The following is a 57,671-nucleotide window of genomic DNA, read 5'->3' as shown; positions in this document are numbered from 1 at the left end:
GCGTTTCAATGGAAATCTTTGTTGAAGAATTCGTGCGTTTGTATGGTGGAGAGCAATTGGAGCCGTTGCGCATTCAGTACAAAGACTACACCGTTTGGCAGCATTCGCAGGAGCAGCAGGAACGGCTTCAGCATCAGGGGGCGTATTGGCTGGACATGTTCCAGGGCGAGCTTCCGGTGCTGGAAATGCCGACCGACTATCCACGTCCGGCTGTACAGAGCTACGAAGGTCAAACGCTGGAGTTTTCCTTCGACGCTTCAGAAACCGGCGGCCTGAAACAGCTGGCTTCGGAAACGGGCACGACGCTGTTTATGGTGCTGCTTGCGGCGTATAACGTGCTTTTGCATAAATATTCAGGTCAGGAAGACGTAATCGTTGGTACGCCGATTGCCGGAAGGAATCATGGAGATGTGCAGCCGTTGATCGGGATTTTCCTAAACACGCTGGCGATTCGCAGTTATCCGTCTTCGGAGAAAACATTTCTGTCATATCTGAACGAAGTCAAAGAAACAACTCTGCGTGCCTTTGAGCATCAGAACTATCCATTTGAACAATTGGTGGACAAGGTGCAAGTCACCCGTGATTTAAGCCGCAATCCGCTCTTCGACACGATGTTTACGATGCAGAATACGGAGAACGAGCAATTTGAGCTGGAAGGGCTTCGCCTGATTCCTTATCCGAGCGTACTTGATACTGCGAAGTTTGATATCAGCTTGGATGTGGGCGAGGAGAACGGCGGCTTGGATTACAGCTTTGAATATGCGACAGCTCTTTACAAAAGGGAGACGATTGAACGGCTGGCAAAACATTACGAGCAGTTGCTCCTGACAATTGTAAACCGTCCAGATGCGAAGATTGCCGAGCTGAACTTGCTGACAGCAGAGGAAAAAGAAAAAGTTCTCAATGCGTTTAATCCAGCGCAGCTAGAAGCGGCTCCTGCGGCTACGTTCCACCGTCTGTTTGAGAAACAGGCAGAGTGTACGCCGGAAGCGGAGGCCGTTGTGTATGAAAATAACCGCCTAACGTATGTGGAGCTGAACGAGCGAGCGAACCGCTTAGCGGTCACGCTGCGTGCAAATGGCATCGGCCGGGAGTCAATCGTTGGCATTCTCGCCGAGCGTTCGGTGGACTTGCTGGTGGCCGTGCTGGCCGTCTGGAAAGCCGGCGGGGCTTATGTACCCCTCGACCCGGATTATCCGGCGGACCGCGTGCGGTTTATGCTCGAAGACAGCGGAGCGAAGGTACTGCTGACACAAACGCCGCTGCGAGAACGTGCCGAGGCCTGGCTCCGCGAAGAGGAGCTGGCGCTGATGTCGGTGCTGTACCTCGACGACGAAGTGTCGTACAGCGAAGATCGGGCAAATGCTCCGATGTGCTTTGATCAAGGCTCCAACATGGCTTCCAGTCGGGTCTCTGGCAAACTAACGGGGGCTGTGAACGGTGCGGATCGGAACCATCTGGATGTTGTGGATGATGTTGATGTTGTTGGCATGGACAGCTTCCATGAAGCCCGCCCAGAGGATCTGGCGTACGTGATCTACACATCGGGAACGACGGGCAAGCCGAAAGGTGTGATGATCGAGCACCGCAGCCTGGTGAACACGGCAGCGGGTTACCGGCGGGAATACCGGTTGGATCAGTTTCCGGTAAGGCTGTTGCAGCTCGCGAGCTTCTCGTTTGACGTGTTTGTGGGCGATATCGCGCGGACGTTGTACAACGGAGGCACGATGGTGATTGTGCCGAAGGACGACCGGATCGATCCTTCTCGTCTGCACTACTGGATAGTGCGGGAGCGAGTGACGATCTTCGAATCAACACCGGCGCTGATCGTGCCGTTTATGGAATACGTACATGAACAGGGGTTGGAGTTCAGCGGGATGGAGCTGTTGATTACAAGCTCCGACAGCTGCAGTGTGGCGGATTACCGAACCTTACAGGAACGCTTCGGCTCGTCGTTCCGCATCATCAACGCCTACGGTGTGACGGAAGCGGCGATCGACTCCAGTTTCTATGACGAACCGCTGACGAAGCTGCCGCATACAGGCCATGTGCCGATCGGAAAAGCGTGGCTGAATGCGAAATTTCACATCGTGGACGCACATCTGAATCCCGTACCAATCGGCGTGCTGGGCGAACTGGTCATCGGCGGCGTCGGCGTGGCGCGTGGGTACTTGAACCGACCGGAGCTGACGGAAGAGAAGTTCGTAGACAGTCCGTTCGCTGCGGGCGAGCGGTTGTACCGCACGGGAGATTTGGCGCGGTGGATGGAGGATGGCAACGTGGACTTCATCGGCCGGATCGACAATCAGGCAAAAATCCGGGGCTACCGGATCGAGACGGGGGAGATCGAGTCGCAGCTGTTGCGGGTGGAAGGTGTGCGCGAAGCGGTGGTGCTGGTTCGAAGTGACTCGAACGGGCAGAAAGCGCTATGTGCGTATTACACGCCGGATACTGGAGTTGAGCTGGTAGTGAACGATCTGCGCAGTGCGCTGGCGCAGGAGTTGCCAGGTTACATGATCCCGTCGTACTTCGTGGAGCTGGATCGCTTGCCTCTGACACCGAACGGGAAAATAGACCGGAAGGCGCTGCCCTCGCCGGAAGGGGAAGCGGGAAGTGGAACGGAGTATGTTGCACCGCGCAATGAGCTGGAAACGGAGCTAGCGGTGATTTGGCAGGAGGTGCTGGGGCTTGCGAAGCAGATTGGCGTTCACGACAACTTCTTCGATATCGGCGGTCACTCCCTGCGGGCGACGACGCTGGCAGGCAAGGTATTTAAGGAATTAAACGTCAACCTGCCGCTGCGCGACGTATTCCGTCACTCAACGATTGCGGCGATGGCCGAGGCGATCACCGGGATGGAACGGCGGGAGCATGAGGCCATTCCTCAAGCGGAAGAGAGAGAGTACTACCCTCTGTCCTCAGCGCAGAAACGGCTGTTCATTCAGCACACGCTGGATGGAGCAGATCAGCTTTACAACATGCCGGAACTGGTGCAGGTGGAAGGTGAGTTTGATTTAGACCGGTTGGAAGCCGCCTTGCGAAAATTGATAACACGGCATGAATCGCTGCGCACCGGTTTTGAGATGATGAAGGGCGAAGTGGTTCAGCGGATATACCCACAGGTCGATTTTGCTATCGAGCATCATCAAGCTGATACAGAGGATTCAGATCAAATCGAGCAGATCGTCCGCAACTTCGTTCGTCCGTTTGATCTCGGCCAACCGCCGCTGCTGCGCGCCGGGGTCATCGAGCTGGAGCCGCACCTGCGTATTCTCCTTTTCGATATGCACCATATCGTGTCCGACGGTGTATCGATGGCGATTGTGATGGAGGAGTTCTCGAGTTTCTACGCCGGAGAACAGCTGCCACCCCTGCGCATTCATTACAAGGATTATGCCGTTTGGCAGCAGTCGAAGGCCCACCGAGAGCGAATCGGGCGGCAGGAAGCGTACTGGCTGCAAACCTTCGAAGGCGAGCTGCCCACGGCGGACCTGCCGATGGACTACGAACGGTCTGCCGTTCGTAGCTACGAAGGCGCGCATGTGGAGTTCGATGTCGAAGCTTCTCTCTCTGCGCGGCTGCGTGAATTGGCGGCCGAGTGTGAAAGCACACTGTTCATGGTGCTGCTTGCGGCCTATACTGTGTTGCTGTCCAAGTACAGCGGTCAGGAGGACTTGATCGTGGGCACCCCGGTGGCTGGAAGAACTAACGCCGATTTGGAGCGGGTCATCGGCATGTTTGTTAATACGCTGGCGCTCCGCAATCGTCCGTCTGGCGACAAAACGTTCTTGTCCTACCTGGAAGAAGTGAAGGAAACGGCTTTGGGTGCTTTTGAGAACCAGGATTATCCATTCGAGGATCTCGTGGAGCGTTTGAATGTGAAACGGGAGCCGGGCCGCTTCCCATTGTTCGATGCCGTTTTCGACTTGCAAAATATCGAAGAACGAGACGCCGAACTGGAAGGGGTCAGCCTGAAGAATTACGAGCTTGACCATTTGGAGGAAGCGAAGTTTGATCTGACGCTGTTTATGTATGAAAACGAAGGGGCGTTGAGCGGGGGCTTCTTCTACGCCACCAAGCTGTTTAAAGAAACGATGATCCGCACCTTGACTGAGGATTACCTGCGGGTACTGTCTCAAATTGCGGAAAATCCACAACTCGAGCTAAGCCGAATTGAATGTCATAAACCGGCGGCAGGCGCAAAGAGTGCCGTCGATACGATCGAATTCGCGTTCTAATAATACAAGCGCGCTCCACCGTCAACCGAAAGTGGTGCGCATCCAAGAAAAACGGCGAACAACTTGCAAGTCCGTAAATCAAGCCCTTAAACGCGCAGGTCGAAAGCAAGCCTTTTCAGACCTGCGTCGGGGTATGCGGTCACTTCATTTTTAGGGGAGGTACGAATGAAATCTTTATTTGAAAAGGAAGAACGGTACTGGAGCGGCAAGTTTGACGCAGATGATAGCCTGAGCTTCCTTCCATACAGTCAATCCTCCAAATTATTCGAGGGCGGGGAAGCTGCGGCAGAGCCGGACTTGCTTCACCGTACTCTGCCGAGCGAACTCTCGGAGAGAATCATTGGCCTCGCCAGCGGTTCGGATTTGGCTCTGTACATGATTGTTTTGGCAGGAGTAAAAACCCTGCTGTTCAAATATACCGGGCGGGACCAAGTGCTGGTCGGCATGCCTTCGTATAGCGCAGACCAGGGCGAGACGCCGCCGCATGACATCTTGGTGATCAAGACATCGGTAAGCAGCCAGACTACGCTGAAAACGCTGCTTGGGGGCATCAAAGGCTCCATCGGCGAGGCGCTGGAGCATCAGCACCTGCCTTTTCGAAAAATGGTGGAGCAGCTCCATCTGAGCTATAAGGGGCATGGCCTTCCGGTCGTCAACACCATCGCATCCTTCGCCCCGATTCACCCGGAACCGCTGGGTAACCGTGTGGCGGCTGATACCGTTTTTCGCTTCGACCGCCAAAACCACTCCATCAAGCTGGAAATAAGCTTTGACGGACAGCGGTACGAGCGGGCATTTATGGAGCAGGCGGCCGACCATCTTGTTCGGTTGCTGTCCATGCTTTTATTTCAGCCAGATCTGGAGCTTGGACAAGTCGATATGCTGTTCCCAGTCGAGAGGGAGATGCTGCTCAAGGGATTTAATGACACCGAAACCGAGTTCGAGCGGGGGAAAACGATCCATGGCTTGTTCGAAGAACAGGCGGAGCATCACCCGGATAACGTGGCCGTCGTAATGAACGAGCGGCAATTGACCTACCGCGAGCTGAACGAGCGATCCAACCGCCTTGCGCGGAAGCTGCGGGAAAAAGGAGTAGAAGCAGACCAGCTGGTAGCGATTCTGGTCGAACGCTCGCTTGATATGGTCGTCGGCATTCTGGCAATTCTTAAAGCGGGCGGAGCCTTCGTGCCTGTCGATCCCGACTACCCGGAGGAGCGCATCCGCTTCATGATCGAGGATTCAGGCGCACCGTTATTGCTGATTCAAAAACATCTGCACGAGAAGATCGACTTTGAAGGAACACGCCTTGAATTAGACGATTTTGTTTGGGGCGATAGCGGGGCGGAATCCACTGGTGTGCTGGATGCTTCGAATCTGGAGCCGGCCAGCGGTCCGAATGATCTGGCTTATGTCATCTATACATCAGGTACGACGGGCAAACCCAAAGGGGTCATGCTGGAGCATCGTGGTTTGGTCAGCTTGAAGCTGATGTTCGCGGACAGACTGGGCATCACGGAGCATGACCGGATCGTTCAATTCGCCAGCCTGTCATTCGACGCGTCCTGCTGGGAAGTGTTCAAAGCGCTCTATTTTGGCGCGACTTTGTACATCCCGACGGCCGAGACGATTCTCGACAACCGCCTGTTCGAGAGTTATATGAACGAGCATGCGATTACGGCGGCGATTTTGCCTCCGACGTACAGCGCATATTTGAACCCGGACCGCCTTCCCAGCTTAACGAAGCTTGTAACAGGAGGTTCGGCGGTATCGGCCGAATTTGTGCAGCAGTGGAAGGAGAAGGTCCACTATTTCAATGCTTACGGCCCTACCGAAGCTTCGATTGTTACGACGCTTTGGGATGCGGATGAGCAGCAGCCGGAGCGCAGAGTTATTCCGATCGGGCGCCCGCTGTCCAATCACCGGATTTTCATTTTGGATGCCCACCTGCAGCTTGTGCCTCCGGGAGTGGACGGCGAGTTATGCGTGGCAGGCGTGGGGCTTGCGAGAGGTTACCTGAACCATCTGGAGCTAACGGCAGAGAAGTTTGTGGAACATCCGTTTGCGCCGGGAGAACGCCTTTACCGGACGGGAGATCTCGCCCGCTGGCTGCCGGACGGCAACATCGAATACCGGGGGCGGATCGATCATCAGGTGAAAATCCGCGGCTACCGGATCGAAATCGGCGAGATTGAAGAGCAGCTGCTGAAGATCGCCGCCATGCAAGAAGCGGTGGTGCTCGCCCGCGACGACGCGAACGGCCATAAGCAGCTTGTCGCTTATTACGTTGCGGAAACGAGGCTGGCGGCGCATGAACTCAAGGAGCAGCTCGCCAAGCAGCTTCCGGGATATATGATTCCTTCGTACCTCGTGCAGCTTTCGCGGATGCCGCTGACCCCGAACGGGAAAATCGACCGCAAAGCGCTACCCGCACCAGAGGAAGCCGTCACTGGAGGAACGGAATATGTTGCGCCGAGAACACTGCTCGAGATGAAGATCGCCCGTGTCTGGCAGGATACACTTGGCATTCCACAGGTCGGCGTAAAGGATAACTTTTTTGAGCTGGGAGGCAATTCCTTAAGTCTGATTAGGCTCGTTCAAGCCGTTTACGATGAAACGGGCATCGAGATACCGCTGAATCGCCAATTCCATCATGTAACCGTTGAAGCCATGGCTTTTGGAGAGGAGGATCTGGGTCTGGATAAAGGGGGAGACTCCTTCATTAAGCTAAATAAAACAGGGGATCTGAACGTGTTCTGCTTCCCTCCAGGCAGCGGCTTCGGCATCGGTTACCGAGAGCTTGCAAGCAGACTAGACGGCCGAGTCGTGCTTTACGGCATTGATTTTATCGACGATGTCATCGATTACGATGCCATGCTGAACCGTTATGTGGATGAGATTGTTCGTATCCAGCCTGAAGGACCTTACGTGCTGCTCGGTTACTGCTTCGGAGGCAACCTGACGTTCGAGGTAGCCAAATCGATGGAAAGAAGAGGGTATTCCGTAACGGACGTGCTCATGGTGGACTCGTGGATTAAGGACGCACTCACACCTTATGAAACGTCTGAGAAAGAGCTTGAAGAGATGCTTGCGGATTTCGACGAAGAAGAGAAGGAATTAATGAGCAATCCGCTCGTGCGGGAGCGTGTTCATCGGAAGATCAAAGCCACATTGACGTACGAAGCGCAGCTTATTAATTCAGGAACGATAACTGCCCGGATTTACGAACTGATTGCGAAGGACAGTGAAGCGTTCCGCCTGGAGCACCAGTTGCCGTCCTGGCAGAGGGCAACGACGCAAGCTTACGCCGATTACCGGCTGGAGGGCGCACACGAGGAGTTACTGGAACTCACGCGCGTGGACGAAACGGCCGTTGTCATCCGTGACATCTTAGCGCAAATCAAGCAGCAGATCGAAGCGGAGGCCGGGGTCCTGCATGGGAGCTGACCGGCAGACGTCTGTTCAAGGACAAGGCACAGCGGCGCCTTCCAAGCGCCGAACCGCTTATGCTACCTGGAAAGCGTTCCGCTGGCTGATGTCCTATGTAAGCCGTCACAAAGGCTGGATGATCGTCGGTATCCTGTCCGCAATTGCCGCCGCGGTTATTGAGATATGGACGGGACGTTTGGTCGAGCAGCTGACCACACAGGCTGAGAATGGGGCGGGGCCCATCGTTCTGCAGATCGTGTACACGGTCTTTGTGGTCATCTTGATCGGTGTGCCGGCGAAGTTTTTCATGAGCTTTGGTGTGGAGCGAAGCAGTGCCTCTGCGGTGCGGGATATCCGTAACCATGTCATGCGTCATATCGGCAAACTTCCGGTCCCCTATTTGGAAAAGCAGCACTCCGGCGACGTATTGTCGCGGATCAACAACGATCTGCAGCTCATCCAGCAATTTATGATTCGGGACCTCGCCCAGTGGTTTTATCATCCGCTATTATTTATCGGCTGTTTCGCTTATTTGATGTATCTCCAATGGGAGCTGATGCTGTACAGCCTGCTGTTATTTCCCGTAGCACTGCTGGTTTCCCAATGGATCGGCAAGCAGTTGGAACAGTTGACGGAGGAAGCCCAGGCGAACATGGGCCGAATGAACGTCAACCTCCAGGATACGCTTGGGGGGATGCCTATTGTAAAAAGCTACCTGCTATCCGGTATGTTATCTCGCTCCTACCAAGTGCTGCTGCAATTGACGGCTCAAAAAAAGCTGGCCGTGAAAAAGCGGGAAGCCTGGGTCAACCCGCTGCTTTCTACGCTGATGATTAGCCCGATCATTTTCGCCGTCAGTTACGGAAGCTATTTGATCTACAACGGGCAGCTAGGCGCGGGAGAACTGATCGCCTTCCTGTACTTGCTTAATCTGTGTCTGGAGCCGCTGGAGCATATTCCCGAGCTCATCACGCGCACGTTCGAAATGACCGGTGCCCTGAGAAGGGTCTCCGAAATCGTCGAGCAGCCGACCGAAACGGAAAATGGCCGTTTGCTTCCAAAAGCGAGCGCCGCCCCCATCCAGTTTCAGAACGTAACCTTCGGGTATGAAGAAAGTTCCCCGATTCTGCGGAATGTTAACTTCTCGGTGCCGGAAGGCAAGACGATTGCGCTTGTCGGAGCGAGCGGCGGAGGGAAGAGTACGGTGTTTAAGCTGGTATGCGGCTTTTATCCATTTCCGGAGGATCAGGGCGAGATCCGCGTGTTCGGAAGCCTGATAAACGGTGCTGATCCCGAGCAGCTTCGGTCGCATTTTTCCGTGGTAACCCAAGATTCATATTTGTTTAGCGGTACGATCGCCGAAAATATCGGCTATGGGCGGGAAGAAGCGTCGATGGACGAGATTATCGAAGCCGCCAAAGCCGCTCAGGCTCATTCTTTCATTATGCAGCTTGAGGACGGTTACCAGACGTATGTCGGAGAGCGCGGCGGGTTTTTATCCGGTGGGCAACGCCAGCGCATTGCAATGGCTCGGGCGTTTCTGAAGGATGCTCCCGTTCTGCTGTTGGACGAGCCCACATCGGCACTTGATCCAGAGTCGGAAAGCGCGGTTCAGGAAGCGTTGGGCGTATTGATGAAGCAGAGAACGACCATGGTGATTGCCCACCGGCTTTCTACGGTACAAAACGCCGATGAAATTTGGGTTATGGAACAAGGAAGTATTGTCGAAAAGGGCACTCATGAACAATTGCTCGAGAGGAAGGGACTGTACGCCCAGTCGTATTACCAGGAGTTTACCGAGTCTGCCGAACGCAGGGAGGTGTCGTACACATGAAAAAGGGCGGATGGCTCTCGCAAGTGAAAGAACTCGGCTACTTGCTGACGTTTATGAACCGCAAGCGCAAAACCCAGTACGCGATTGGCCTTGCTGTAACGGCGCTCACCCAGACATTGTTTCTGATCGCCTTCAGCTTGGTCGTACATAACTTGGTTGATTTCGCCGTGTCCCGAGATACGTCCCTGATGGTGGAAGCTTTTGTTATTTTGGGCGTGGCCCTGTTTCTGGAAAATATAATTTCTCCCTGGTTCATTTACTTATACCAGCGCAGTGTCGAGCTGACTGTGCTGAATATCCGCAAACGTCTTTATGACAAGCTGTGCCGGGTGCGGCCGAGATTCCTGGAGCAGAACCACCATGGGGACTTGCTGTCGCGAGTGAACAACGACGTAACGACCGTTGAGTTTACATTCTCGCAGGTTTACTTCGTTTTGCTGCTTCAAGTTGTCTTCTGCATCGGCTCCATTGTCTCTATGGCGGTGATTGATTGGCGGTTTGCTGGCGTATCCTTCGTCATTCTGCTGCTGTCCTCTCTGGTCAGCCTGAAATTTGCACGGGATATCCGCGCTTTGTCCGAACAAGGCTTGCGTACGCTCGGTAAAATGACCGAAAAATTTAAAGATTTTATGGGCGGCATTCAAATTGTGAAGCTGTTTCGCATCCGCACGATTTACGGCCAGTACGAGGCGTTGAACGAACAAATGACGCAAACGCTTCGGCAAACGGCGAAAAAGAACGGTATGCAGGCTGCGGTGAACCATTTTATCAGCTACGTCACGTTCTGCGGCATCATCGTCATCGGCAGTCTTCTTTATGCTTACGGATTGATGGGAATGGGAAGTGTCGCCGCTCTGGCAGTTTTGCAAGTGAATCTGACGCACGCCTTGTTGAACCTGGGGATGGTTCTGTCGATGACCCAAAATTCGCTCGCGGGTGCTCACCGGATTCAAGAGGTACTAAGCGAGGAAGAGGAACCGGAGCGTTTGGGATCTTCTCATAGCGAGCTTGTATCGGAGGCTGCGGTGGAGTTTCGCGATGTGGAATTTTCCTATCAGACAGATAAAAAGGTGCTTGTCGACATGTCCATGCAGGTGTTTCCTGGTCAGGTCGCTGCGATCGTGGGAGCCAGCGGCAGCGGCAAAAGTACGCTGATCAAGCTGCTGCTCGGCTTTTATCCTGTGGACAGCGGAGATATCCTGCTTCAGGGTAAACCGTTCGGCCATTACACGCTGGAAGAAATCCGCAGGCAGATTGCATATGTTCCGCAGGAACCATTTTTGTTTACCGGCACGATTGAGGAAAATATCCGTTATGGCAACCCGGATGCAACGGATGAAGAAGTGGTTGAAGCGGCCAAAGCGGCGTACGCTCACCATTTTATTCAGGAACTTCCTGAACAGTATAAAACGCCGGTGGGAGAGAGAGGAGCGTCGTTGTCAGGTGGACAAAGGCAGCGAATTGCGATCGCCCGGGCGATTCTCAAAAACGCCCCGATTCTACTGCTGGACGAAGCGACTTCTGCATTGGATAACGAATCCCAGCATTGGGTACAGCAAGCTCTGAACGTATTGATGAAGGGGCGCACCACCATTCTGATTGCCCACCGTCTCAGCACTGTGGAACATGCGGATTTGATTACGGTCATGAATCAAGGAACGGTCGTGGAACGGGGCCGCCATCAGGACCTGCTGGCGCTCGGAGGTTATTACGCGCGGCTGTACGGCTAGACCCGCTTTTCGGCGGGCGGCTTCCTGCTGATATTCAGGTATAAAGCCTATCTACAAACAATCTCTAATACGGGAGTGTGTCGATGTGAGAGAGAATACGAACAAGCAATATGGATTAACGCAAGCCCAGCGCCGGATATGGTTCATGGAAATTATGAATCCGGGCACATCCATCACGATGCTTTCCGCGACCTACCAGATTACGGGCGAGATCGACACCAAGCTGCTTGAGCAAGCGGCGGCAGAGATTGTCAAAACCTATGACGCTTTCCGAATCCGCATTAGCGGGGATATGCAAAATCCAACGCAGTGGTTCGAAGAGCTGGAGAATGTCCAAACCAGGATAAGCCACCTCGAAATAGGCACGACCGAACAATTCTATGCTTGGGTGAAAGAAGTAACCGAAAAACCGGCCAGTGTGTTCGACGAACACCTCTACCAATTTACGATGATCCATTTTGCGAACGGCCAAGTATGGCTTAATTTGACTATAAATCATATCATCGCCGATGGCTTGTCCGTCACTGCTTTGCTGCATGCGGTGATGGAAAAATACCTGGAACTTCGCAATGGCATCTTCAGGAGTTACCAGGCCCCATCCTATCTGGATTATATTTCAACTGAGCATGAATATGAGCAATCGCAGCGTTATCAAAAAGGCAAGGAATATTGGCTGACCAAGTACAACACTTTGCCTGAAACGAGCGGCATTAAATCGGTTCCGCCATTCTCGATTGGCAGCGAATCGAATAAACGTTCCATCACTTTGGATGGTTCCCGCTATGACCGCATTCTGGCTTTTAGCGAACAATATCAGGTTAGTTTATATACGTTATTTTTGTCCGGCATGTACGTCTTATTGTATAAGCTGACCGACAGCACCGATGTTCCAGTCGGCACGGTGTTTGCCAATCGCACCAGCAAGAAGGAAAAAGAAACGATCGGTATGTTCGTCAGCACCGTGGCTACGCGGATTAGTCTGAATCCAGTTGGGTCCGTGCTTTCCTTGATCCAAACGGTTTCCAAGGAAAATACGGCGGATCTGCGGCATCAGAAATATCCTTATAACCAATTGATCCAGGATTTACGCGAACAACACGGCCGCAACGATCTTTCGGAGTTGTTCCGCACGTCTCTGGAATATCTGCCTTTGAAAATCGTGGAGTACGAAGAAATCAAGGTACGTCTGGAGGCTCACTTTGCTAGACACGAGATGGACGATCTACTGCTGCGCTTCGACCATATGCTGAATGAAGGCCATGTCATTCTCCATGCTTCCTATCGTACCGGCCTGTTCGAGACGACCGAGATTGATCGCATTATGGAGCAGTATGTAACCGTTTTGGACCAGTTTCTTGAGACTCCCGAACTGCGGGTGCGCGAGATTTCTCTGTTGAGCGATGAGGAGAGACACCGTATTCTGGACGTGTTTAACCCGCCGGTGGCAGCACTGAGCGAGGGAATAGCGTTTCATCGGTATGTCGAAAAGTTTGCCCGAGACATTCCGGATCACCCGGCAGTTGTTTACATGGACAAACAGCTGACTTACGGCGAATTGAACAAACGCGCCGAGCGGCTGGCTGCGCTCCTTCGTGAACAGGGCGTGGGAAGGGAGACGATTACGGGGATCTGGGCGGAGCGCTCGGTGGAACTGCTGGTCGGTGTGCTCGCCGTATGGAAAGCCGGCGGAGCTTATGTACCGCTGGACCCCGATTATCCTGCGGAGCGGATTGAGTACATGCTCAGCGATAGCGAAGCATCGGTGCTGCTTACGCAGCGTCATCTGTTGGAGGGGGCCGGAGGTTGGCTGGCCGATGACCGGCTGAAGCTTCAAGCAGTCTATGCGATGGACGATGAACAGATGTATAACGGGGATACCTCAGCCGTGGAATTTGAATCTGCTGACAGTGCCCCACAAGACTTGGCTTATGTGATTTACACCTCCGGTACGACGGGACGCCCAAAAGGCGTCATGATCGAGCATGGTAGTCTCATGAATACGGCGGATGCGTACCGCCGCGAGTACCGGTTGGATCAGTTCCCGGTGCGGTTGCTGCAACTGGCGAGCTTCTCGTTTGACGTGTTCGTTGGAGACATCGCGCGGACGCTGTATAACGGAGGAACGATGGTAATTGTGCCAAAGGATGACCGGATTGATCCGAACCGCTTATACGGCTGGATTCGGGACCAAAACATTACGGTATTTGAATCGACACCTGCGCTTATCCTGCCGTTCATGCAGCATATTTATGAAGAAGGGCTGGACGTCAGCTCCATGCATTTGCTGATTACCAGCTCGGATGCTTGCAGTGTCACCGATTACCGATTGCTGCAGGAAAGATTCGGCGGACAATTCCGCATCATCAACAGCTACGGCGTTACCGAAGCGGCCATTGACAGCAGTTTTTACGATGAGCCGCTGGACAAGCTGCCATTGTTGGGTCATGTGCCGATCGGCAAAGCCTGGCTGAACGCCCGGTTTTACATTGTCGATGCCGGGTTAAAGCCGGTTCCTGTAGGGGTTCCGGGTGAGCTTGTCATCGGCGGCGCCGGGGTGGCGCGCGGGTATTGGAACCGTCCGGACCTAACCACCGAGAAGTTTGCAGACAGCCCGTTTGTGCCTGGAGAACGTCTGTATCGGACAGGAGATTTGGCCCGCTGGCTGGAAGACGGCAACGTTGACTTCATCGGCCGGATCGACTATCAGGTGAAAATTCGCGGGTTCCGGATCGAACTCGGTGAAATTGAAACGACCCTGCTCAGTTTCCCGGGGGTCAAGCAGGCTGTGGTGACTGACCGTACGGATGAGCAGGGGCAAAAGTATTTGTGCGGTTACGTGGCGGGGGATGTTTCCTTGCAGCTGAGCGATCTGCTGTCCCAATTGAAGCAAGAGCTGCCGGCCCATATGGTCCCGGCCCGACTGGTGTCTCTTGATCAGCTTCCGCTCACACCGAATGGCAAGATTGACCGTAAAGCGCTGCCTGAACCGACCGGAGAGATAGAAGCCGGCCGTGAGTATGTGGCTCCTCGCACAACGCTGGAAACAAGACTTGCTCTTATTTGGCAGCAGGTGCTGGGTATTGTGCGAGTTGGAGTCCAAGACGATTTCTTTGACCTGGGTGGTCATTCCTTGCGGGCCTCCGCGCTTGTTTCCAAGATTCGAAAAGAGCTGCAAGTCGAGGTTCCGCTGCGGGACGTTTTCCGCTACACCACGATCGAACAACTTGCCCAAAGAATTAGCGGTTTCAAGCAGCAGGAGACGTATGAGATTACAAAGGCGGCAGAGGCCGAGTATTATCCAGTTTCATCCGAGCAAAAGCGTCTGTACGTCCTGCGCCAGCTTGACGCGGCAGAGCGCAGCTACAATATGTCGGCGGCGCTTCTTCTCGAAGGCAAGTTGGACCGCAAGCGCGTAGAGTACGCGTTCCGGGCACTGATTCAGCGCCATGAGACGCTGCGTACCGGGATTGAGCAGGTTCAAGGCGAGCTTGTGCAGCGCATCTATGACGAGGTGGAGTTTGCTGTAGACTATTTCCAGGCGAGCGAGGGAGAAGTGGACCATGTGGTGGAAGCATACTATCACCCGTTTGATCTGACCAAGCCGCCACTTCTTCGCATCGGCCTGATCGAAGTCGCCGAGGATCGCCACATCCTGTTGTTCGATATGCATCACATCGTCTCGGATGGCATCTCGACAGCATTGCTTTTCGACGAGTTCAGCCGCCTGTATCGGGGTGAGGAGCTGGCTCCGTTGCGTATTCAATACAAAGATTATGCCGTTTGGCAGCATTCCGAAGCCTACGGGCAGTTGATCCAGCCGCAGAAGGAGTACTGGCTGGAACAGCTGTCGGGCGAGCTGCCTGTATTGGAACTGCCGACGGACTTCCCGCGGCCTGCGGTGCAAAGTTTTGACGGCCGGACCGTGAAGTTTGATATTGGGAAAGAACGGACGGAGAAGCTGAAAGAACTGGCCGCACGGACGGGCACGACCCTGTACATGGTGCTGTTGTCTGCTTACTCGATCCTTATGCATAAATATTCGGGTCAGGAAGATCTGATCGTGGGAACGCCGATTGCCGGAAGAACGCAGGAAGAAGTGCAGCCAATCGTAGGTATGTTTATCAACACGCTTGCCATTCGCAGCCATCCGGAGCGTTCCAAGCCGTACCTTAAGTACCTGGAAGAAATGAAGGAAATCACACTCGGGGCTTTTGAACACCAAAATTATTTGTTCGAAGATTTGGTGGAAAGTCTTCATATTCCGCGCGCGACCGGCCGGAATCCGCTCTTTGATACGTTCTTCTCCCTGCAAAATACGGAGAATGAGCAAATTGTCATCGAGGGGCTGGAGCAATCGTTTTATCCGTTGGAAAACCGAACGTCCAAGTTCGAGCTGCTTCTGGACATTTCGGAACTGGATGGCCAGCTCGAATGCCGGTTGGAGTACGCTACGGCTTTGTATAAACAGGAGACCGCGGAGCGGTTCGCCAGACATTATGACAAGCTACTCGAAACTATCGCAACAGCGCCGGAAGGGGATATTGCTTCGCTGGAAATGCTAACCGAGCAGGAAATCCGTGAACTGGTGCGCGGTTTTAATGATTCGGAGGCAGACTACCCGCGTCAGCAGACGATTCATGGCTTGTTCGAAGAGCAGGCGAAGCTTTACCCGGATAACGTGGCCGCCGTCATGAATGAGCGGCAGCTGAGCTACCACGAACTGAACGAGCGATCCAACCGCCTTGCGCGTAAGCTGCGGGAGACAGGAGTCGAAGCGGATCAGTTGGTAGCGATTCTGGCCGAACGTTCGCTTGATATGGTCGTCGGCATTCTGGCGATTCTCAAAGCGGGTGGAGCCTACGTGCCTGTCGATCCCGACTACCCGGAGGAACGCATACGCTTCATGATTGAGGATTCGGGCGCACCGTTATTGCTGATTCAAAGGCATTTGCATGAGAAGACCGACTTCGCAGGAACGCGCCTTGAATTGGACGATTTCGTTTGGGGCGACAAAGGGGCGGACTCCGCTGGTGCGCTGGAGGCTTCGAATCTAGAACCGATTTCCGGGCCGGGTAACCTGGCTTATGTCATCTACACATCGGGAACGACCGGCAAACCCAAAGGCACGTTGATTGAGCATAAAAACGTCGTGCGCCTTTTGTTCAACGACAAGAACCTGTTCGACTTTGGGCCGTCCGACACGTGGACGTTATTCCACTCGTTCTGCTTCGATTTCTCCGTCTGGGAGATGTACGGAGCACTTCTGAATGGAGGAAAGCTGGTTATCGTACCGCCACTTACGGCGAAAAATCCGGCCGAGTTCCTGGCACTGCTGAGCCGCGAACAGGTCACGATTTTGAACCAGACGCCAACATATTTCTACCAACTGCTGCGTGAGGTTTTAGCGGACCATCCGTACAATCTGCGGATTCGCAACGTCATCTTTGGCGGCGAAGCACTCAGCCCGCTGTTGCTCAAGGGTTTCAAGACGAAGTACCCGGAGACAAAGCTGATCAATATGTACGGTATTACCGAAACGACGGTTCACGTGACGTATAAGGAAATTACATGGATCGAGATGGAGGCGGCAAAGAGTAATATCGGCAAGCCGATCCCGACGCTGAGCGTGTATGTTCTGGATGAAAACCGTCGTCCTGTTCCGATCGGCGTAGCAGGCGAAATGTACGTGGCCGGTGAAGGCCTGGCAAGAGGATACCTGAATCGACCGGATTTGACGGCGGAAAAGTTCGTTGATTCCCCGTTTGCGGAGGGGGAAAAACTGTATCGCTCAGGCGACTTGGCGGCATGGCTACCGGACGGCAACATTGAATACCTCGGCCGGATCGACCATCAGGTCAAAATCCGCGGGTACCGGATCGAGCTGGACGAAATCGAGACGCAACTTCTGAACGTGGAGGGCGTGGAAGAAGCGGTGGTGCTCGCCCGTCAGGACAACGAGGGAGAGAAGGCACTTGTTGCCTACTTTGTTGCAGACCGGACGCTGACAGTCAGCGAAATGAGAACCTCGCTGGCACAGGGAATGCCGGGATACATGATCCCGTCGTATTTCGTGCAGCTGGAGCGCATGCCGCTGACGTCTAACGGCAAAGTGGACCGCAAAGCGCTGCCGGAGCCGCAAGGTAGCCTGCAAACGGGCATCGAACACGTAGCCCCTCGTAACCTTATTGAGTCCCAGCTTGTACAGATCTGGGAGGAAGTGCTGGGTTACTCCGGCATTGGAATCCTGGACAATTTCTTCGAGCTCGGAGGGCATTCCTTGCGGGCGACAAACCTTGTCAGCAAGATTCGTAAGGAAATGAACGTTGAACTTCCGCTGCGCGATGTGTTCCGCTATATGACGGTGGAATCGATGGCCGGGGCTATTGCCAGCTTGGAAGAATCAGAGCACAGCTCCATTCCAAAAGCGGAAGAGAAAGCATACTATCCAGTTTCCTCTGCGCAAAAAAGGCTGTATGTCCTGCACCAGCTAGATAGCTCGGAGCTGAATTACAACATTCCGAGCGCCTTGCAATTGAAAGGGACTTTGAACGAGGCCAAAGTGGAAAAGGCGCTGACTACTTTGGTGGCCCGGCACGATATGCTGCGCACCGGTTTTGAAATCGTGAATGGAGAGCCGGTTCAGCGTATTCATCCGCTCGTAGATTTCAAGGTCGAGAAGCTTCAAGCAAGCAAAGATCAGGTCGCGGCCATTCTGGAAGGCTTCATTCAGCCTTTTGACTTGACCCAGCCGCCTTTGCTGCGCGTCCTGCTGATCATACTTGAAAAAGAGAAATTCCTGCTTGCGCTGGATATGCATCATATTGGTTCCGACGGTCTTTCCATGGACGTGCTACTACGCGAATTTGTGGGGCTTTACAATGGGGAAGAATTGCCGGAGCTGCGGATTCAATACAAGGATTACGCCGTTTGGCAGCAATCCGACGAGCAATGTCAGCGTATCAAACGGCAGGAGGAATACTGGCGTGGGGTATTCAGCTCCGAGCTTCCGGTTCTTGAGCTGCCTCTTGACTTTTCCCGCCCAGCCGTCCGGCAGTTTGACGGTCAAACGCTCACGTTTGCGCTGGATGCGGAGAAAAGCGAAGCTCTAAAACGGCTTGCCGGAGATTCGGGGGCGACGCTGTACATGCTTCTGCTGGCTGCTTACTCCGTATTGCTTCATAAATACGCGGGACAGGAAGATATCGTAGTCGGCACTCCGATTGCCGCTCGTTCTCACGCCGACCTGCAACCGATTATCGGCATGTTTGTCAATACGCTGGCCCTTCGCTTGGGTCCAACGGCAGAGCGGACGTTCCTAGATTACTTGCAGGATGTGAAGGAAACGACGCTTGGAGCCTACGAGCACCAGGACTATCCGTTCGAGGAGCTGGTAGAAGCTCTTCAGGTGAGCCGGAATTTAAGCCGGAATCCGCTGTTTGACACCATGTTTTCTTTGCAAAAGCACGAAAGCCTGGATTTAGCCCTGGAAGGTTTGCAATGGTCGCTGTTTGACATCGAGGAAAAGAGAGCAAAGTTTGATCTTAGCCTGGATATCGTGGAAGAGGGTAACGAGCTGGTTTGCAAGATCGAGTACGCTACCTCGTTGTTTAGACAGGAAACGATGGTACGGCTGGCGGGTCATTACGAGCAGCTTTTGGCATCGATCCTGGCTCAGCCGGGTGCGAGGATCTCGGATTTGAATATTTTGAAGGACAGCGAAAAGCATGATTTGCTGGTCGGGTTTGCCGTGTCGTCTTCGGCTCTGGCGAAGCAATCCGCCTCAGAGGGTCCAGGCTTGGAAGCGGATGAGTCGTGGAGAGAGAGAACGATCCACGAGCTGTTCGAGGAGCAAGCAGAGCGAACGCCGGAGCAGGTGGCCGTTATCTATGAGGACAGCCGCCTGACTTACCGGGAGTTGAACGAGCGGGCGAACCGGCTGGCGCGATCCTTGCGTGCCTCTGGCGCGCAGGCCGATCAGCCGATCGCGATCATGGCCGAGCGCTCGCTGGAGATGATTGTCGGCATCTATGCGATCTTGAAGGCCGGGGGTGCCTACGTGCCGATCGACCCGCAATTCCCGCAGGAGCGTATCCGCTACATGCTCGAAGATTCGTGCGCTAGGCTGCTGCTGATTCAGAGCCATTTGCGGGAAAGCGCGTCATTTGCCGGGACAGAGCCACTTGGCGGTCTATCGCTCGTCGATCTGAACGATCCATCCGCGTATGATGAAGACGGCTCGAACCTGGAGCCGGCGAGCGGACCGGAGCACTTGGCCTACGTCATTTACACATCGGGCTCGACAGGCAAGCCCAAAGGCGTCATGGTGGAGCACCGTCCGGTGATCAACCGGCTGCTGTGGATGCAGAATGCATACCCGATCGACTCCAGGGATACGATTCTGCAAAAGACGGCGATCACCTTCGACGTTTCCGTGTGGGAGCTGTTTTGGTGGGCTTGGACGGGGGCCAAAGTTTGCTTGCTGCCGCCGGGCGGAGAGAAGAATCCCGAGACGATTCTGGACACGATCGAACGGCAAGCCGTCACCACGATGCACTTTGTGCCGTCGATGCTGCACGCCTTCCTCGAATATGTCGAGCGTCAGCCGAGCGAAGATCTGGGTAACAAGCTCTCTTCGCTGAAACGGGTGTTTGCAAGCGGGGAAGCGCTGGCGATATCGCATGTGAGCCGGTTCTGGCAGTGGATTTCGTCATCCGTGAATCAAGCGCAGCTGATCAACCTTTATGGGCCTACGGAAGCGACGGTTGATGTCTCGTACTACGATTGCGGACCGGAAGAGGCGTATGTATCGGTGCCGATCGGCAAGCCGATCTCGAACATCCGGCTGCATATTGTCAAGGAAGGGACGACAGCGCTGCAGCCGGTCGGCGTGCCGGGCGAGCTGTGCATCGCGGGCGAAGGTCTGGCTAGAGGCTACTTGAACCGTCCCGAGCTGACCGCGGAGAAATTCGTAGAGTGTCCGTTTGCGCCGGGCGGGCGGATGTATCGGACGGGCGATCTGGCCAGATGGCTGCCGGACGGCAACATCGAGTATATGGGCCGGATCGACCATCAGGTGAAAATCCGCGGGTACCGGATCGAACTCGGCGAGGTGGAGGCGCAGGTCCTGAAAGCGGCGTCCGTCCAAGAGGGGGTTGTCATCGCCAGAGAGGACGAAGCCGGTCAGAAGCAGCTCTGCGCGTACTTCGTGGCGGACAAGCCGCTTGCGGGGAGCGAGCTGCGAAGCGCGCTGGCGGAGGATCTGCCTGCGTACATGATTCCGTCCTACTTCGTGCAGCTGGAGCGGATGCCCCTCACACACAGCGGGAAGCTCGACCGCAAGGCGCTGCCCGCACCGGAAAGCAGTATGCTCGTTGGAACGGAATACGTGGCGCCCCGGACGGCGGCGGAGCAGACGTTGGTTGCGGTGTGGCAAAAGGTGCTGGGAACGGGTCGTCCGATCGGCGTGATGGACAATTTCTTCGAACTCGGCGGGGATTCAATTAAATCGATCCAGGTGTCGTCCAGGCTACATCAGGCCGGGTACAAGCTGGAAATTAAGCATTTGTTCAAATATCCGACCGTAGCGGAATTAAGCCCGTATCTCCAGTCGGTCTTAAGACGCGCCGATCAGGGGGCAGCTACGGGAGAGACGGGGCTGACGCCGATTCAGCGCTGGTTCTTCGAGCAGTCGTTCGCCGAGCTGCACCACTTTAACCAGGCGGTGATGCTGTACCGGGAGGAAGGCTATGACGAAGCGGCGCTTCGTCAGGCCGTGCGGAAGCTGGCCGAGCATCACGATGCGCTGCGCCTCGTCTTCAGCTGGACCGAGAGCGGGTATGCGGCATGGAACCGGGCCATCGAGGAAAGTGACGGCGAGCTCTACAGCCTGGAAGTGATCGATTTCCGCGGAATGACGGACTGCGCGCAGGCGATCGAAGCCAAGGCGAACGAGCTTCAGCGCAGCATTGACCTGCAGGCAGGGCCTTTGCTGAAGCTCGGCTTGTTCCGTTGTGCGGATGGAGATCATCTGCTGATCGCGATCCACCACTTGGTCGTAGACGGCGTATCCTGGCGGATTCTGCTTGAGGATTTTGCTGCCGGCTATGAGCAGGCGCTGCAAGGGAAGCTGATCCGTCTGCCGCTCAAAACGGACTCATTCCAAACGTGGGCGAAACAGCTCGCTGATTATGCGAACGGTCCGGCGATGGAAATCGAGAGAGCGTATTGGCAGCATATCGAGCAATTGACCTATGAGCCGCTTCCGAAAGATTTTGAACAAGGCACATCCAAGCTGAAGGACAGCAGGCTCGTGACCGTCCGCTGGACGGCGGAGGAAACCGAACAGCTGCTGAAGCAGGCACACCGTGCTTACCATACGGAAATGAACGATTTGTTGCTTGCCGCGCTTGGCCTCGCGGTACAAGCTTGGAGCGGTCGGGAACGCGTGCTGGTGAATCTCGAAGGCCACGGTCGGGAAGAACTTTTGCCGGATGTGGACATTACGCGGACGGTAGGCTGGTTTACAAGCCAATTCCCTGTCGTTCTGGAGCCGGGTCACGTCCAGGCGCTCGGTCATCAGGTGAAACAGGTGAAAGAAAGCTTGCGCCGCATTCCGAACAAAGGAATCGGCTACGGCATCCTGCGTTATTTGTCGGCGCCGCATGACGGCGAGCGCTTTGCTTTAGAGCCGGAGATCAGTTTTAACTATCTGGGTCAGTTCGACCAGGATTACGAAAGCAGCGGCTCGCAGCCGTCTCCGTTCAGTCCGGGCTCCGATTCAAGCCCGAATGCTGTGATGAATTATGTCCTCGATATCAACGGTATGGTATCGGAAGGCGTGTTGGAACTTACGATCCGTTATGGGGAAACCCAGTATCAACGGGAGACGGTTGAGCGCCTGGGCACCCTGCTTCAATCGAGTTTGCGTGAAGTCATCAGCCATTGCGTATCGAAAGAGCGGCCGGAACTTACGCCTAGTGACGTACTGCTTCAAGATGTGACGGTGGAGGAACTGGAGCGACTGTCCGAACATACGGCGGCACTCGGCGAACTGGAGAATGTATACACCCTGACTCCGCTGCAAAAAGGGATGTTGTTCCACAGCTTGCTGGATGCCGATTCGGAAGCCTACTTCGAACAGGTGACCTTCGATCTGTATGGAAGCCTGAATGTGGAAGCCTTCACCCGCGGATTGGATACGCTGGTACAGCGAAATGAGGCGCTGCGGACGAACTTTATTACCGGCTGGAGAGACGAGCCGATTCAAGTGGTATTCCGCGAGCGGAAATGTGAAGTATACTTCGAAGATATTCGCTTAGTAAGCGATGAAGACCCGGAGAAGACGATAGCCGATTTTGTCAGCGCGGATAAAGCGAACAAGTTCGATTTGGCTCAAGGCTCTCTGATGCGCGTTACAGTTTTGCGTACGGGCGACGAGTCCTACCAAGTGATCTGGAGTCACCATCACATTTTGTTGGACGGCTGGTGCATGTCCTTAATGATCAAGGAAGTGTTCGACACCTACTTCGCGTTCCAGGAGCAGCGGACGCTGGAGCTTCCTCCGGTTACCTCGTACTCCCGATATATCGAATGGCTGGAAGCTCAAGATGTAGCGAAAGCTTCGGGTTACTGGTCGGAGTATTTGGCGGGTTACGATCAGCAGACCAAGCTGCCGCAGGAGAGAACGCAGCTGAAACAGCATACTTTTGAAATGGCTGAAATCGATGTGGAACTCAGCAAGGAACTGACTGGGCAAATCGAGCGGGTGGCGCGCCAGCATCAGGTGACGCTTAATACATTCATGCAGACCGTATGGGGACTGGTTCTGCAGGTATACAACAACAGCGATGATGTTGTATTTGGCTCCGTCGTATCCGGGCGTCCAGCGGAGATTCCGGGTATCGAAAGCATGATCGGTCTGTTTATTAATACGATCCCCGTCCGTATTCAAGGCAAAGCCGAGGAGACGGTAGCCGATATTTTGAGAAAAACCCAGGATCAAGCGCTGACATCGGGAGCTTACGAAACGTTCCCGCTCTTCGAAATTCAGTCGCTGAGCGAGCAAAAGCGCGACTTGATCAACCATATTATGGTCTTTGAAAATTATCCGATGGAAGAACAGATTGAGCAGGTTGTCGGCGGAGGACAAGAAGCGCTGAAAATTGCTAATATCCAATCGCCGGAACAAACGAACTACGATCTGGACATTACCGTCATTCCGGAAGAGCATATTTTGCTGCGGTTTACGTACAATGCACTGACATTCAGAGAGCAAGACATCAGGCAGATCCACGGTCATTTTGCCCGTGCATTGGAGCAGGTTGCGGCTAATCCGAATGTTCGTGTACATGAGTTAGAGCTTTTGACGGCGGCGGAAAAAGAAGAAATTGTCGGCGTGTTTAATCCAGTGCAGCCGGAAGTGGCTCCTGTGGCAGCGTTCCATCGACTGTTCGAGGAACAGGCGGAACGCACGCCGGAAGCGGAGGCCATCGTATACGAGAACGATCGGCTGACGTATGCGGAGCTGAACGAGCGGGCGAACCGCCTGTCGACCACGCTACGTGCAAGCGGAATAGGCCGGGAGACCATCGTTGGCATTCTCGCCGAGCGTTCGGTCGATTTGCTGGTGGCCGTGATGGCCGTCTGGAAAGCGGGAGGGGCGTATGTACCGCTTGACCCGGATTATCCGGCGGACCGCGTGCGGTTCATGCTGGAAGACAGCGGAGCGAAGGTACTGCTGACACAAACGCTGCTGCGAGAGCGTGCGGAATCCTGGCTCGGCGAAGAGGAACTAGCACTGGAGACGGTACTGTATCTCGATGACGAAACGTCATACAGCGAAGATCGAGCGAATACACCGCTCGGCTCCAGCATGGTTTCAGGTCTGATCTCCTGCGAGCTGACGGGTGCTGTGAACGACCGTAATGAGAGCCATCCAAATGATGTTGATGTTGTGGGCATGGACAGCTTCCATGAAGCCCGTCCGGAGGATCTGGCGTACGTCATCTACACGTCCGGAACGACGGGCAAGCCAAAAGGCGTGATGATCGAGCACCGCAGCTTGGTGAACACGGCGGCGGGTTACCGGCGGGAATACCGGTTGGATCAGTTCCCGGTAAGGCTGCTGCAGCTCGCCAGCTTCTCGTTTGACGTATTCGTGGGCGATATCGTGCGGACGTTGTACAACGGCGGCACGATGGTCATTGTACCGAAGGACGATCGGATTGATCCGTCTCGTCTGCACTACTGGTTAGAGCGGGAGCAAGTTACGATCTTTGAATCAACACCAGCACTGATCGTGCCGTTCATGGAATACGTGCATGAGCAGGGGCTAGAGTTAAGCAGTATGGAGCTGTTGATTACAAGCTCGGACAGCTGCAGTGTGGCAGATTACCGGACCTTACAGGAACGGTTTGGCTCGTTGTTCCGCATCATCAACGCCTACGGCGTGACGGAAGCGGCAATTGACTCCAGTTTCTATGACGAGCAGTTGGCGAAACTGCCGCAGACAGGCCATGTGCCGATTGGCAAAGCGTGGTTGAATGCGAAGTTTTACATCGTGGATGCACATCTGAACCCGGTGCCAGTCGGCGTGCTGGGCGAATTGGTTATCGGCGGAGTCAGTGTGGCGCGCGGGTACTTGAACCGTCCAGAGCTGACGGATGAGAAGTTTGTAGACAGTCCTTTCACCGCTGGTGAGCGACTGTATCGCACAGGAGACTTGGCGCGGTGGATGGAGGACGGCAACGTGGACTTCATCGGGCGGATCGATAACCAGGCAAAAATCCGGGGCTACCGGATCGAGACGGGCGAAGTCGAAGCAAAGTTGCTGAGTGTAGGTGGCGTGAAGGAAGCGGTCGTTGTTGTCAGGGAAGATCAAGAAGGGCAGAAAGCGTTGTGCGCTTATTATACAGTGGAAGAAGGCTTGACGGCGGCAGATTTGAAACGGGCGATCTCCAGCGAGCTACCGGGATACATGATTCCGTCGTACTTCGTCGAACTGGAGCAATTGCCTCTAACGCCAAATGGGAAAATTGACCGGAAGGCGCTGCCAGCGCCGGAAGGGGGAGCAGGCGGAGGCCGCGAATACGTGGCACCGCGCACCGAACTGGAGGCAAAACTGGCCATCATTTGGCAGGAAGTGCTTGTTCGGGAGAAGGCGGTAGGCGTAACGGACAACTTCTTCGACCTCGGAGGACACTCCCTGCGGGCGACAACACTTGTCAGCAAAATGCATAAGGAGCTGGGCGCCCAATTCCCGCTTCGCGACGTATTCCGCTACTCGACAGTTGAGGAAATGGCTGTGGCTATGGAGCATTTGGAGATCGGCTCGTTTATGGCTATTCCGGCTGCGGAACCTAGCGAGTATTATCCGCTCTCTTCTGCCCAGAAACGTCTCTATATCTTGAACCAGCTGGAAGGAGGCGAGCTGAGCTACAACATACCGGGAGCTATGCTGCTCGAAGGGCGGCTCAACCGGCAGCGGTTTGAAGAAGCATTCCGCGGGCTTGTAGCTCGTCATGAAACGCTGCGTACCGGCTTTGAGATGGTTGAGGGCGAAGCGGTTCAGCGGATTTACGAAGAAGTCACCTTCCAGGTGGAATATGTGCAGATCAGCGGGGAGCAGGCGGAAGAAACGGTGCGCCAATTCGTTCGTGCGTTTGATCTAGCGAAGCCGCCACTTCTGCGGGTGGGTATTGCCGAACTCGCGCCGGATCGTCACATCCTGATGTTCGATACACATCATATCGTATCGGACGGCGTTTCAATGGACGTACTGATCGAAGAGTTTGTGCACTTGTACAGCGGGGAGCCGCTCAAGCCACTCCGCATTCAGTACAAAGATTATGCAGTATGGCAGCAATCGGACGAGCAGAAAACGCAGCTTGCCAAGCAGGAAGCCTACTGGATTGACATGTTCAGCGGAGAACTGCCAGTTCTGGAAATGCCAACGGACTATCCGCGCCCGGCTATGCAGAGCTACGAGGGCCGTACGCTGCAATTGTTTATGAATATTGAGAAAAGCGAAGGTCTGAAACGGCTTGCAGCTGAAAACGGCGCAACGCTTTACATGGTTCTGCTTGCGGCGTATAACGTGCTTCTGCATAAATATTCAGGTCAGGAAGACGTGGTGGTTGGTACGCCGATTGCGGGCAGAAATCACAGCGACGTTCAACCGCTGATCGGGATGTTCGTTAATACATTGGCCATCCGCAGTTACCCGGCTGCCGGTAAAACGTTCCTTGACTACTTGAAGGAAATCAAGGAGACAACGCTTGGTGCTTTTGAACATCAGAATTATCCGTTTGAGGAACTGGTGGATAAGGTAAACGTGGCTCGTGATCTACGCCGTCATCCACTGTTTGATACGATGTTTGCTTTGCAGAATACAGAAAATGTGGAAATTCAGCTTCCGGGACTGCATCTGTCGACGTATGCCAGCGAAGAAATTGTTTCCAAATTCGATCTCAGCTTGGACGTCACCGAGATTGAGGACGGCTTGGAATATCTGTTTGAATACGCCACAGCTCTATACAAAACCGAAACGGTGGAGAAATTGGCTGTTCACTACTTGCAGCTGCTTGAATCCATTCTCTGCAACCCGTCGGCGACTATTGCCGAGCTGAACTTGTTAACGGCAGAGGAAAAAGAGCAGATTGTCGGCGCGTTTAACCCTGCGCAACCGGAAGAGGCTCCTGTGGCAGCGTTCCATCGACTGTTCGAGGAACAGGCGGAACACACGCCGGAAGCTGAAGCTGTCGTTTACGAAAACGATCGGCTGACGTATGTGGAGCTGAACGAGCGGGCGAACCGCCTGTCGGCGATGCTACGCGCAAGTGGAATCGGCCGTGAGGAGATTGTTGGCATTCTCGCCGAGCGTTCGGTGGACCTGTTGGTGGCCGTGCTGGCCGTCTGGAAAGCAGGCGGGGCGTATGTACCCCTCGACCCGGATTATCCGGCAGACCGTGTGCGGTTCATGCTCGAAGACAGCGGAGCGAAGGTGCTGCTGACACAAATGCTGCTGCGAGAGCGTGCGGAATCCTGGCTCGGCGAAGAGGAACTAGCACTGGAGACGGTGCTGTACCTTGACGACGAAACGTCATACAGCGAAGACCGAGGGAATGCACCGATGGACTTCGGCCAAGGCTCCAGCAGTGCTCCCAATCCAGTCAACAGCAAGCTAACGGGGGCTGTGAACGGTGGTGGCGAGAGTCATCCAAATGATGTTGATGTTGTTGGCATGGACAGCTTCCATGAAGCCCGTCCTGAGGACTTGGCGTATGTCATCTACACGTCCGGAACGACGGGCAAGCCAAAAGGCGTGATGATCGAGCATCGCAGCCTAGTGAACACGGCAGCGGGCTACCGACGGGAATACCGGTTGGATCAGTTCCCGGTGCGACTGCTGCAACTCGCAAGCTTCTCGTTTGATGTTTTCGTGGGCGATATCGCACGCACGTTGTATAACGGAGGCACCATGGTCATTGTACCGAAGGACGACCGGATTGATCCGTCTCGTCTGCACCACTGGATAGAGCAGGAGCAAGTGACGATCTTTGAATCAACACCAGCACTGATCGTGCCGTTTATGGAATACTTGCATGAGCAGGGGCTAAAGTTAAGCGGTATGGAGCTGTTGATCACAAGCTCGGACAGCTGCAGTGTAGCGGATTACCGTACCTTGCAGGAGCGGTTTGGCTCGTCGTTCCGCATCATTAACGCCTATGGTGTGACGGAAGCGGCAATCGACTCCAGTTTCTATGACGAAGAATTGGCGAAACTGCCGCAGACAGGCCATGTGCCGATTGGCAAAGCGTGGTTGAATGCGAAGTTTTACATCGTGGATGCACATCTGAATCCCGTACCCGTCGGTGTGCTGGGCGAGCTGGTCATCGGCGGCGTTGGCGTAGCACGTGGGTACTTGAACCGTCCAGAGCTGACGGAAGAGAAGTTTGTAGACAGCCCTTTCACCGCGGGTGAGCGGTTATATCGCACGGGAGATTTGGCGAGGTGGATGGAGGACGGAAACGTGGATTTCATCGGCCGGATCGACAATCAAGCGAAAATCCGGGGCTACCGGATCGAAACGGGTGAGATTGAGTCGCAGCTGCTGCGGGTGGTAGGTATACGCGAAGCGGTGGTGCTGGTTCGAAGTGATGCGAACGGTCAAAAGGCGCTGTGCGCCTACTACACAACGGATATCGAACTGACGGCGGCCGACCTGAAACGAGCGATCTCCAGCGAGCTGCCAGGTTATATGATCCCGTCGTACTTTGTGGAGCTGGAGCATTTACCTCTGACACCAAACGGGAAAATCGACCGGAAAGCGCTGCCGGCCCCGGAAGAGGGAGCAAGTGCAGGGCGCGAATACGTGGCGCCGCGCACCGATCTGGAGACGAAACTGGTCTCCATCTGGGAGGACGTGCTTGGGTCAGTTACGATTGGTGTGACGGACAACTTCTTCGACCTCGGCGGTCACTCGCTGCGGGCGACGACGCTGGTCAGCAAGGTGCACAAGGAGCTGCATGTGGACCTGCCACTGCGCGATGTATTCCGGTACTCGACTATTGAAGCGATGGCTGAAGTGATTAGCCGATTGGAGAAGCAGGAATTCCTTTCCATTCCGGTTCTGGATAAAAGGGAGTATTATCCGCTTTCCTCTGTGCAAAAGCGGCTGTACATCCAGCAGCAGATGGAAGGGGCCGAGCTTAGTTACAACATGTCCGGCATGACGGTTCTCGTCGGGCGCTTGGAGCGGAATCAATTCGAGGCGGCGCTCAAAGGATTAATCGCTCGTCACGAAGTTTTGCGAACCGGCTTCGAAATGGTCGACGGCGAACCGGTACAACGGATTTATTCGGACTTGGAGTTTGCCGTCGAGTATACAAAGGCGACGGAAAGTGAAACGAAAAGCATTGCGGATGCCTTTGTACGTGTCTTTGATTTGGAGCGGCCGCCGCTGCTGCGTGTGGGCTTAGTTGAATGGGAAGCGGAACGTCATCTGCTTATGCTGGACATTCATCATATCGTCACGGATGGCATGTCGATGGGTATCTTCATCGAAGAGCTGCTACGCCTGTATAACGGTGAGACGTTGGAACCGCTTCGGATTCAATACAAGGAATTTGCCACTTGGCAGCAGTCCGAACCTGTAAAAGAACGGCTGAAACGCCAGGAAGCCTACTGGCTGGACATGCTGGAAGGTGAACTGCCAACGCTTGAGCTACCTACGGACTTTGTCAGACCTGCCGCTCGCAGCTTTGAGGGAGATGTGCTGCCTTTCAGTATCGACAAGCAGATGACGGACAACTTGCAGCGCATTGCCGATGAGAACGGTGCTACCCTATATATGGTGTTATCGGCGGCCTATTCAATCCTGCTCAGCAAGTACTCGGGACAAGAAGACTTCATTGTAGGCACACCGGTTTCAGGCCGCACACATGCCGACCTGGAGCCGCTCATCGGAATGTTTGTCAACACGTTGGCGATTCGTCATTATCCATCCGGGGAGAAGACGTTCCTTGTTTACTTGAACGAAGTCAAAGAAACGATGCTGGGGGCCTACGACCACCAGGATTATCCGTTTGAAGAGCTTGTGAAAAAGCTGCAGGTGCCGCGAGATCAAAGCCGCAATCCTGTATTTGATGTCATGTTTGCGCTGGAAACGAAGGAAGATAACGTTCAAAACTTCGGGGATATCCAGATCGAATCTTATCCGGAAACGCATGCGGTTTCCCAATTTGACCTTACCTTGGTCATTTCGCTTTTGAATGAGGGAATGAACGGGCAGTTTGAATATGCGACCAAGTTGTTTACGCGCAATCTGATCGACAATTTCGCTCAGGACTTGCTCGTGATTATCAACCAAATTGGCGAACAGCCTTCGGTGCTGTTAAAGGATATTTCCCTGACCGGCCAATCCGAACAGGAGCAAGATGAGCTAGAGGCTATTGATATTATTTTCTAATCCTTTATCCGGCTTGGGTGAAAATGGATCATTTAAGCACGTTATATGCGACATTCGGTATATTGAGGAAGTGGTAATGAAAATTTGTGGTGGTTTCACGACTTTTTTATCACCTGACAAAAGTATTTAAGTTATGTAACAAAGGGTCCTGATGACAGTTGTCATCAGGACCCTTTGTTTATGAACGTATAATTAATGTTCCTATGTCCAAATCAGTATGAGGCTATTATAATGAAAGCCTTTAACTGATATAGGATGAGTACTCTGGTATTATGGGATGTACAGTGATTTTCATCTATTTTTCAGACTTAGTATTTACTATAGCATCATCCATAGTCATTTTAGTCTTGAGAGTAGCTGTTGATTATGCCCAAGTTGTAATCGTTTCAACCGGGAGACGATAGGAAGGATAGCCATCTTTGGCTGCTTTACCTATGGAGATCAACATCACGGGCTGGAACCGTTCTTTATCCAGGCCGAACGCTTCGGCGATCTGACCTTTGTCATAACCAGCCATAGGGTTCGTATCATAGCCATGAGCACGGGCAACGAGCATGAGTTGCATGGATATGAGGCCTGAGTCAATGAGGTTCATGTCACGCAATTCGGATACGTTTATGTTCGCATAATAAGGTTTTACCTGCTGCATCTGCATATCCATGATGTCTTGGGGCATGTATCCAAGTTCCACTGATTTTCTGAAGATCTCTTCCATGTATTCAACGTTGTTAGCATCGTAAAATACGGCAATGACAGCGGAAGACGTTAGTGCCTGTGTCTGGTTAAAAGAGGCCAGTGGTGCAAGTTTCTCTTTGCCTTCAGCACTGTCGATAACAAGAAAACGCCAAGGTTGCATGTTAATGGCCGAAGGGGCACGTGAAGCTTTCGCCAGTATTTCGGTCATCTCCTCGCGACTGATTTTCACTTCAGGGTCGTAGACTTTAACGGAATGGCGCTCCAAGACGATGTTATCAAAATCATTTATTTTGTTGAATTGACCAGTAATTGTGTTCATATTGAAATCTCTCCTCATATCTATATTGGTGAGAGTAGGGTATAAATTATATCTCCATCTGTCTCACTATGAGGATTGTAAACTATGAAGTATACTTTATAGCAAGAAGAAGAAACGGGGGAAATACATATGAAGATTAGTGAAGTAGCGAACCATGTAAACCTTCCGATATCCACGATTCGTTACTACGAGAAAATAGGTATTATCCCGGATGAACATATGCTGAGAGATCATAATAACTATCGAATATATGCGCAGAGCATTATTCAGCATCTGGAAGTGGTCAAACAATGTTTAGCTGTTGGTTTTACGATCCATGAGATCCAATCTATGATCTCTAAACATGGGTTTTCAAGTAATGATCAAGCAAGCATTATCCGAGCGAAAATATCAGAAATTGAAGAAATACAAAATAAATTAGAGAATTCCAAACAAAATCTGTACGAAATTCTTAAATCGGATATCACGTGTGAGGATGGTTTTGGTAAGTATTAAGCCGGAAGTCCCTCTATAGGTTTTCATTCAGTACGTTCTTACATCATATCGATTCAATCGAGTACATATCGTCCTGTATACGCAGACTACCGGGCTGCCCAGTTTCCACCTTCACCTCCGTAGCAAATACACTAGGCATGCGTCCGTCTGGGAACCAGGGCTTCTGTTTATCAATGACAATAAACATGCCTTCTGCATCACCCGTGGGGGAGAATTGTTTTCCGTCTCCGGCAAATGGTTCAAGTTGATAATGCTCATTCAATGTGTTCATTGTCTCAGGAACATCATCGACAGGCAGACCGATTTCACTAATACATAACAGATGCTTCGCTTCGAAAGCTTCATCAACTGCATTATCGAGTGAATGGTGAGCGATAAATTCCATCAAGTTGCCGCTTGGATCATAAAAATAGAAGGCTGTTGCATCCCAGTAGGGGAAATAAAATTCATCTTGTCCATCTTTGGATAGCAATGAAATGTTACGGTCTTGAGCCCATCTTTTTGCATTAGCAAGTTTATTCGTTGGAATCGTAAATGCTACATGATAGTAGGGCTTCTCTTGTTCTGGTGCCTTCTTGAAAGATAGGACCGAGTTCCCCGCACGGAATGAAACGGATGTTGCATTATCCTCCACAAGATTCAATTCCATTAGTGTACCGTAAAACTTTTTTATGGCCTCGACCTGATGTGTCAACAAACCAACTTCTCTTATTATCATTTCAATATCCTCCTTTTAATCTCACCTTTGATTGAAATACTCGATTGTTTTCTCAATAAATGCCTTGGCCGATTGCGTCAGATAACGGTCGGACCGATGGATGATCTCAAAGTGCCGGTATGGCGGATCGTCTGTAATTCGGATGCAACGTAGCGTAGGTTCATTCATGGCTTGGATCAGAGGATAAGGCAGCAGTGTTCCTCCAACGTTGGCTTTGACCAGGCTAATGATGGAGGTTGCTGAACTGGTCTCCATGATGGTATTTAGGCTAAATCCATATTTACGGCAATAGCCGTCAACCAATTCTCTGCCTGTGAATCCTTCGGGGAACATCACCGTTTGGATATCACGTAACTCCTGAATTTCAATTGTGCTTCGTTCAGCCCAATCATGATTCTCGGAAACGACGAGTACATATTCTTCACTGCACAAAGGAATGCGTACAAGCCGCCTATCCGGGGCAGACGTGATCTCGATGCCGATGTCGACTTCATTTTCCAACACTTGATTTACGACATAGATCGAAGAGATAACCTTCAATTGTACCTTGGGGAATCGGGCATGAAAATCAACGAGCAATGGAGTGATACGGTAATCCAAATCCGACGGAAGAACACCAATAACCAATCGTCCCCGCTGATCATTCCGAAATTCAGCTAGAGCATCCTGGGTATTCTGTAAATGCCGGATCATCTGTACACAGTGCTCCAGAAACAGAGTGCCTGCCTGGGTCATCACAATCTTTTTGCCGACGCGGTCAAACAAAGGAACACCAAGTTCATCTTCCAACCCACGTATTTGTTGACTCAACGTAGGTTGAGATATGCCAAGTTTCTCCGCTGCCCGTGTAAAATGAAGCTCCTCGCACACCGTAATAAAGTTTTCCATTTGACGAATCTCCATGAATTCACCTCTAATCATTGGTTTTAGTAATCATTTTAATAGAAACAATAGTATTGTTCAATCATTATAATGATCCTATACTTAATTCGTGCACCACCCGAAGATCTTGTCATTAAAGAATAGGATCTTTGGTGAAGGCAACGAGACTACTCCCATGAGGTGATTCATAATGAAACTTTTTTATATTGTATTGGCGCTTATTCTGGCTTCACTGAACTTAAGACCACCGATTACTTCCATTTCTCCTCTGATGAGTACCATACAGAATGATCTGGGTTTGAGCGGCATGACCGCCAGTCTGTTAACTACACTACCGGTATTATGTATGGGCATATTCGCTCCATTCTCTGTAAGACTAAGTAGGAGGTGGGGGAACGAAGGAGCCATTGTGCTGGCTTTAATCCTTATTGGGATAGGTACGGGATTACGATTGTTCGTAGGCGCAACTCCGTTGATGATGTTCACTTCTTTTCTGTCAGGTGTAGGGATTGCATTGGCAGGGCCGCTGTTGTCCAGCTTCATTAAGCAGTATTTCCCTAACCGAGTGGCAGCCATGGTCGGCATCTACTCTACAGCAATGGTGATGGGGGCCAGCATTAGTGTGGGGTTATCGGTTCCGCTCCAGCATACGCTGGGTGGATCTTGGAGAGGTTCTTTGGCTACATGGGCATTACTCGCAGCCATTGCATTGCCAATCTGGTTAAAATTAGCTTGGTCTGCGCGTACAGAGCGGCAATCCGGACAAACTTCGGCTGTAGTCCATGCACCACTTCCGGTGAAGAACAGGCGTGCATGGGTGCTGACACTGTTCTTTGGATTGATGGCCGCGATCTTCTATTCATTAACCGCCTGGCTTGCGCCAGCCATTCAGAGCCATGGGTATAGCCAAGAGACTGCTGGCAACATCCAAACGTTATTTACATTGATATCACTGCCCTCAACGTTATTCATTCCCATGCTTGTACATCGGTACCAAAAACGTGTCTTCTGGCTTGTTGGATGTGCGATGTTGGAGTTAATAGGTGTCCTGATGCTGAATCTCTCTGTCAGTCCGTGGCTCGCGGCGATTCCGCTCGGTATTGGTGCAGGTGGACTGTTCCCGATTGCACTTATGTTGCCGATTGATGAGACAAACAATGCTCAGGAAGCGAGTAGCTGGTCCGCTATGACTCAATCTGGTGGCTACATTCTTGGAGCACTTGGGCCGCTGGCGATTGGTTGGCTCCGCGATCTAACAGGCAGCTTCGTGCAAGCATTTTATGGTTTGGCTATCATCATCGTGTTGCAGATTATCGTTCAATTGGCTATTGGTAATAAAAAAAGTTTAAAAGTTAGCCAGGAGCAGAGCTAAAAGGCATGTAAAGTAAAATGGATATAGAAATATGATGATCTTTATACATGATCCAATAAGTCCAGGTAGTACTGCCTTAATGCTTTCTGTAAGATGACGGGCTCCATAATCTTAATCGATTTACCATAGCCCGCAAGATATCTCACTATGAAATCAAGCTCGTGAGGTTCATACGAACCGACAAGATACATGTGTCCCCTCTTCTCGCTGATCTGCATAGATGGGAAATGTTCTTGCTGGAATAGCTCCATCCCGGCTTCATCAATCAGGCATTTGAATGGAATTGCTTGTTCCGATGGTTTCCATAGAGATTGGGCATCCTGTGAATAGAGTTCCTTTACATGAGTTAAAGGTTCAATCTCCGTTGTTTCGGCTGAAATGATGCGGTCGCAGCGGAATACACGATACGCTTGTTTATGCAGATCATAGGCCTGACAATACCAATAACCTTTCCTGGCATAGAGCGCGATGGGTTGAATGGTGCGGATATTGGTGTTTGCAGAAGATGGCCTTTGATCAGAGGATCTACGCTGATTAGCGTACGTAATCTGGATCACTATATTCTGAACAGCAGCCATCAACAGAAACTCCAAATGTGCACTGTCGCGGATCTGCTCGGTATGTTGGAAGTAAACCCGGTGTTGGATGTTCTCAATATCCTGTCGTTGCTTGTCGGATAACGCGTTCATAAATTTCTCATGAATGGTACGGAAAGAGATTTGAAAGGGTAGGCTGGAGAAGCTGCGAAGAGCCTGCATCGCAAAATAAAGGGCATGAAGCTCCCCCGTATTAAACGAAATGGGAGGCAGCTGCATCTGTTGCAACAGTCGATATCCACCGTAGCGTCCATATTCGACATAGATGGGCGCACCTAACTCTTCCAATGAAGCGATATCTCTTAACGCGGTTCGTTTGGATATCTGGAACTCCTGCATGAGATCTTGCAGGGTGAACTGTTGTTTTTGGTTAATAAAGCGCAGCATCTGGTTCATACGTTCTGATTTTTTCATATCAAACCCTCTTAATGGTGCCATAGATTGGCACCTTTAGTTGTTATAGTGATAAGTGTAATCCAATAGGAACAAGGAGGCAATATAATGAATTTTGAAGTGATACCATTTTTGTCGATGAACGGGGATGCGGCGGCAGCCATTGCTTTTTATGAAGAGTTTCTGGGCGCCAAGGTGATATTCAAGAAAAGTTATAAAGAGATGAAGGAAATGAACCCGGGTTTCGAGTACCCTGCCGGTCAAGATGAGTATATTACACATTCGGTGCTGGAGATTGGGGTTAACAAAGTCATGATTGCGGAAGAAGCAATGGACACGGAGAGAGCATGGCAGCTGGGGAACAGCACGTCACTATGTATTCAGTCCAAAGATAAAGATACAATCGATCAACTGTATCATTCTCTGATGCAACATGAGGGTGTGAAGATACTGGTACCGTATGAACAAAATGAATTCAGCCCAGGATACGGTATTGTACGGGACCCATTTGGCATTGCGATTCAGCTATGTGTAACTGTACACGATTTTTAAAATGAGTTCAGGCCCCCGGTTAAGCACTCGATATGTAAACCTGTAACTAACTTAAAAACATCAAAAAAAGAAGAGCCATGGATATCATGCGCTCTTCTTTCTTCGGTTTCTATACAAGGTTGTTCGAGCAACCGATGGTTATAGCGGACCCCTTTTCGTGTAAATCATATAGGTACGGATGTCGCTGTGTACAAGCAAGTTCAATGGATAAAGGAAAGAAGGGATAACATGATTACGAGAGGAATTGACCATATTGGAATAACTGTACCGGATATGGAGCAGGCGACACTATTTCTACAACAGGCGTTTGGAGCTCAACTTGCCTATGACCATATAACGCCGGATGATCCCCCACAGGAAGGACCTGAGGCAGAGCGTAAATTAGGACTGCGTTCAGGAGCAAAGGTTATTCATATTCGGATGTTATCGCTCGGGGAGAGCGCCAGTATAGAGTTATTTCAGTACGCGAATACAGCGCAATCGGAGCCAGTTAGGGCATCAGATTACGGATTGCAGCATATGGCGTTGTATGTGGACGATATGCAAGAAGCTGCACGACACTTCAAGGAAGCGGGCGGGGTGTTGCTAACAGAGCCTGGGGCATTGACCGGTCATATTGAAGGTGGAGAAGGCAATCAGTTTGTGTATGGAAGAGCACCTTGGGGGATGCTGATCGAGCTGATCTCCTATCCTACGGGCATTCAGTATCCAAATCACAGTGAAATGAAGCGCTGGACACCACGAAAGAAATAATGAAGATGAGACTCGATAAGAAACAGGACGATGCATGATAAATCGTTCTGTTTTTCTTGTATATAGGGGTTAAACGGTTATTAAAAAACAGAAATTATGTTACAAATACGTTACAAATACAGAAGTGTATACCTCTTTGCCTTATGTTACGATACGTACTAGTAGATACAGAGATATTTTACGGATAAGATAAGTTATAACGTCTCTTTTCTGGACGATGAATATGCTCCGAAAGTATGTTGATGGAAGCCTTTTATCTAGGATATTGAAGAAGCATTGAAACGAAGGAACAACTATATATTTTGACTGAACAGGGTTGCAATAAAAATAAATAACAACAGGTGATCCAAAATGCTACAAATCGGGTATCCATAGTAGAGCGATCTAGAACCTGATGGATACATATGTTGTTATGATCGTTTTTGCTAGTTAAAGGCTGTCTATTATGGAATGAACTGTGGGGGTTATCAAGTGTCTATATTAGATATGGAAAAGAAAGATGTTGTCACCGATGCAATGGTCATCAAGGCGATGGAGAAAAGTCTTGCTATCATTCGATTCGATCTGGATCGCCGGGTAACCTACGTGAATGAAGTCTTTGCCCAGACGATGGGATATACGGTAGATGAGATGTACGGCATGAAGCATCAGCAACTGTGCTTCGGTCAATTTGCAAATACTCCGGAATATGATGCTTTTTGGAATAGCATATTTAATGGTGTCAGCTTCCAGGACAAGGTTGAACGCAAGGATGCAAAGGGGAATTCTGTATGGCTTGAAGCGACATATATGCCGGTGTACGATGAGACGAATCAGAAGATACTGGGTGTCTCCAAAATCGCCACCAACATTACCAACCGTCAGAACAACATTTCGGTCGTAGTGAATGAGCTGAAAACGATGTCCCATGAACTGAATGGGCAGGCAGATGTAGGCATTGAACGGAGCCAGGAATTAATGTCCAGTATCTCCTATATCTCAGAGGTGTCAACTTCTAACCGTGCAACGTTGACTCATTTGCAGGAACAGGCCGGATCGATTCAGGGCGTGGTACGAACGATACGCGAGATTTCGTCTCAGACGCAACTGCTCGCGTTGAATGCTGCCATTGAGGCTGCACATGCAGGAGAATACGGACGAGGATTCGATATCGTGGCCAAGGAAGTTAAGAAACTATCCGCAATGGTGGAGAGTTCGATTAATGAGATTCGTGATAGCGTGACCGGAATAACAAAGGAGATTGGTAATATCACAGGTGGTACCAAAAAAGTAGAAGAATATGTGGAGCAGAGCCAGAAGCAGATTGAGATTGCATTGAATGATTTTACAGCAATTGCTGCTTCAGCTCACTTGTTGGATGCCAAAGCGGAGCATGTGACCAGAATCGTATAACAATATATAGTAATAGCGGTTCCTTGCACAGGAACCGTTTTTTTGTCGTTCAGTACTCAAAAAAACGGGAATTATTGTGATCAAACGGGGACACAATACTTGGGAATACCTGCAGCTATGTCATGCAGAGAAATGTTGGGGTGGGAACATGTGGTCAACAATTGTATCCTACGTGCCGGATTGGTCCATATGGATTCAGGCATTCTTGGTCTTCATCATTCCAATTGGTATTACATTGAGCATGCGCTGGATCAATGCTGCCATTAAGCGCGGAAGCTTCTCTCGTTCGAAGCCATCGTCCATATCCTCGAAGGATATCTCGCCAGCAGCCAAAGGGCAGGGTGAAGGGACCGAAACAGGCCACTATGCCAATATTAAATTAACCGAAAAGTACAGCATAAATCTGACGAGTGTGAAAGAAAGCTTTGGACTCAATGCAGACGTGCATATTCGGGAATTTATTATTAGGGGAACGAATACACGGGCTGCGGTCATTTATACCGAAGGCCTGGTAGATCAAGACTTAGTTGATGATCACTTGATTACACCGTTGATGTTCGAAGGTGTTCCTCTACTTAAGCAGGAGGGTTTCCTTCATCCAGACAACGCACACTTACTGTCGGCATATCTGCAAGATCAATTACTTCCTGTCAGTCTGGTTGAGGAGACGAAGTCCCTCCAAGAACTCGCAGTTGGTGTGTTGTTTGGGAAAAATGCACTGCTGGTTGATGGTTTGCCAGGTGCTTTATTAATTGGAGCTCATAAGATCAAAACAAGAGGTATGAATGAACCCTTGTCAGAGGGACTGCTTCGTGGGCCTCGTATTGGTTTTACAGAGCAATTAAGCGATAATACAGGCATTTTACGTCGTTATGGAAGTGATCAGAGCCTGTTTATTAAGAAGTATGAAGTGGGTTCACGGATCAAAAAAGATTTGGCGATAGCCTATATTCAGGATATTGCCGATCCAGATCTCGTTGCTGAAGTATGCAAGCGAATTGAAGAGATGGATATGGATTCAATGCTCGAATCAGGTTATGTGGAACAACTCATCGAAGATAATACACTGAGTCCTTTTCAGCAGGTACTGAATACGGAAAGACCTGACCGGGTGATGGGTGCCCTTCTGGAAGGCCGAGTGGCAATTTTGTTGGATGGAACGCCATTTGTATTAATTGTACCGGTGACCTTTAGCATGTTGCTTCAGTCTCCCGAGGATTATTATGAACGCTGGATTCCTGGAACATTTTTGCGAGTGCTACGTTTTATGGCCGCGATGCTGGCATTGCTTGCTCCTGCGCTCTATATCTCGTTTATCTCGTTTCATCCGGGTCTTATTCCAACCAAGCTGGTATTGACGATTATTGAAACGCGTACCGGAGTTCCATTCCCCTCAATTATTGAGGTACTCATCATGGAGCTTTCAATTGAAATCTTGAGGGAGGCCGGGATACGCTTGCCCAAACCGATTGCGCCAGCGATGGGTATCGTTGGAGGTCTGATTATTGGCCAAGCAGCGGTGCAAGCGGGAATAATAAGCCAATTTCTGGTCATTGTCGTTGCGGTAACAGCCATATCTTCCTTTACGATTCCTGTCTATAGTGCGGGATTAACGCTAAGGATTCTACGATTTGCCGCTATGTTCAGCGCAGCCGTACTCGGATTGTTTGGCGTGGTTATGTTCTTTCTGCTTGTGTGTACACACCTGGCACGACTCTCAAGCTTTGGCGTACCTTATGTTGCACCAGCCGTTCCTTATCACATGAATGAATGGAAGGATTTTGTTATCCGTGCTCCGCTAAATATGATGAGAATGCGTCCCAAGATGACTAATCCGATAGATGATGATCGGAAAAAATAAATGGAATTCCATCTACTGAAGGTCTGGAGGTGAACTAAAGTGAATGGCTCCCAAGGAAAGCTAACCACGACACAGGCCGTTGTAATTATTGTCAATTACATGCTTGGTGCCGGGATATTGACGTTACCTCGAACGACCAGCAAAGCTGTCGGAACACCGGATGTCTGGATTTCCATTATCCTATCTGGATTCATTATCATAGGTGTCGGAATAATTCTGGTTACCCTGTGTCGCAGATTTCCGGAGAAAACCGTCTTCCAGTTCACCCGTGAGATTACGGGCAGCTGGATTGCTTACATACTGGGATTGTCTATGATTATGTATTTCATAGTTATTGCCGCATTCGAAATCAGAGTTATGGCTGAAGTAACTGGGATGTATCTACTCGAACGCACCCCCACCTGGGCAATTGTGATGGTCTTCATGTGGATCGGTGTATATATGATTTCAGGCGGGCTTGGCGTTATCGTACGCGTGTTTGAGATCATCCTTCCAATTACGATTATTATATTTGTGATTGAAATTTTGCTTAGTAATCAGCTATTCGAAATTGGCAATCTGAGACCCGTGCTCGGTGATGGGGTCATGCCGGTTTTCCAAGGGTTGAAGCCTTCACTATTATCTTATACAGGCTATGAGGTGATGTTAATCATGACTGCCTATATGAAAAATCCGAAGAAGAGCAATAAAGCGATGACCTGGGGGATACTCATATCCACTATTATCTACTTGATCACGGTGGTGATGGTTATAGGGAGTTTATCGCTCGATGGCATTAAAACTCGAACCTGGCCAACGCTGGATTTGGTAAGAAGCTTCGAAATTCAGGGTCTGATATTTGAGCGTTTTGAATCCTTATTACTGGTCATCTGGATTATGCAAATCTTTTCGACTACAGCAATTACACATTACTGCGCTTCGGTGGGTATTCGTGATTTGTTTCGTTCCAAAAAAATCAAAGGCATCATGTACGGCCTGCTTCCGTTCATTTATCTGACAGCAATGATACCCAAAACAGTGGATGATACTTTTGCACTAGGAGATATGCTGGGCAATGTGTCCGTATTTTTGTTTGGCATTTTACCTCTGGTACTACTGTTGTTAAGTCTGATTCGCAAAAAAGGAGGCAAGCATGCATGATTACATTCCGTATGTTGTTACGCTTAGCCACTGTATTATGCATTCTCTTAACGATATCCGGATGTTGGAGCAGTCGGGAGATAGAGGATCTAAGTGTCTACGTTGGTCTTGGGATCGATATCGGTAAAGAGACAGAATTTGAGAAAGACATCGCTACTCAGGGAGGAGCGTACTCCAAGCAGAACAATTTGACGGCCACGGTACAGATTGCTCCCGGTAATTCCAGCAGCCAAAAGAGCCAACAATCCGGTTCGCCTGCTTCTGGTAAAACGTCCTATTCCAATGAACAGCTTACTGGAGATTCCTTGCTGCAAATCTTTCGTCAGTTTGCACTGAGGCGAGATCATCCGCTCATCGGACATCATCTGAAGGTTATCGTTGTGTCCAAGGATATCGCCAAAAAGTATGGTCTGGACCAGCTGCTGGATTTTGTACTTCGGGATAACGATATTCGTCCTAACTGTCTGGTGTTGATTAGCCATCATCGCGCTGTTGATGTACTGACTTCAGATGATCCTTCCCGGATTCCAGCATTTTATCTTACAGGTATTACCGGTAATTCATACTTGTCCAATAAAATCCTGGACCCCGTTCTACTCTCCAAATTAGATGCACAAATGCAATCCGGTTCCAGCTTTTTGCTCCAGAATGTACTGAACTTCAATGGAGAGGACAAGTTCTCCGGTGCCAGTATCTTTGATGGGAAAACAACCAAATTCATCGGGGAACTCAGCCAAACGGATCTAGAAGGGCTATCCTGGCTCAGACCTAAAGAAAAAGGAGGTATCTTGAAGACATACAATAAAGCGGGATTCACTGTTGTATATGAAATGAAGAAGAAAAAAACAACAATAATTCCAAAAGTGGTTGGCGATGATATTTCATTCCATGTGAAGACTGAATCCGAAGGTTGGTTGATGGAGGATTGGCGTGCTCCCGAGGAAGAGGAAAAAGGTGCGTATCTCAGTGAATTGGAAAAAGAATTTGCTGAACTTGCCGAACAACAGATTCGACAGTTGTTATACAAACTGCAGCATACCTATAAAGTAGATGTTGCGGATTTTCGGGATAGCTTGCGTATCAAAGAACCTAAAACATGGAAAAAAGTCAAAGACGATTGGGATAAAATTTTTAGCACCGTGCCGATCACGTATGAGGTAAAGACCACCATCACCAATCCGGGGTCTTCCACCGAATAGCGAGGTGTGCCATTTATTATTTAAATGTTGACACATTCATGATAGATCGCTATATTAGTAAAAAATCATTTTCTTATCCAGAGAGGTGGAGGGACTGGCCCTTAGAAACCTCAGCAACAGATCTGAAGGATACTGTGCTAATTCCAGCGGGTGAAAGCCTGATAGATAGGAGCGTTTGTTTTTATTTGTCAGTAACGGCGCACTCTTTAGGCAGAGTGGGTCTTTTTTGTTTTTTCTGGATGAAGAAGTAGGGGAGCAGCAGGTATGGAGAACAACAACGACAAAGGGCATTTTCAGCGGAAAATGCAGGCACGGCATGTGGTCATGCTCTCTCTCGGAGGAGTCATTGGAACGGGATTATTCCTCAGCTCAGGTTACACCATTCAGCAGGCGGGACCACTGGGAACCATTCTGTCCTATCTGATTGGAGCCATCGTTGTATATCTGGTGATGCTCTGTCTTGGTGAACTGTCTGTTCATATGCCAGAGACGGGAGCATTTCATAGTTATGCAGCCAAATATATCGGACCGGCAACAGGTTACACGGTGGCTTGGTTATACTGGTTAACCTGGACTGTTGCGCTTGGCTCCGAATTCACAGCCGCCGGATTGCTGATGCAGCGCTGGTTCCCATCGGTGAACGTATGGATATGGAGCGCGGTTTTTGCACTGATGATCTTTCTATTCAACGCTTTAACGGTGAAATTATTTGCGGAATCCGAGTTCTGGTTCTCATCTGTAAAAGTAGTGACTATCGTAATTTTCATTATTATCGGTGGCGCAGCCATGTTTGGTATTATTCCCATGGCGGATTCTGAACCGGCTCCATTTCTATCGAATATTACCGCATCCGGGTGGTTCCCTCATGGAGCTACAGCGATATTGATGACCATGCTTGCTGTAAACTTTGCCTTCTCAGGCACCGAGTTAATCGGCATTGCCGCCGGGGAGACGGAGAACCCGGAAAAGACGATACCAAAGGCTATTCATACAACGCTGTGGCGTTTGGTTATTTTCTTCATCGGAACGATTATTATCTTGTCGGCCTTGCTGCCCATGTCGGATGCCAGTGTACTGGAAAGTCCGTTTGTAGCGGTAATGGAGCGGGTGGGTGTACCCTATGCAGCAGACATTATGAACTTTGTTATTCTGACGGCGATTCTCTCTGCTGCCAATTCAGGCCTATATGCTTCTTCACGGATGCTCTGGTCTCTGGCTGACAAAAGAACGATCTCTCCGTGGTTTGCCAAATTGACCAAAAGCGGAGTACCGCTGAATGCACTTCTGATTAGTATGGTGGGTGGTGCGCTGGCATTGCTGTCCAGTATTATTGCGCCAGGTACGGTGTATATTACGCTGGTTTCCATTTCAGGTCTGGCTGTCGTTGCGGTATGGATGAGCATCAGCGCTTCCCAATACATGTTCCGCAGACAATATATCCGGAAAGGACATGCGGTCAAAGATCTGGTCTACCGCACACCACTGTATCCGGTGGTACCAATTGTTTCATTTATATTATGTCTGGCTTCATGCATAGGTATTGCCTTTGACCCGACACAGCGAATTGCTCTGTATTGTGGGGTTCCGTTTATCGCATTATGTTACGCTGCTTATTATCTGACAGAACGTGTGAATAAGAAAAGAGGAAAAGTACATGACGCAAGCACAACAGACTAACCCCATAGAACAGATCCTGCGTGAACATCCAGTCATGATTCTGGATGGAGCGTTGGCTACGGAACTCGAACAGCATGGATGTGATCTCGATGATCCACTATGGTCTGCTCGTGTGTTGCTTGAGAATCCGGATGTTATTGTTCAGGTCCATGCAGATTATTTTCGAGCAGGAGCCGACTGTGCGATTACATCCAGTTATCAGGCGACGGTGGATGGCTTCCGCAAGAGAGGAATCGATGAACAGGCAGCACTTGAGCTGATCCGCAAGACGGTGGAGTTGGCTGCTCAGGCGAGAGATGCCGTATGGGCGGAAGTGCAGAGTGATTTAGTAGGGAGAGAAAGCTCAACAGGTCAGCTTGTAGAAGCTCCTTCGGTACGTGCCGAGACGGTGGAGAATGAGGAGCAAATAACAGAACGTACAGTAGATCACGAAGGAGATTGTCTTCGTCCACGTCCAATTATTGCCGGGTCCGTTGGGCCGTACGGCGCCTATCTGGCGGATGGATCAGAGTATGTGGGACATTACGCCGTGTCGGATGAGACGCTTGTCGCATTTCACCGTCCGCGTATGGCGGCGCTGATTGAAGCAGGTGCTGATATTCTTGCGTTTGAGACGATTCCTTCCTTGCAGGAAGCACAAGTGCTGGTTGATTTACTGAAGGAGTTTCCTCATGCGTATGCTTGGCTATCCTTTTCTTTAAAAGACGGGACAAGCATCAGCGAGGGTACGCCACTTGAGGTATGTGCACAGACGTTTGGCTCCGAGCCGCAGATTGCGGCGATTGGCCTGAACTGTGCTCCGATGGAAGTGGTAACGGAAGCAGTGGGTATTTTGCGCCGTACCAGCGATAAACCTGTTATTGTGTATCCGAACTCGGGAGAGACGTATGATGCAGCAACGAAGACGTGGAGCGGACAGGGTACTTGTGGCAGCATGAGTGATGCTTCGGAGCAGTGGGTTGCTGCGGGCGCGCAAATTATTGGCGGCTGCTGCCGTACTACGCCACATCAGATTGGTGCGCTTGCGAAGAAATGGCGGAAATAGTTCATATCATGATAACAAGCCCTTCCACATCCTATAGAGGTATGGAAGGGCTTGTTTTATTGTGTTAGGCATTCTGATTACATTATTCGATAACCAGCATACGTGGCGATGCTTCCCGAATGATTCTCGAAGAGAACCACGATCCAAGGCTGGCTGCAATGATGCTTAGACAGGTGAACAGTACCATTCCACCCCAATGCAGGATCAGTGGAAGTTGTACGATACCATAACCGGAAAGGATCATTTCGAGTAGAAGAGGCAGCAGATATACGCCGACGAAAATACCCAGTATGGCTCCCACGGAGGACAGTATGAACATTCCCATGGTGAGCGACAACCGGATTTGGCGGGATGTCATTCCCAGCGATTTGTATATCCCGTACGTTCTGCTTTCTTTACGGATATTGATTCTACAGGTACTGAAAATAATGATGAACGTCACAATGATAAACAGCAATCCGATCAGGCTCATCGGATAGATCAGGATGTTAGCGGCTTCCGCGTAAACCGAATCAAGCAAAGTCTTCTGAGTGACTACCGAAGCAAAATCTTTAAATTGCTCATTTAATTCAGAGGCAACCTTACCCGCTTGTGCCATATCGTTCACATTGATGAAGATAACATCAAATTCACTATAACCGGGGTTCACACTTCTCATGGCATCAATGGTGATTCTGCCTGAAACAGACATGTTGGCGATAGCCTGATAGATGCCTGTGATGAGGAATGTACGCTTTTCTCCTTCAATATAGATATCGATAAGATCACCGAGATCTTTATTTGATGTTTTGGGTATACTTACACCAATGGCAATTTCATTCGCATGTTGTGGGTTAACCCCTTTTAACGTTTCGAATCCAAGTTCCTGATAACTCCCGTCCAGTACACTCAAGTTGAGACTGAGGGATTGGCCCTTCACTGTTGCAGAAGACTCCGGGCTAATTACACCCGTTGTGTTCCCTTGCCAGCCTGCATTGCTAATCCTTGTATCCTCTTCTAACGTTTGTTTCAATTCAGTCTTTGGAAAGTTACCTTTGTTCACGACTACTGCTGCGATATTGGCATTGTCATACCCCCATTTAGCTGCGGTCTGTTCAATTCCGGTTATACTGGTCAGCAGAACATAACCCAGAACAAGTACGGAGGAAGCCATGGTGGCTAGCAGGAGTGTTAGAACAGAGCTTTTGGTGTTTTTGAACACATGTCTGAATCCAAGTACGGCGGTGACAGGCAGTCGTGTAAATCCGATCCAGTGCGCCCATGGCGAATTCATTTTCCCAGCCATCCGGCTATGATCAGTCTCCGACATACCATAACGAATAGCCTGCACGGGCTGTATGCTGCGTGCCTTTTTGGCATATAACACAGTGAACAGAATCACTAGAGTAAATAGTAGTACGCCGGCCAGTATGGCCGCATCCAATCCTTGGACTGGAATGTTCTGATTCCCCACTCGAAGAGAGGATACAGAAATATTAATGATCCATTTGGATATCCATATACTGAGTGCAAGTCCTGGGATAATGGCTACGATGGATAACAATGCATATTGAATAACATAGGTGCCTATCGTTTTTCGGGAAGTCAGACCTAGTGATTTGAGGATTCCTATCGTTCTGTAATTGGCCAGGATGGCATCCGCAATCGTAAACCCGATGGTCATCAGGGCAATAGAGAGCATGACAACACCCATGAATATCATGATAAATCCAATAACCTGATTGATGATCAGATAGAAAGAGGCAATGGCCTCGAACTCCATTTTGGATTCCAGAAACGGAATACCTGTCTCACGATTGTACCGCTCCCAATACACCGAATTCATACTGTAATCGTTAAAATGGATGCCCATCATACGATTCTCGTTGCCAGCAAGTGTCGCGAGATCATGTTGATAATTGGTAGGGTTCATCCAGACCCGTGCTGTATTGGAGAATGGTGCCCCGTATGGTACATCGATGACAATGCCCGATACATTCAATTCGAGTGTGCTTGAGCCGGTTTTGAAGCCGATGGTATCACCTACGGAAATATGATAAGCATTCGCCATGGACGTTGGAATCCAGACAGAGCCTTGTTCGGGAACTGTGTCGGGCGTCCCGCTTGAGAAAATTAGTTCATCCACAGCCCATGGCGGCGGAGGCGTATTAAACATGTACAGGTAGATGTTAGGGATGTGAGTTTCATTCAAAATGATGCCTGACAATGTACGATACGTTAGCAAAGGGGACACCTGAACTCCATCCTGAGAAGCCCACCAGTTGTGCAAAGCGTCAGGGTCATTCAGTCCTTTTTCAAACGTCAGGATCTGATGAGATCCATGGGTTCGGGTATGCATTTCATAAAACTGATTGCCTGTGTTCGCCAGAATGACAATAGCTGTAGATACAAGAAGTGTCGAGAGAAGCAGGAGCAGCGCAATCAGCGCATTTTGTATTTTGTTCCTACTCAGATACGACAAGCTAAGTTTAAATATGACTGCCATCGTTATTCCTTCCCCGTAACCAAAGCGAAGATAATCGCTTCACGATCCTGAATTTGATGTTCGTCATAGGTGTCAAACTCAAGGATTCCGCCAATCTTGCCATCCAAAATGTAGATCAGGCGATCTGCCCGACAGGCGGCTTTGATATCATGCGTCACCATCACAACGGACTGTCCTTTCCGGTTGAGGTCTGTAAGGATATCGAGAACAGCTGTGCCGTGTTCCATATTCAGGCTTCCGGTCGGTTCATCCGCAAAAATGATATCCGGTGAATTGATCAAAGCCCGTGCAATGGCAGCTCGCTGCTGTTGTCCTCCAGAAGTTTGGGAGGGGAGGCGGTTACGCTGTTCATCAATATCCATGGCATTCATCAGCTCAGCAGCGCGGGATTGGATGTCCTTCGTTTTGTTTCCAGCGATATATCCCGGTAAAGCAATGTTCTCTTTGATGGAAAGGTCTGGGACCAGATTAATGCTCTGATAGATATAACCAATCCGGCGGGTGCGGAAGTCGGACATTTCCCGTTCACTATAAACGTCAATCCGTTGGTTGCGAAAATAGACCTCACCTGCTGTGATCTGATCTAGTCCGCTTAGCAGATATAGGAGAGTTGATTTGCCAGAGCCAGAGTTACCCATGATGACCGTGAATTCCCCTTCATAGATATCGAGATCAACATTACGGATGGCATGATGTTGCTCACTTCCGCTGTTGTACGTTTTGCACATATTCTGTGCACGGATAATCACCTTTTTGGACAAGTCGAATCACTCCCGAGTGCAATATAGGATTTATTCTAGAGGAGGGATGTTGAGGAAGCCTTATCAAATTATGAATAAAGTATTACAGCTGTTGAGTGTGGGCTCAGCAGATCGGCAGATAGAACCGGAAGGTTGTACCTTGTCCTTCTTTACTAGTAAAGGAAATATGGCCTCCATGTGCTTCAATAATGCTTTGGCAGATAGAAAGGCCCAGCCCTGTACCTTCCTGAACACGTTGTTCTGCATGACTCGCCTGGCCTCTGAAGTAACGCTGAAAAACAAACGGCATGTCCTGTACACGTATTCCCTGACCTGAATCGGCAATCGTCACATTCAAATGCTCAGATTCCAGTTCCATATCTATACGTATCGTGTCTCCTGGAGCTGTATGCTTGAGGGCATTGGCGGCAAGATTGGAGATCACCTGTTCAATTCGAGTGGGGTCGATAGCGATTAACACATTGGGGATGTAGTTGGGTCCTTTATAGATAAGCCCCTTTGTTAGGACAACATGTTCAATAGGTTTCAACATCGTCTCCAGTATAGGCCCACTGTACAACTCACGGGTTTCCACCGAAATTTGCCCCAATTCCTGAAGTGCATGAACCAGCAGATCCTCCACAAGGCGGGCTGTTTTATCCGTATGGGTTCGCATCACTCCCATATATTCCATCAGCGTCTCCTGATCGTTGCCTAGTCCTTCCTCAATAGCTTCTATGTATGCTTTTATCGTGGTAATTGGTGTTTTAATGTCATGAGATATATTGGTGATGAGTTCTTTTTGTGCTTGTTTCTGCTGAATACGCTGCTCGCTCATATGTTTAATCTCCGTGCGCATTAGATCAAACATGGCATATACTTCGAGCAATTCATCGTTCCGGTTGTACTGGATTTTTTCTTCATAATTGCCTTTAAGCATGGATTCCGCATGTTGCTTCAATTGATGGATGGGAGAGAGCAGGTGTTTGTCCAGTTTTCGTTTCATCCAGAATAGAAATAAGCTCAGAATCAGTGACAGGAGCATGAGTGCGCTAATCAATATAACCGGAAAAGTCATCGATTGCTGAACCGTAACCATGGCTTGGGGGATGGAAAAGATGGCATTGCCGATCTGACTTCCCGTGGGTCCGTCCATCACAGGAAACGCCATATCAAGCAAATCGTTACCATCCGCGGCCTGAGTGGCATGATGCAGATCATAATGAAGAGCTGTACGCAGATTAACTTGCGTCCCTTCAGAGGTGGGGTCGGAGGACAGAATGACTTTTCCATCCAAGTTTAGATAGGTAAGCAGAACCCCGGTCTCTCTTGCGGTGGAACGTATGTCTTCACGAATATTTTGTTCATTAAGATGCTGATAATTTTGCTCCAAAGCGAGTAAGATCGGATTGACCTTGAGTCGAACCTGATTCAAGGACAGATTGGATTCGCCTGAATTTCGATCTTGTAACAGTATCATCGACAGTACAAGGATACTTAAAACGATAATAATGAGAAGCCCAAGTGTTGTTAACAACCAGCGTTTGGACCAGCTGTTCAATGACATGTGGGTGCCTCCAATCTCACTTATTCGTAATTGAATTTGTAACCGACACCCCATACCGTCTTCAGAACGGTCGGATGCGAGGCATCTGCCTCAATTTTTTCACGCAGTCTGCGAATGTATACGGTTACGGTATTTTCATCACCGTAGGTTGCATATCCCCAGATGGCGTCGAGCAACTGGGCTTTGGAGAATACCTGATTCTTATGGCTTGCCAAGTAATGAAGTAATTCGAATTCCTTGGCAGACAGAGAAACTTCCGATCCGTTTAATGTAACTTTATAGGCTTTTTTATCAATCACCAGGTTTCCAAGATGCAGCAGATCTGTTCTGTCTCCAACGGATGTCATGCTGTCATAACGCCTGAAGTGGGCATTAATCCTTGCTAACAATTCGCTCAACGAGAAGGGCTTGGTCATATAGTCGTCTGCTCCAAAGCCAAGACCAAGTACCTTATCGGTATCACTGCCTCTGGCACTTAGAATGAGGATGGGGATATTGTTGCGCCTTCTGATCTCTCGACAGACCTCGATCCCGTCCATGTCCGGAAGCATAATGTCCAGAATGATATAGTCTGGTTGAATAAGCTCCATAATCTGAAGTCCATCTTGTCCAGTGGCTGCCACGGCGGCTTCATATTGATTTTTGGTTAAATAATCTCGCAGAATGCGCGAAATATCTGATTCATCCTCGATGATGAGGACTTTGCGTTTAGAGTTCATTCTGATCGCGCTCCAGTACAAGGATAATAAGCTAAGGCAATGACTGTAATTATGTATATCCTTAGTTTATGTCATTTTTAGTCATAGAGGAATCAAGTTATTGGTTTAGCTATTTATTTTGTTCAGGAAAGTATGATAACTTCTCATTAAATTAATAATACCAATGTATTGTTCCGATATTTGATAAAACATCACATTTGGAATGACAAAATGACAAAGATCAGCAAGGAAAATATGAATGATCAGAAGGGTGATCTCTTGCTCCTTGATCGGCATTGGTAGTTTCAGTAATCCATTAACGGTTTACCTTGACACAGTATATATAGCGTGACATAATACATTTCATACTAAATTACTATGTTAAGTTGGACATCGTATTTTTTCCGTTGATAAACGAGGGGGCAGTTAAAATGAAAAAGAAATTTTTGCCGGTTGTTTTTGTATTATTGTTAGGGGTTGTCATTGCGGGTTGTGGAAACAAAAATGAGACAGGCTCAGGAGCAGAATCCGGTTCAACACCAGGGCAAAAGACGATTGTAGCTGGCACGAGTGGAGTTAGCAATCCGTTCAGTTATGATAAGGACGGCCAATTGACGGGATACGATGTTGAAGTCATGAAAGCTGTTTTTGAAGGCCTTCCTGAATATAAGTTGGAAGTACAAGCTATTGAATTTGAAGGCATTTTGACAGGCCTTGATAATGGACGTTTCCAATTGGGCGCAAATAATTTCAGCTCCAACGCAGAAAGACGCAATAAATATGATTTCTCTTTGCCCATCATTGAAAATGCAAATGTGTTTGTTGTTCGCAAGGACGATAATACACTTAAATCGATAGAAGATCTCAAGGGCTACAAAGCCGTGACTGAAGTAGGGAATTCCGGCGCTACGTTACTTGAAAATTATAATGCGGAACACGCGGATGCCAAAGCGGAAATTATGTACACCGAAGAAAACTTCGTCAAGCAGTTTGAAGGTATTGAAGCAGGACGATACGATGTAAGAATTATTTCTCGCGTTTCTGCTGAAAAGGCAATTAAAGAGCATGGCTTTACCAATTTGAAAGTAGTTCCTTTCTCTACTGAAAATAGCGATCCAGGCTCCTATATCCTGTTCTCCAAATCTGCTGACAGCACACTATTGGATGCAGTTAATAAGAGAATCAAAGAAATGTACAACGATGGAACGTTGCTGAAAATTAGTGAAGAACAACTTGGTGGCGATTATTTGCCTAAGAAAGAACTAATGGAATAGGAAAAGGTGATGGCATGAAATTTATCGTTACAGGGGATGCGTTATTTTCCAGTCGTAATGTAGATAAAACCATGGACCCGAATCTGTTGTCCCTGTTAAAGGGAGCAGATGAGGTCTTTACCAATGCGGAATTTGTCACCCCGCGAAAACATACAGCTCCGGCGGCAGGCCGGGGTTATCAGACGAGTGTACGTCCCAATACACTGGATGAATTCGGACGTTTGAACATTCGTTATGTCGGCTTTGCCAACAACCATACCGGTGACTATGGAATAGAAGGACTTACGGACACACTTGAGGAAGCGGAGCAACGCGGGCTGATTCCTCTTGGGGTGGGCATGAGTCTGCATGATGCACGCAAGCCGGTTTTTATTGATACAGCAGATGGACGAATTGCTATCATTACGATAGGTGTGACACGAAGCGAAGTTTTCGCCGCATCCAATCCGGGGAATGGCGTTCCCGCACGTCCAGGTCTGAATCCGCTACGGTGGTCACGCACGTACGTGGTTGACGATCAGGACTTCGAGGCTCTGCAGGGTATCAGTGAACGAATCGGTATCGCCGCAAGCATGGAAGTAGGAAAACGGATTGAGACGTTTAAGAGCAAGTCTGAGAATCATTATGAGTTCGGATCGTTGTTTGAAGGGTATCTGACCTTTGAAAAAGGCGAGAACCCGCGTGTCAAAACGATAGCGCATGAACAGGATCAACAGGGCATCTTTGAGACCATTCGTGACGCTAAAGAGCGCAGTGATTTTGTTTTTGTCAACCTGCATACGCATGAGGGAGAGAATGAAGACTGGTATTCCGATTATCCTGCTGAATTTATCGAAAGTTTTGCTCGTGGAGCTGTGGATGCAGGAGCTCATTGTGTATTCGGACATGGTGCCCACTTCACTAGAGGTGTAGAACTTTACCAGGGACAGCCGATTTTCTACAACATTGGCAGCTTGCTAATGGAATTTGAGGCAGGAGAATCGATTGTTTCTCCGGAAATGTTCACTGCCTATGGTTATGAAGAGAACGAGTCTCCGTCTACACTGCACAAGAACAGAACAAAAGACAGTGAAGGGAACTGGCAGGGCTTCTACAGTGATCGGAAGTTCTCGGAGAACTTTGTAATCTCATTTGATCTCGATGTGGAGCAGCAGAGGTTTGATTATGAATTGATCCCGATTGATCTCCAGCTGACTCATTCAACCGTGACCAAGCGGGGGTTGCCTGTGCTCGCATCTGAAGAGGCTACATCGTCTTTGCTTGATAGGCTGAATACAGTGAGTAAGGACAGATATAATACCGAAATCGTACGCCAAGGCGAACGTATAACCGTTAAAGAGTGGAAGTAATTCCACTTTGACGGTCTGTGGAAAATGAACGTGGAAGGAATGTAAACTTCATGGGAGAGATTTTTGATATCAACGCGGTGTTCACATCAATTCCTCGTCTGTTAGAGGTTCTTCCTGTGAGTCTGCAAATCACTGCTATTTCAATGATCTTTGGTCTTGTTTTTGCTTTGTTATTTGCGATTATTCGCATGAAAAAAGTCCCTGTTCTGAGTCAGCTTGTCACTGTCTTTATCTCGTTTATACGAGGAACACCAATTATTGTACAGTTGTATCTAACCTATAACGGGATTCCGTTGTTATTAAAATTCATTAATCAACAGTACGGGACAGACTACAACATTAATGCTGTGCCTGCTATGCTTTTTGTTTTGGTTACTTTCGCATTTAATGAAGCTGCCTACAATTCGGAAACGATTCGTGCTGCTCTACAATCGGTGAACAAAGGGCAGATTGAGGCTGCTGAATCGCTGGGGATGACCTATCTTCAAGTTTTGAGAAGAGTCATCGTTCCTGAAGCGCTTGTCGTTGCGATTCCACCGCTTGGAAATGCATTGATTGGTTTGTTAAAGGGAACGTCCTTGGCGTTTGTTGCCGGAGTTATTGAAATGACAGCACAAGGGAAAATTATTGCCGGAAGCACGTTTAGATTTTTTGAAGTCTATCTCGCTCTTGCAATTATCTATTGGGTCATGACGATTATCATTGAACAAATTCTTCGATATCTGGAGAAGAGATTCTCCATTCCAGACCCGGTTCAACAAACGATCAACGGAGGCGGTTGGTTTAATTGGGGAAGGAGGGGCATCTGATGATCAAGGTAAACCATTTGTCCAAGTCCTTTCACAGCAATTTAATCCTTGACGATCTTTCAGTTGAGATTGAAAAGGGAGATGTCGTGGCTCTAATTGGTTCGTCTGGTGCGGGGAAGTCTACCTTTTTGCGTGCGCTGAACTGTCTGGAAACAGCGGATCGAGGTACGCTGGATCTCGAAGGGTTCAAGATTGATTTTAGTACGATCACTAATAAAGAGCGGCTGGAGCTCCGGAAACAAACGGCGATGGTTTTTCAGCACTTCAATCTATTTCAACATCGAACTGCGCTGGATAATGTCAAAGAAGGCTTAAAGATCGTCAAAAAAATGAATGATCGTGAAGCTACGCAACTTGCCAAAGAGCAGTTGGAACAAGTAGGGCTTTCGGAACGGAGTCATTATTATCCGAAACACTTATCTGGAGGCCAACAGCAACGTGTCGGGATCGCTCGTGCTCTTGCCATGAAACCTAAACTGTTGTTGCTGGACGAGCCAACCTCTGCTCTCGATCCCGAACTTGTGGGTGAGGTACTGCAAACCATCAAAAGAACAGCGGCTACCGGTCAAACGATGCTCCTCGTTTCACACGAGATGAGTTTTGTATATGAAGTAGCGAATAAAGTTCTCTTTTTGGATAAAGGGAAAATTGTTGAAGAAGGGACTCCGGATGAGGTCTTCAATCACCCTAAATCGGAGCGGGCAAAAGAATTCCTTCACAACTATTTCCGTAACAAAGGTGATAATCGCTGATGCGAGCCTTAAACTGCAAGCCATGATTGGACGCTCAAACGTTATTTGTGGATAGCGAACCAATAGGCATTCTTTAAATATAAATAACACCTTGGGCAGACACGATATGCGTGTATTGACCAAGGTGTTATTTGTATCTATCGTTTCCTGAAGTGTGAGTTTTTCTTATATAGCATCCTCATACATGCTCCAGATCATCGATAGGCTCATGCTGCTTGGATTTGAGATATTCCGCCGGAGATACACCGAAGTGCGCCCGGAATACCCGGTGGAAATAGGAGTAACTTGCAAAACCGCAGGATTCGGCAATATGCTCCAGTGTCATTTCACTGTATTTCATTCGTTCCAGCGCCGCATTCAGACGGATCTCAATCGCATATTGAATCATGGTCTGATTGTAGTGCTCCTTAAATAAACGAACTGCACGTGACAGGCTGAGGCCCGCATAACGAGCCGCTTCATCAAGCTTGAACGTAACCGTGGCATGCTCCTCAATAAAACGTTTTAACTTCAGCGCAGAGGAAACTGCCCGATCGGTCTGAATATTTTCTTTAATTGCCCGGTCGATATAAAGACATAATCCGCGTAGTAACGCATCCTTTAGCTCCGCATTTTCCTCAAGAGGTCCGCGACGTTTCTCAAGTAACATATTTCTCCACAGGCTGATGAGCTTGTCATCAAGTCCAATCCGGCTCACGGTAGATCGATGCTGCCGTTTCCACCAGTTCTCGATCCAGCTGCCCTCGCAGAACAGATAATAATCTCCGCTAGACAAGCGTCCTTCCTTATGTGGTTCATCGACCACGAGATGATAGTCGTCACCAGGCTTTAAGAGCAGCAAATCCCCGCTAGTCATCCTGAATTCTTCATCCTGTACATACACTTTGCACGAGCCTTCGGTCTGCAGACGGAACAGATAGGTTTGCAACTCGCCCTTCATATTATGAGTGAACGCCTTATAGTGGTATGAGTAGTCACAGATCAGTACAGATGTCTCTAACGTATCCAAAGATAAAATCCCCCAATATGTACATCCTGCATGCATTCAAATGGGCTACATTCAATTGATGCAAAATGATGGAAATAAAATTTGATCAGATAGTTCATGTTCTGACTATATTGTATATGTTCATTCTAGCCTGTTTTGCGTTAGGATGATACCAGATAGAGCAATGAAAGCAAATTTGAGAACAGAGGTGTATCCTACATGAAAAAACTTAATATTGGTTTGCAATTGTTTACACTCCGTGATGAAACTGCAGCAGATTTTCGTGGTACGTTGCGTAAGGTAGCGGCCCTTGGATATGAAGGTGTGGAGTTTGCCGGATATGGCGATATTCCAGCTGAGGAAATGAAAGCGCTACTAGATGAACTTGGACTGAAAGGATTCAGCAGCCACGTTTCACTACATGCAATGCGCGAAGACTTGCAAAAACAAATCGATTACCTAAAAACAATTGGTGCACAATATATCATTTGCCCTTACCTGATGCCAGAAGATCGTCCTGAGAATGCAGAAGGTTGGACCAAGCTATTCGCTGAGTTACAACAATATGGAGCTGAAGCAGCGAAACAAGGGTTGATCTTCGGATACCATAACCATGACTTTGAATTCCACGGCCAGGTTGGCGATGCCAATGCCTTTGACGCCATGTTCGCTCAAACATCACCGGAAGCGGTAAAAGTGGAAATGGACGTATGTTGGGTACAATTTGCGGGACAAAATCCGATCGAGTATATTAAACAATATGCGGGTCGCTTGCCGCTGCTTCATCTGAAGGACTTCAGCAAAGACGAACAGGGCCAGATGAAAACACTGGAATTGGGACAAGGTTCGGTTGACCTGCCAGCTGTTATTGAAGGCGCTACGAATGCAGGCGTGGAATGGCTGATCGTGGAACAAGACGTATGTCAGAATCCTCCACTTGAGAGCGTATCCAACAGCTACAACTGGTTGAAAGAAAACTACCTGAACCAATTCTAATGGATCATCGAACCATGAAAAATGCTAATCTATTTGTCAAAGGAGACTTATGTACATGAGTAAAATTAAAGTTGCTGTATTCGGCTGTGGAGCCATTGCCGAGCGCAGACATATTCCAGAGTACGCTGCCAATGAGAACGTAGAACTTGTCGCTTTTGCCGATCCGGTTGTGGAGCGTGCGGAGAAGATGGCCGAGACTTACGGCGGTAAAGCGTATTCCAGTTACGAAGAATTGCTTGCAAACGAAACGGTGGATGCCGTTAGTGTGTGTACACCAAACTATCTGCATGCGCCAATGGCGATTGCTGCTGCAAATGCAGGCAAGCATGTATTGGTTGAGAAACCAATGGCAGTATCCACTGAAGAAGGCGAGCAAATGATCGAAGCTGCCAAGAAAAATGGCGTGTATTTGATGGTTGGACACAACCAGCGTTTGATGCCTCCTCACGTAAAAGCAAAAGAAATTCTCGAATCTGGCAAACTCGGTAAAGTCCTGAATTTCCGTACATCGTTTGGTCACCCGGGTCCGGAAGGATGGAGTGTGGACGGAGCTGAAAGCTGGTTCTTCCGTAAAGAAGAAGCGATTATGGGCGCAATGGGCGATCTGGGCGTGCACAAATCCGACTTCATCCGTTATCTGCTGAATGATGAAGTATCTGAAGTGGCTGGTTTCATCAGCACACTGCACAAGGAAGGCACTAAAGTTGACGATAACGCAACTTGCTTGC

The 57,671-nt window shown here is 49.8% G+C and carries 30 protein-coding genes and 1 riboswitch (2 of these 31 running past the window's edge); of the genes, 21 read left to right on the top strand and 9 right to left on the bottom strand.

The genetic code is table 11. The features are described 5' to 3' along the window. From EL84_RS31280 to EL84_RS10620, 5 genes are all read left to right on the top strand, one after another. Nucleotides 1-4,238, top strand: the final stretch of a protein-coding gene (locus EL84_RS31280; protein WP_082218966.1) for a non-ribosomal peptide synthetase. Its footprint begins 10,819 nt before the window's first position; the window shows 4,238 of its 15,057 coding nt (coding positions 10,820-15,057); its start codon lies beyond the left edge, outside the window; it ends in the stop codon at nt 4,236-4,238. A gap of 165 nt (nt 4,239-4,403) precedes the next feature. After that, entirely contained in the window at nt 4,404-7,682 is a 3,279-nt protein-coding gene (locus EL84_RS10635; protein WP_047841660.1) for a non-ribosomal peptide synthetase, read from the top strand. After that, nucleotides 7,672-9,498: an ABC transporter ATP-binding protein gene (locus tag EL84_RS10630; RefSeq protein ID WP_047841659.1), complete on the top strand. Its 1,827-nt coding sequence runs from the start codon at nt 7,672-7,674 to the stop codon at nt 9,496-9,498. Before EL84_RS10635 ends, EL84_RS10630 begins: the two co-directional genes overlap by 11 nt. Further along, nucleotides 9,495-11,228 (top strand): ABC transporter ATP-binding protein, encoded by a 1,734-nt coding sequence (locus tag EL84_RS10625; protein WP_047841658.1) that lies wholly within the window; start codon nt 9,495-9,497, stop codon nt 11,226-11,228. The genes EL84_RS10630 and EL84_RS10625 overlap by 4 nt, the downstream gene beginning before the upstream one ends. An 85-nt stretch (nt 11,229-11,313) precedes the next feature. Then, nucleotides 11,314-30,195: a non-ribosomal peptide synthase/polyketide synthase gene (locus EL84_RS10620; RefSeq protein ID WP_047841657.1), complete on the top strand. Its 18,882-nt coding sequence runs from the start codon at nt 11,314-11,316 to the stop codon at nt 30,193-30,195. A gap of 364 nt (nt 30,196-30,559) precedes the next feature. Here EL84_RS10620 and EL84_RS10615 read toward each other — a convergent pair whose 3' ends face one another. Then, nucleotides 30,560-31,210 carry a nitroreductase family protein gene (locus tag EL84_RS10615; protein WP_047841656.1) on the bottom strand — a complete coding sequence of 217 codons (651 nt, stop codon included), beginning with the start codon at nt 31,208-31,210 and terminating at the stop codon, nt 30,560-30,562. Between the two features lie 129 nt (nt 31,211-31,339). Here EL84_RS10615 and EL84_RS10610 point away from each other — a divergent pair, with 129 nt between their 5' ends. Next, on the top strand, nt 31,340-31,705 hold the full coding sequence (locus EL84_RS10610) for a MerR family transcriptional regulator (RefSeq protein WP_047841655.1): 366 nt from the start codon (nt 31,340-31,342) through the stop codon (nt 31,703-31,705). A gap of 43 nt (nt 31,706-31,748) precedes the next feature. Here EL84_RS10610 and EL84_RS10605 read toward each other — a convergent pair whose 3' ends face one another. Together EL84_RS10605 and EL84_RS10600 are read right to left on the bottom strand one after the other, a co-directional pair. Next, nucleotides 31,749-32,423 (bottom strand): VOC family protein, encoded by a 675-nt coding sequence (locus EL84_RS10605; RefSeq protein ID WP_047841654.1) that lies wholly within the window; start codon nt 32,421-32,423, stop codon nt 31,749-31,751. Between the two features lie 21 nt (nt 32,424-32,444). Beyond that, nucleotides 32,445-33,326, bottom strand: coding sequence for a LysR family transcriptional regulator (locus EL84_RS10600; RefSeq protein ID WP_082218964.1), 882 nt, complete (start codon nt 33,324-33,326; stop codon nt 32,445-32,447). A gap of 169 nt (nt 33,327-33,495) precedes the next feature. On the opposite strand from EL84_RS10600, the gene EL84_RS10595 reads away from it, so the two are divergent. After that, on the top strand, nt 33,496-34,677 hold the full coding sequence (locus EL84_RS10595) for a CynX/NimT family MFS transporter (protein ID WP_047841653.1): 1,182 nt from the start codon (nt 33,496-33,498) through the stop codon (nt 34,675-34,677). 41 nt (nt 34,678-34,718) lie between these two features. Here the strand turns inward: EL84_RS10595 and EL84_RS10590 are convergent, their stop codons facing one another. Further along, the gene (locus tag EL84_RS10590) at nt 34,719-35,687 is read right to left on the bottom strand and encodes a helix-turn-helix transcriptional regulator (RefSeq protein WP_047841652.1); all 969 of its coding nucleotides are present in this window, start codon (nt 35,685-35,687) and stop codon (nt 34,719-34,721) included. An 87-nt stretch (nt 35,688-35,774) separates the two neighbouring features. Here EL84_RS10590 and EL84_RS10585 point away from each other — a divergent pair, with 87 nt between their 5' ends. The 8 genes from EL84_RS10585 (at nt 35,775) to mmuM (ending at nt 45,285) form a co-directional block, all read left to right on the top strand. Then, entirely contained in the window at nt 35,775-36,218 is a 444-nt protein-coding gene (locus EL84_RS10585; protein WP_036606754.1) for a VOC family protein, read from the top strand. A gap of 228 nt (nt 36,219-36,446) precedes the next feature. Beyond that, nucleotides 36,447-36,971, top strand: a complete 525-nt coding sequence (locus tag EL84_RS10580; protein ID WP_200904524.1) for a VOC family protein — start codon at nt 36,447-36,449, stop codon at nt 36,969-36,971. Between the two features lie 471 nt (nt 36,972-37,442). Continuing rightward, complete coding sequence (locus EL84_RS10575) at nt 37,443-38,363, top strand: PAS domain-containing methyl-accepting chemotaxis protein (RefSeq protein ID WP_235200715.1); 921 nt, start codon at nt 37,443-37,445, stop codon at nt 38,361-38,363. 148 nt (nt 38,364-38,511) lie between these two features. Next, on the top strand, nt 38,512-40,224 hold the full coding sequence (locus EL84_RS10570; RefSeq protein ID WP_047841651.1) for a spore germination protein: 1,713 nt from the start codon (nt 38,512-38,514) through the stop codon (nt 40,222-40,224). 39 nt (nt 40,225-40,263) lie between these two features. Then, nucleotides 40,264-41,364, top strand: a complete 1,101-nt coding sequence (locus EL84_RS10565; RefSeq protein ID WP_047841650.1) for a spore germination protein — start codon at nt 40,264-40,266, stop codon at nt 41,362-41,364. Then, a complete protein-coding gene (locus EL84_RS10560; RefSeq protein ID WP_047841649.1) occupies nt 41,361-42,563 on the top strand; it encodes a Ger(x)C family spore germination protein in 1,203 nt (400 codons plus the stop codon). Before EL84_RS10565 ends, EL84_RS10560 begins: the two co-directional genes overlap by 4 nt. A 70-nt stretch (nt 42,564-42,633) precedes the next feature. After that, nucleotides 42,634-42,735: riboswitch (SAM riboswitch) on the top strand. A 92-nt stretch (nt 42,736-42,827) separates the two neighbouring features. Continuing rightward, on the top strand, nt 42,828-44,240 hold the full coding sequence (mmuP, locus tag EL84_RS10555) for an S-methylmethionine permease (protein WP_047841648.1): 1,413 nt from the start codon (nt 42,828-42,830) through the stop codon (nt 44,238-44,240). After that, entirely contained in the window at nt 44,218-45,285 is a 1,068-nt protein-coding gene (gene mmuM / locus EL84_RS10550; protein ID WP_047841647.1) for a homocysteine S-methyltransferase, read from the top strand. The genes mmuP and mmuM overlap by 23 nt, the downstream gene beginning before the upstream one ends. A gap of 82 nt (nt 45,286-45,367) precedes the next feature. On the opposite strand, the gene EL84_RS10545 is transcribed toward mmuM, so the two are convergent. The 4 genes from EL84_RS10545 to EL84_RS10530 form a co-directional block, all read right to left on the bottom strand. Next, complete coding sequence (locus EL84_RS10545) at nt 45,368-47,770, bottom strand: ABC transporter permease (protein ID WP_047841646.1); 2,403 nt, start codon at nt 47,768-47,770, stop codon at nt 45,368-45,370. A 2-nt stretch (nt 47,771-47,772) separates the two neighbouring features. Continuing rightward, the gene (locus tag EL84_RS10540) at nt 47,773-48,531 is read right to left on the bottom strand and encodes an ABC transporter ATP-binding protein (RefSeq protein WP_200904523.1); all 759 of its coding nucleotides are present in this window, start codon (nt 48,529-48,531) and stop codon (nt 47,773-47,775) included. Nucleotides 48,532-48,634: 103 nt separating this feature from the next. Continuing rightward, nucleotides 48,635-50,077: a sensor histidine kinase gene (locus EL84_RS10535; RefSeq protein ID WP_047841645.1), complete on the bottom strand. Its 1,443-nt coding sequence runs from the start codon at nt 50,075-50,077 to the stop codon at nt 48,635-48,637. Between the two features lie 20 nt (nt 50,078-50,097). Beyond that, on the bottom strand, nt 50,098-50,796 hold the full coding sequence (locus EL84_RS10530; RefSeq protein WP_047841644.1) for a response regulator transcription factor: 699 nt from the start codon (nt 50,794-50,796) through the stop codon (nt 50,098-50,100). A 410-nt stretch (nt 50,797-51,206) separates the two neighbouring features. Between EL84_RS10530 and EL84_RS10525 the strand changes: the two genes are divergently transcribed. The 4 genes from EL84_RS10525 to EL84_RS10510 are packed head-to-tail and all read left to right on the top strand — an operon-like array spanning nt 51,207 to nt 54,959. Then, nucleotides 51,207-52,049, top strand: coding sequence for a transporter substrate-binding domain-containing protein (locus tag EL84_RS10525; RefSeq protein WP_053061445.1), 843 nt, complete (start codon nt 51,207-51,209; stop codon nt 52,047-52,049). A gap of 14 nt (nt 52,050-52,063) precedes the next feature. Beyond that, entirely contained in the window at nt 52,064-53,398 is a 1,335-nt protein-coding gene (locus EL84_RS10520; protein ID WP_047841643.1) for a CapA family protein, read from the top strand. 50 nt (nt 53,399-53,448) lie between these two features. Beyond that, complete coding sequence (locus tag EL84_RS10515; protein WP_047841642.1) at nt 53,449-54,207, top strand: amino acid ABC transporter permease; 759 nt, start codon at nt 53,449-53,451, stop codon at nt 54,205-54,207. Next, the gene (locus EL84_RS10510) at nt 54,207-54,959 is read left to right on the top strand and encodes an amino acid ABC transporter ATP-binding protein (protein ID WP_047841641.1); all 753 of its coding nucleotides are present in this window, start codon (nt 54,207-54,209) and stop codon (nt 54,957-54,959) included. Before EL84_RS10515 ends, EL84_RS10510 begins: the two co-directional genes overlap by 1 nt. Before the next feature lie 178 nt (nt 54,960-55,137). On the opposite strand, the gene EL84_RS10505 is transcribed toward EL84_RS10510, so the two are convergent. Further along, on the bottom strand, nt 55,138-55,968 hold the full coding sequence (locus tag EL84_RS10505) for a helix-turn-helix domain-containing protein (RefSeq protein WP_036668130.1): 831 nt from the start codon (nt 55,966-55,968) through the stop codon (nt 55,138-55,140). Nucleotides 55,969-56,166: 198 nt separating this feature from the next. Here EL84_RS10505 and EL84_RS10500 point away from each other — a divergent pair, with 198 nt between their 5' ends. Further along, nucleotides 56,167-56,943, top strand: coding sequence for a sugar phosphate isomerase/epimerase family protein (locus EL84_RS10500; RefSeq protein WP_047841639.1), 777 nt, complete (start codon nt 56,167-56,169; stop codon nt 56,941-56,943). A gap of 55 nt (nt 56,944-56,998) precedes the next feature. Next, a protein-coding gene (locus EL84_RS10495; RefSeq protein WP_036668128.1) for a Gfo/Idh/MocA family protein crosses the window boundary here: on the top strand, nt 56,999-57,671 show its 5' portion. It continues 347 nt past the right edge of the window; only the first 673 of its 1,020 coding nucleotides appear in the window; its start codon is at nt 56,999-57,001; its stop codon lies off the right edge, out of view.

This window comes from Paenibacillus sp. VT-400 (assembly GCF_001029205.1).
Taxonomy (GTDB): domain Bacteria; phylum Bacillota; class Bacilli; order Paenibacillales; family Paenibacillaceae; genus Paenibacillus; species Paenibacillus amylolyticus.
Note: the sequence above shows the minus strand (reverse complement) of the source record. Positions and strands in the feature narration are given on the sequence as shown.

Coding starts and splice junctions, on each gene's coding strand:
- EL84_RS10635 (WP_047841660.1), top strand. CDS start 4,404: ATGAAATCTTTATTTGAAAAGGAAGAACGGTACTGGAGCGGCAAGTTT.
- EL84_RS10630 (WP_047841659.1), top strand. CDS start 7,672: ATGGGAGCTGACCGGCAGACGTCTGTTCAAGGACAAGGCACAGCGGCG.
- EL84_RS10625 (WP_047841658.1), top strand. CDS start 9,495: ATGAAAAAGGGCGGATGGCTCTCGCAAGTGAAAGAACTCGGCTACTTG.
- EL84_RS10615 (WP_047841656.1), bottom strand. CDS start 31,210: ATGAACACAATTACTGGTCAATTCAACAAAATAAATGATTTTGATAAC.
- EL84_RS10610 (WP_047841655.1), top strand. CDS start 31,340: ATGAAGATTAGTGAAGTAGCGAACCATGTAAACCTTCCGATATCCACG.
- EL84_RS10605 (WP_047841654.1), bottom strand. CDS start 32,423: ATGATAATAAGAGAAGTTGGTTTGTTGACACATCAGGTCGAGGCCATA.
- EL84_RS10600 (WP_082218964.1), bottom strand. CDS start 33,326: ATGGAGATTCGTCAAATGGAAAACTTTATTACGGTGTGCGAGGAGCTT.
- EL84_RS10595 (WP_047841653.1), top strand. CDS start 33,496: ATGAAACTTTTTTATATTGTATTGGCGCTTATTCTGGCTTCACTGAAC.
- EL84_RS10590 (WP_047841652.1), bottom strand. CDS start 35,687: ATGAAAAAATCAGAACGTATGAACCAGATGCTGCGCTTTATTAACCAA.
- EL84_RS10585 (WP_036606754.1), top strand. CDS start 35,775: ATGAATTTTGAAGTGATACCATTTTTGTCGATGAACGGGGATGCGGCG.
- EL84_RS10580 (WP_200904524.1), top strand. CDS start 36,447: ATGATTACGAGAGGAATTGACCATATTGGAATAACTGTACCGGATATG.
- EL84_RS10570 (WP_047841651.1), top strand. CDS start 38,512: ATGTGGTCAACAATTGTATCCTACGTGCCGGATTGGTCCATATGGATT.
- EL84_RS10560 (WP_047841649.1), top strand. CDS start 41,361: ATGATTACATTCCGTATGTTGTTACGCTTAGCCACTGTATTATGCATT.
- mmuP (WP_047841648.1), top strand. CDS start 42,828: ATGGAGAACAACAACGACAAAGGGCATTTTCAGCGGAAAATGCAGGCA.
- mmuM (WP_047841647.1), top strand. CDS start 44,218: ATGACGCAAGCACAACAGACTAACCCCATAGAACAGATCCTGCGTGAA.
- EL84_RS10545 (WP_047841646.1), bottom strand. CDS start 47,770: ATGGCAGTCATATTTAAACTTAGCTTGTCGTATCTGAGTAGGAACAAA.
- EL84_RS10535 (WP_047841645.1), bottom strand. CDS start 50,077: ATGTCATTGAACAGCTGGTCCAAACGCTGGTTGTTAACAACACTTGGG.
- EL84_RS10530 (WP_047841644.1), bottom strand. CDS start 50,796: ATGAACTCTAAACGCAAAGTCCTCATCATCGAGGATGAATCAGATATT.
- EL84_RS10525 (WP_053061445.1), top strand. CDS start 51,207: ATGAAAAAGAAATTTTTGCCGGTTGTTTTTGTATTATTGTTAGGGGTT.
- EL84_RS10520 (WP_047841643.1), top strand. CDS start 52,064: ATGAAATTTATCGTTACAGGGGATGCGTTATTTTCCAGTCGTAATGTA.
- EL84_RS10515 (WP_047841642.1), top strand. CDS start 53,449: ATGGGAGAGATTTTTGATATCAACGCGGTGTTCACATCAATTCCTCGT.
- EL84_RS10510 (WP_047841641.1), top strand. CDS start 54,207: ATGATCAAGGTAAACCATTTGTCCAAGTCCTTTCACAGCAATTTAATC.
- EL84_RS10500 (WP_047841639.1), top strand. CDS start 56,167: ATGAAAAAACTTAATATTGGTTTGCAATTGTTTACACTCCGTGATGAA.